Consider the following 56,476-nt stretch of genomic DNA (forward strand, 5'->3'; position numbering starts at 1 on the left):
GATCTTATGGTCAAATACCATGGCCGCTTCGTAAATTCCATCTCCGAAGTAGAATCCACGATCATTAGCCGGAATCATCATATCGTCAATCGCTGTAATCTTTCCGTTATAATAAGCAAGGTCCCTCATCTTATCCATATTCTTCTCCTTATCTTCCGGTTCATGGCCGCTTTGCTGCTGCTTCATTCTCCAGCAGTACAGATTGCGCGGTCATGAAGTCCGTAGGTGTCTTTGCTGTAAGTAGTATACAATGTGAATTTTTAAAAGTAAATAGCTGTGCTGAACTGTAACTGAGATTTTGCAAAAGATTGGTCAGTCACATTTTCAAAATCAGTCTATTGTGATAAACTAGGGAAAGAACAATCAACTGTCCAGAACCCAGAGGAGGAAAGATTATGGAAAAAATCAAAATGACTACACCGCTTGTCGAGATGGACGGCGACGAGATGGCTGCAATCCTGTGGAAAGAAACCAAGGAAAAACTGATTCTGCCTTTTGTAGATCTCATGGTCGAGTATTATAACTTAAGCATCCGCAACCGTGACTTCACCGATGACCAGGTTACAATCGACTCCGCCAATGCCGCCAACAAATACGGTGTTGCCGTCAAATGCGCCACCATCACGCCAAACCTGGAGCGCATGCAGGAATATCAGTTGAAAAAAATGTGGAAGAGCCCGAACGCTACCATCCGCTCCATCATGGACGGTACCGTGTTCCGTGCACCGATCCTGATCAAAGGCATTGAACCCTATATCAAAACCTGGACGAAACCCATCACCCTGGCCCGCCATGCATATGGCGATCTCTACCGTGCTTCCGAAATGAAGATTGACCAGCCGGGCAAATGTGAACTGGTTTTCACTGCTGAAGACGGGACGGAAACAAGAGAGCTCATCCATAATTTTACCACGCCTGGTGTTGTCCAGGGCATCCATAACCTGGATTCTTCCATCCAGAGCTTTGCCCGCTGCTGCATGTCCTATGCACTGGATGTAAAGCAGGATCTGATCTTTTCCGCAAAGGACACGATCTCAAAGGTCTATGACCGTAATTTCCGTGAAATTTTCAAAGATGTTTTCATGAATGAATTTATGGAAGACTTTGAGAAGGCCGGTATTTCCTATCAGTACTGTCTGATCGACGATGCAGTGTCCCGTGCCGTAAAAAATCAGGGCGGCTATGTCTGGGCCTGCCAGAACTATGACGGCGATGTTATGAGTGATATGCTGGCTACCGCCTATGGTTCCGCAGCTATGATGACCTCTGTGCTGGTATCTCCAAACGGCAATTATGAGTACGAGGCTGCTCACGGAACCGTGCGCCGTCACTACTACCGCTACCTGGAAGGCGGTGTTGCATCTACCAACCCGCTTGCCATCATTATGGCCTGGGCCAGCGCTCTGGAAAAACGCGGCGAGCTGGATCAGAACAAAGAGCTGGAAACCTTTGGCCGCCAGTTAAAAGAAGCAGCAGTCAGAACCGTAGAAGACGGCATTATGACTGCTGATCTGAAAAAAGTGACCACGATTAAAAATCCGCATGTTGTTACCGGACTTGTATTCATTGCCACTGTCCAGGAACGGCTGATGAAGCTTCGCGGTTAATCTCTAAAAATGCATATAGGGCTTCTCATCAACCGATGAGAAGCCCTAATATTGCCGCAATCAATATTGTCTTAGGAATGGATATATTTTTTTGAAGCAGTAAATATAATGAAACCAGTGCAATTAATATCTGATTCCAATGAATGGTAGAAAACCACATGCTTCCGGCTTCTCTCCAGTAAGTTGTTATTCCAAGCGTCACTGCTGCCGCCGCCAGCATACCAAGACTTACAGGACGCACGCCCCGTAACGCGCTCTCCAACCATGGATTTCCATTTAATTGAAAGATAAATCCTGCAGCAGCCATGCTCAATGTAAGGGATGGCATCATAACTCCAAAACTTGCAGACAGCGCTCCTGGAATTCCAGCAGTTCGCAAACCAACAAAGGTTGCGCAGTTTATCCCTAAAGACCCTGGTGTCATTTCTGCCACTGCAACAATATCAATTACTTCCGCTGCAGTCATCCAGCCATGCGATAAAACCTCATCATTAATGACTGGTACCATCGTTGTTCCGCCAAAACTACAGAATCCTATTCTCATAAATGAAAGAAACAGTTCAAGATACAGTTCCATCATTTTTCCCCTTCCAAATGAGCATACCTAGAATCAGTGAAACTGCTACAAGCAACAGCTTGTTAATTCCAGTCATAACGCATAAAATGAATGAAGCAAAAACAAGCAGCCATGATACCTTACTGTGGATTGCTGTTTTTTTCAGGCGCAGACAGGCACTTATGATAATCGGAACTACTACACTTCGCACACCATTTAAAATTTTTATTACATAGATATTATCACGAAGAGATGCATAGAAATACGTAACAACCGCAATCGCAAGCAACGCGGGGGCAGACAGACCAAAAGCCGCTGCCACTGCACCACTGACACCATTCATTGCAAAACCGCAAAAAACAGACATATTAATGATCATAATTCCTGGAAATGATTTTGCCAAAGACATATAATCTGCAATCTGTTCTTCTGTCATCCATCCTCTCCGATCTACAAATTCTGCCTGCATTTGTGCAATAATGCTCCAACCACCGCCAAATGTAAATGCGCCGATTTTAAACATTAGCAAAAATATTATGACAAGTCGTTGTATTTTTTTCATACTCTGTTCCTTCCGACCGAGCTCAGCAGAAAACTCTCCGTCTTTTCATCTGTACACCAGACACTGTACAGCGCGGCGCTTTCTGTGGTCATTACATCAATCGCCATCCGGTATTCCATACTTATATTGGAAATACCATCTCCAACAAATTATAAAATCTTATTCTTAATAAAAATCATTTTGAAACGTTGCCGCAATCAAAGCAAGCGCAATATCTTGAGGACCAACACCTGGTCTTGGAGCACCCGTCAATTTGACTGCCAGAACGAGAGGAAATGCGATATATTTGTTAGTTATAATTATATGGCATACATTTCTTTAAGTAAAATACATAATCTGGTATAGCATCCATATGGTTTTTCTATAGTAAAAAGCATTTCACCATGAGCCTCATAATATCAGCACAAACATTCAGGCCATTAACCTCTTACCATTTACTTTTGAAATTTTCAAGGAAAAAATATTAGTATCAAAATAAAAATACAAAAGATTTGTCAGTAAGGAGTTGGATCTGCCCAAGTTGTGGTGCAGAACATGACAGAGATATCAATGCAGCAAAAACATATTGGCAGAAGGATTACGGCAAATTTCCATACCGGCGCAGCATCAGGTCTGTTTTTTCGAATCACATGTCCCTTTTTCAGCATAATGGTATATAAATATCATAACCTTTATTCAATCCGCGGCAGATTCCACCGATAATGCATAGCCAGAAAACGCACGATCACGACCGCAGAGGCCCCCACCATCATAGCCGTCAGATTTCCAAGTGTACTTTTTGTATAGACACACACCAGGGCTCCGATGATGGAAGCGCAGGCATAAATATGCTTTGTCAGAATATACGGTTTCTCCTGCGCCATCACATCTCTCAGCAGACCTCCGCCCACTCCGGTGATCACGCCGACAAACACCAGCAAAAACAATTGATGATACCCGGCATTCCAGGCTGTATTAATGCCGACCACCGTAAAAATTCCGAGACCGATCGCGTCAGAAATATTCATCAGCAGATCGTAAAGCTGTCCGATACGCCCGTCCAGAAGATTTCTCCGGATATAAAGAAGAGCAAACAGTCCCAGTGAAACCATCACAGCCACAATGGTATAAATCGGCCTGCGGAACATTCCCGGAGGAATGATACCAAGCGTCACATCACGGATTGCTCCGCCCCCTACTGAAGTTGTCACTCCAAGAACACAGACCCCGAAGAGGTCCATTTTTTTACGGATACCAAGCATGGCACCCGATGCGGCAAACGCCACCGTCCCCATCATTTCCATAATGAAAATGATCAAATCTGAATAATTCATGATTGAAACCCCCGCCTTCTCTCCATTTATTTTTTTATCTTATCATGATTTCTGCATTCTCACAAGAACACAAAAAAAGACTTATATCTGAAATCATCATCAAAAAAAATGAGATAAAAGTGTACATCAAAGCCCTTGACCCTGGAACAGTTCCAGGGTTTATAATAAATAGTAAAAAAGAAGAACAATCTGGAGGTTTTCTAAAGATGAGAAAGAATCACAAGATAAAAGCAGCACTCTTTGCAGGGCTTGCAGGAACCATGCTGTTTGGAAGCTGCATGACCGCCTATGCAGCCGGAGTGACCAAAGCTAACGGAAAGCTTTACTACTATCAGGCAGACGGTTCCCTGGCCAACGGCCTGATCCACGACACCGCTTCCGACAAATATTACTATGCGCTCTCCGATGGCAGCCTTGTAACAGGCTGGCTCCATCTGGATCAGGATTACTATTATATGAGTGATGATGGCTCCCTGTGGACCGGCTGGAGAACTATCTCCGGCTCCCGCTACTACTTCTATCCGGAATCCGGCAAATGCGCACTGAACGTGGCTATGCCAATCGGAGACAGCTGGTACTTATTCGGAACCGACGGCAAGATGCAGACCGGTTTCCAGAATGTCAACGGAAACACCTACTACTTTGATCCGTCTACCGGTGTCATGTATGCAGGAACCACCCGCACCATCAACGGTATTTCCTACACCTTCAATGCAAACGGAACCTGTACCCCCCATGTGGATACCGCAAACTCCTTCACCATTGGTGATGAGGCAAATAACCAGAACAAAAAACCAAACAGCCAGACCACACAGGAAACCAGAACCGAAGGCGGTTCCCGTGTTGTAACTGCCGGTTCCAGCAGATATTAGATTCCGATAGAAAAGCAACCGTGCAGGAACGGCTTATGGCACTGTACAAATAACAAAATATCGAATTACAGTCAAACAGGAGGCTAATCAAACGAATGATTAGCCTCCTGTTCCATTCAGATCATCTTATAAATTGAATTTTTGTTTCATCAGATCGATCAGGAAACGCTCTGCCCGCCCGAGATACATATCCTCCTTGTACACTGCATTGACACTCCAGAATTCTGGTGTCACTGAGAAATCATAACAATTGAAACGCTCCATTCCCCCAAGCGCATCAATTGCCCGTTGCGGAACAATTGCCACTCCCAATCCCGCTGCGGCCAGTTGAACTGCTGAAATACAACTGGATAGTTCTATCATAATCTTCGGATCAATGCCATATTGCCGCAACACAAGATCTGTCTTTTTACGGATTGCATGACCTTTTTTCAACATAACAAATGGAAGGCTTGACATTTTACTCAGATTCACACACCTGTTTTTCCTCTTACCTTCTGTCAGATTCGACACACATGACTCATCCAGAAACATGTCTTCTGTAAGCATACTTTCTTCCGCCACCAGCAGAAGCTGCTCCCGATAAATAGGTTCTGCTTTCAGTCCGACCGGAAGTTCTCCCTGGCTGCGTGGAATTACATAAAAGCTGATATCATCCCGCAGAATTGCCTGAAGAAGTTCATCGGACTTTGCCTCCATCACCTGCAATTCAATTTCAGGATACTGCTTCTTAAATTCCGGTATTACTGCAGGAAGCATATAACCAGCCCGTTCGGTTGGCATACCAAAATTAATGCGGCCTTTCTCACCAAGTCCTGCATCGATCAATTCCTTTCGCAGATTATCACTCATGAGCAGAATCTTTCTTGCTGTCTCCACATATTTCTCTCCAGCATATGTGATCGTGAGAGGCGAAGTTCCACGATCGAATAATTTCACGCCAACATCCTGCTCTACCTTAGAGACAATGTGGCTCAGGGAAGGCTGTGATATATAAAGCTTGCGTGCCGCAGCCGTGATACTGCGGCAATCCGCAACCGTTGTGATATAGAGCATTTCGCGAAAATCCATACAATTCCTCCTGACGTACAAGGTTCTTCCCTGTCTTATCGGCTATATTATATCTATTTTTTTAGATTTTCGCAATGTTTGCTTAGCTTCGGTAATAATTGATCAGACAGCCGGATAACAAAATTTTTCTCTCATCCTCTGTTAAAGTATCTAATGTACAGGAAATTTCTTTTTTTACATCGCCGGTTACCGCATCCAACAGCTGCACCTTTACCGTATTTTTGCATTCCGAAATGACCTGTTCAACATCCCGGACGAGCAGATAGCTTCCAACCGGGATTTCCAGCTTTTCTTCTGTTCGCAGAGGGAGAAGCCCCCAGTTGATCAGATTGGAACGGTAGCGCTTGGTTGCGTATTCATTTGCCAGATTCGCAAATCCGCCCAAAACTTTCTGAGAGCTTGCTGCCTGTTCTCTGGAAGATCCATCTCCAATCTTGTCACTGACCATCAAGCCTCCAAAGGTAATGTCCGGAGCCGGGCAGCCGACTGTTTTTGTGAGTTTTTCAAGCAGAGCATCAAATTCCGCATCTCCTGTCTGCACTGGACGTGCCTGTCCGCTTGCAAACTGTTCTCTCCGCTTTGTTTCCAGTGACCGGATTGCTTTCGCACGCCCTACATAATCCGGATCACGGCTGATCATGGTATATTCCGAAATTTTTTCCGGATTTGACCGGAACGATGACGCCTCACCGGACGGAATCAGTTCATCGGTAGTAACCGAACCATGATAAGAGCCTGCTGTCTTTAACAGTAAATGCTTTGTCAATGGCTGCATCTTCGGCCAGTCTGCGATATTTGGCCCCATCGTCAGTTCTACGTTATCGTCACCCTTTTCGAAATTGTTAAATACCTGATTCTCATAAATTTTTGCATCGAAATGGTGCTTCAGAGTTCTGTATTCTACATCCAGATCGGTTGCTGCCGTCAGTTTTCCGCCGTTTCTTACCGTAGCTGCAATGGAACGGGCATCCATCAGGCAGGAGCAGGCCATCTGTCCCTGACCAGGTTTCGAACCTTCCCGGTTTGGGTAATTTCGGGTCATATGGCGAATGCTGACCTGATTGTTGGCCGGAACATCCGTAACTCCGAAGCACGGACCACAGATGCAGGGGCGTAAGGTTGCCCCGGAAACTGCAAGCTCTCCGGCAATCCCCTGTTCCATCAGATCTGCCATAACAGGAAGGCTGGCTGGGTTGATGCCAAGATTCAGGCCACTTCCCGGAATTCCATAACCTTTTAAAATATCTGCCATGGCAACGATGTTTTCAAACAAACCACCACTGCATCCGCTGACCAGTGCCTGATCTACATAAAACGCTCCGTCCCGCATATGGGACTGAATGGAAAACGGTTCTCCGTGCTTTCCTTTGATCTTGTTTCCGGCTTCTTCCACTTCACGGATCACTTCCGGCATCCGCTCCTTAAATTCACGGATCGGCATTGCATTGCTCGGATGGAACGGCAGTGCAATCATACATTCTACACTGGAAAGATCAATCTCGATCAGTCCATCATAGTACGCCCCTGTCTCCGGCTGCATTTTGCGGTAAGCGTCACCGCGTCCGTGACCTACCAGAAATTCTTCTGTCTTTTCATCAGTACACCAGATACTGGAAAGTGCTGCACTCTCGGTTGTCATGACATCAATTCCCATTCGGTATTCCATGCTCAGATTGAATACCCCGTCTCCGACAAACTCCAATACCTTATTCTTATTAAAGTTATTCTGGAAGGTTGCCGCAATCAGGGCAAGCGCTACATCCTGCGGTCCTACACCAGGTCTTGGCGTTCCGGTGAGCTTCACAGCCAGAACCGGCGGATAAGCAATATCATAAGTACGGCCAAGCAGTTGTTTCGCTACTTCACCGCCGCCTTCTCCAATTCCCATTGTGCCAAGTGCACCATAGCGGGAATGACTGTCCGAACCAAGGATCATTCTGCCGCCGCCTGCCATCATCTCACGCATATACTGATGAAGCACCGCCCGGTATGGCGGGACAAAAATACCGCCATATTTTTTCGCGTTTCCAAGGCCGAATACATGATCATCCTCATTGATCGTTCCCCCCACCGCACAGAACGTATGGTGGCAGTTTGATAATACATACGGCACTGGGAACCTTTTAATCCCGCTCGCTCTTGCTGTCTGCAGAATGTTTACATAGTTGTTATCCGGCGATACTAATGCATCAAACTTCAATTGAAGCTGATCCATATTATCACTGTGATTATGTGATTTTAATACCTGGTAAGCCATCGTCTTCGTTTTTCCTTCGGCCTGCAATGCTGCATCTTCTGTTGCAGAAAAACTGCCATCAGCAGAAAGCATAACTCCATGATTTGTTAAGGTTACCATTTCCTCATCCTCCAATTTTGGTTAAAAAGCTGCCGCAAAATGCTATTTTGCACATTTTGCGGCATTTTCATTTATCTGGAAAAGCTAACAATTTCTATTTTCGGATATACAGAGTTCCATCCATAATACGACGTGCAGTTCTCTGAACACCTACACTCGGCAATTTCAGTTCTCCGTTTTCCTCTTTCAGTTCCGGAACCATGGTCATGATTCCACTCGGATGTCCAATGCGCACACGTTCTGTAGTGCCAGTGCTGAGGAGTACTTTTTCTACCACAGACCCCTTCATCGCTGCTGCTACACTGATTGCACTTGCAGAAGTCAAAGGACACGCTTTATGGCACTTAAATACAGAAATCACTCTTGCACATACATCCATATCTTCTGCATGGACCTCTGCTCCGGAAATGTCAGTATAAGACTTCGGAACAGTCACAAATCCAACCTTCGGTACCGCCGGGCTGTTTTCTGTAGCATCTTTTAAATCTTTTGCAAATCCCATTTTGCAGCACGCAACACCACGAATCTTTTCTAACAGGTCAGATACCTCTTTATTTCCATTCACTTCTTCCGGAAGCTCTGTTCCTGTCATACCGATATCTTCTGCCTTTACCAGAACCATTGGATTGGATACATCCAAAATCGTTGCCTCGATTGGGCCAAATCCAGGAATATCTAATGTTTCCACACAAGTTCCAGTTGGAAGCAGTTTACCGGTTTTTGCTCCTGCAGGATTTAAAAACTTCACGTTCAGCTCCGCAGCTGTTCCGTCTACACCGGCAATCGCACAATTTCCCTTCTGTGCAAAGGTCTTTGTCTCCGGATCGATCGGGACCGTCACATCGATGTATTTGTCGGTATTGCGGTTTAACATATGAACCGTGGTCACTGGCTCAGTGATGGACACCAGTCCCTCCTCTACCGCATAGGGGCCAACTGCAGCAGTCATGTTGCCGCAGTTGGATTTATAATCCACCTGGCTCTTGCCGACAATAACCTGGCCTACCAGATACTCCACATCGATGCCAGGCTCCTCACTTTTCCACACAATGACGATCTTATTATTGGAAGAGACGGTTCCGCCCATGCCATCGATCTGCTTCGGATCCGGGTTGCCCATGGTCTGAAGGAAAATGCTGTCCCACTCCTCCCGGTTCTCTGGAAGGTCCTCTTTATGGAACATGCAGCCCTTGCTGGTGCCGCCGCGCATAAATACAGTTTTAAATGTTCTCATCTTATTTCTCCTCCATTTCTTTTAACTGCTTCTGCAGGTGACGCAGCTGACCTCCGGAAAGAATAACCTCCAGTTCATTGTCGGAAAGCTCCAGCTTTGCCTTGAAGGAAATACTCTTGGTCAGATCTTTGATTTCTACTTCCCGGGTCTTCATCTGGTCCAGAAGGTCCTCTACCTCCAGCTCATCCAAGAGATCCAGCTTGTCATAATCAGCCGGATCCGCAAATACCATCGGAATGATACCGTGATTGATCAAATTTCCTTTGTGGATACGGGCAATACTCTTCGCAACAACCATCTTCACGCCCAGGTACATCGGGTTGATGGCTGCATGCTCACGGGAAGAACCCTGGCCGTAGTTCTCGCCTCCAATGATGATGCTCTTACCCATGGCTTTGGCGCGGGCTGCAAACTCCGGATCATAACGGTGGTAACAGTACTGGCTCATCAGCGGGATGTTGGAACGCATGCTGGAGAACTCCGCGCTGGCCGGGGTAATATCATCCGTGGTGATATTGTCCACAGTCTTTAAGCTGATCTGTGCCTTTAAATGCTGCTCCGGCGCGTCCGGGATCGGAAGCGGCTGGATGTTCGGTCCGCGCACGATCTCGACCTTCTTTGCTTCTTCCTCCGGAAGCGGCTCAATGATCATGGAATCATCTACCGGGAACTCCTCCGGTTCTTTTACTTCTGTCAGAACGGACAGGTCACTGCCAAGGATATCCTCCGCACTTGCAAAGGTTCCGGTGATGGCGGTAGCCGCAGCACTTTCCGGGCTTACCAGATAAATTTCCGCGGTCGGGTTGCCTGCACGGCCCTTGAAGTTACGGTTGGAAGTACGCACCGCCACACCCTTGGTTGCCGGAGACTGGCCAATGGCGCAGCACGGTCCACAGGCAATTTCCAGAAGTCTTACGCCGGCATCTAACAACATATCAATATAGCCATCACGCATCAGAAGCTTGTAAATTTGTTTGGAAGAGATCGCGCAGGTACAGCTCACATCCTCACTTACATGTCTTCCCTTGAACACCAGAGCTGCCTTCGCGATATCGGAATAGCTGGCATTGGTGCAGCTTCCGATGAAAACCTGCTGTACTTTCTTTTTCTCTACATCTTTTAACGGAATCACATTGTCCGGCTGATGCGGGCAGGCACATAACGGAACCAGTTCGCTTAAATTCAGCTCCATCTCGCCGTCGTATTCCGCATCCGCATCCGGTAAGATTTCCGTGAAGTCTTCTTCTCTCTTCTCTGCTTTCAGGAATTTTCTCACCTGCTCGTCTGCCGGGAAAATGGAAGTGGTTGCTCCCATCTCCGCGCCCATGTTGGTGATGCTGGCACGCTCAGACACGCTTAAGGTGGCTGCGCCCGGGCCCACATACTCAAAGACCTTTCCGAGACCGCCCTTGATGCCGACACGACGCAGCATTTCCAGAATAACTTCCTTCGCGTTGCAGCCTGGCTGTAAATGTCCGGTTAAGTTGACTTTGATGATCTGCGGCATTTTCAGGCGCATCGGGACACCGGTCATGGCCGTTGCCACATCCATGCCGCCAACGCCGATACACAGCATACCGATGGAACCGCCGTGGGGAGTATGGCTGTCGCCGCCCATTAAGAGCTTGCCCGGAGCACCAAAACGAGCCACCTGCACTGCGTGGCAGATACCATTGCCCGGTCTGGAAACATGAACGCCATAGCGTTTTGCAACAGACTGTAAGTAAATATGGTCATCCGGAGTTTTGTTGTCCAGATATAACAGATTGTGATCCAGGTAGCTGACACTGCACTCGGTGCGGACCCGGTCCAGTCCAACCTGCTCAAACGCGAGATACGTCATAACTGCGTTGATATCGTGGGTCAGAGTCTGGTCTACCTTCAACAGAATCTCCTCGCCCGGCTTCATTTCGGACGGTGCCGCAAGATGTGCGGATAAGATTTTCTTTGTAATGTTCATGCCCATGTGAATACTCTCCTTGTTCTCTATTTTTTTAACAGTTTCGTATAAACCTGACCGGTACGCTTCATCTCTGCGAGCGTATATTTCTGCTTTTCTATTTTTTTCAGTGCCCGCTCAATGACGCCCTCCGCCTCCTCCAGGGTAAGCACACAGACACCATTGACATCACCGATTACAATATCCCCCGGTCTTACACAGACACCGCCGCAGCTGACCGGAACATTGATGGCTCCCGCGCCGCTCTTGGCTGCCGTACCGCAGGTAAGGCCCTTCGCATAGACCGGAAAGCCTGACTCTTCGCAGCCTTCCAGATCCCGGAACGCGCCATCGATCACCACGCCCTCTGCCTTCATCATAGCCGCGCAAATGCTCCGGTGATCGCCCCAGTAGGAACAGTCACAGTTACCTTTTCCTGCAACGACCAGCACATCGCCCTCTTCCAGTTCCAGAATTGCGTCCGCAACGATGTCTCCCTCGCCGCTGGGCACATCCACCGTAACCGCCGGTCCGACAATTTTGGTTCTGCCGATCCAGGGCTTAATCTGGTAATCCATGGAGTGGTAAAGCCCCGCTCCATCGCAGAGTTCCGGAGTGGTAAATGCCCTCAAACGTTCGATGAGTTTCTTCGGCGGACGAGTAGATTGTTCTTTTTTTGTCAGTGTTCCCATGTGTGCTCCCCTCTCGTTGTTCTGGTTTGATTATAACGCATGGGTTCTTATAAGTAAAATGCATGGTTTTGTATAAATATCATGCCACTTTGTCTATGCTATAACGTTAAAGAAAAAAGAAGGACAAGCAATTAGGGCTGTCCTTCTCTTCATGTTCATTTCTATTTTGTTTTAAACACCACACAGACCGGGCTTTCTGCCGCGATCTCGGTTCCGCTGTAGGCTAACAGTCCAGTCTCCGGATCAATGTCCATGCAGCAAATGGTATCCGTCAGCTCATTCGCCGCAAGAAGCATCGTTCCGTCCGGATTGATGGTAATAAAACGCGGCTGTTCCCCCTTTGTCTTGATATTCTGGAGATAAGTCATATGGCCATTTTCCTGATCCAGTCCAAACACGGTCACACTGTCATGTTTCCGGTTCGACAGATACAGGTATGTTCCGTCAATTCCGATCTCAATGGCACTTGCCCAGCCGTCTCCCGGAAAATCTTCCGGCAAGGTGGTCAAGATCTGCTTTGGATCCAGAGTGCCGGTTTCTTCATCAAAGTAGTAACAGGTAACAGTGCTGTCTTTTTCATTCAGGCAATAGCAGAAACGATTATTCGGATGAAATACACAATGTCTTGGTTCAGATCCGCTTCTTCCTTTTACCATCGAGGTCTCTTTCAGATTACCATGCTCAGAGTCAATCCGAAAGACCGTTATTTTACCAACTCCCTGCAGACGTCCCTGCGATGGAACCAGAAGCCATTTTCCGCTCCGATCCTGACACACCTGGTGCGGATGGGAAATATAGCCTGGTCCGCCGTTTCCGGAAATGAATTTCAGTTCCTTAATCTTTCCGAGAGATCCATCTTCCTCGACTGGAATCACAGAAACGCCGCCTGTCTGCAAGTTTGCCACAAACAGCCATTTTCCCGTCCGGTCAATGGTCAGATGCACCGGATTCGTACCATGGGTTTCTGTTGTATTCTGATAGGTAAGCGTTCCATCCTCTGCTACTTTGTAAGCGCTGACTTCCGAAAAGTCCCCATGAATCGCATACAGACGATCCTGCTTTTCATTCAGACACAGATAGGACGGGTTCACCTGCCCTTTTGCAATCTGCTTTAACTCCCATGCTCCATTATTTATCTCATATACGCGGATTCCTTTTCCCCGGGCATTCCGTTCTTTTGTGGTACGGCAACCAATATATGCATACATTCTTATTTTCCTCCCTGCTTTAACCAATAAATCCAAGTACACCCGTTAAACTCAGCACGAATACAATTGCTACGACACTCGCTGAAATTGCAAACAAGGTTCCAAACATCTTCTGCTGTTCTTTCTCATCACAGCCTGTTTCCTGCGCATAGCTTGCCATGATCAGGCTGCCTCCTGTTGAAAGCGGGCTGATACCTGCTACCGTTGCACTGCACACGATCGCGCTTACCATCTGGACGATAGAAGCACCGCCGACCTGCTGTGCGATCTCCGGTACTGTTGGGATCAGAGTTGGGAATACTACACCATTTGCACTAGAGAACCAGGACATCAGACCTCCAGTAAATCCCATGATCGGGGCAGCTGTTCTCGTAGACATGAATGAAGCTAGAATGGAAGCCAATAAATCAATTCCTCCCAGTTTTTGCGTAATATTCATCAGCACATTGACACCAGCGATCAGAATTAACACACTCCACGGAATCATTTTTAACGCTGCCTTTTCATTTGCTGCTTTGGTCAGCATCAGCACCAGAGACAGGGTAAAGCAGATCAAGCCAACATCATAAGAAAATCCGACAACAAGAACCACCATGACCAAAAGGGCCACCAAACTAATCATCTGGCTTCGATCAAAAGCCTCCTTTTCCTGCTGGCCACCAGCTTCAGCTGCGCGAAACTTATAACCGCCAAGAACAACATATACCGCAATTGCACAAATCAGATTGGAAACTGAAACTCCGATAAAAATAGGAGTTCCGAGACCTTCAATGCCCATCTCTGTCAAAAGATCCCCCACGATAATTCCGGTCAGCGCGATCGGAGATGCAGTTCCGCCTACTGCACCAAGAATTGCCATAACTCCCATTAAGACCGGGCTGACTTTCATCTGTACTGCAAGAGACACTGCAAAAATAACAGTTACAGACTGCACGCTAATTGCGCCAGGTCCAGCAGCGGACAAAACAAAACTAACCACATATACAATAACCGGTACCAGAAAGGTATTCTTTCCGCAAATACTGATCAGACGCTTTGATATTTTCTCTAATGTGCCATTCTGCTGAAGCAGGCTGAAAAACAACATGGTTCCCAATAATGTAGCAAATAACTTATACGGAAATCCTTTGTAGATATCCCCGGCACCCATACCACCCAGTTTACCAAGAATCAGGGCAAGCCCCAGACACACAACACCAACGTTCATTTTTTTAGCAAATCCAAGAGCAATTGCTCCAATCAGAAACAATAGCGCAATTACCTGTAAACCCATATGCCATCTCTCCTTTATACAATAGTTTATCTTCTCGAAACATGTAAAATCAGGGATATTAATCTGTATACTTTTTACAACTCCTTTCCTGTTTCCCCCTGATTTCTTGTTATCTTTACTATACAGCTTGTTTATTATAAAGTATAATGGTATAATTTTATCAATATTAATAACTTATTGGAATGTTTTGAAGGGGGCACGCACCATGGATGAAAAAGACTACGAACTGCTTTTAGACTTAAATAGAACAAAAAACATCACAAAAACAGCGCAGGAACTATACATGACCCAGCCCGCCATCACCAAGCGAATTCAGAAAATGGAAGAAGAACTGCAATGCACGCTGTTTCTTCGCTCCAAAAAAGGAATTTTGTTTACCCCGGCGGGAGAACAGATTCTTCCCTATGCTTCTGAAATCCTGGCCAACAGCCGAAAACTAAAAGAACAGGTATCGGTCTGTCAGGATCAGATCTGCGGTACACTCCGTCTTGGTTCTTCTTTAAATTTCGCTCACTACCGGCTTCCAAAAATCCTGAAAGCTTATACCGACCAGTATCCGCTCGTTGACGTACAGATTACAACCGGACAGAGCAAACATCTCTTCCAATTATTAAACCGGGATGAAATTGCCATTGCGATCATGCGCGGACAGTATGTCTGGGATGAAACCAGCCAGCTCATCTCTTCTGAACCGATGTGCTTAATCTGCAGCAAAGAAAATCAGGGACGGCCTTTAAGCGAATATTCCTACATTGGGCGCCACACAGATTCAGACTTATCCTCCCGGATTGACCGGTGGCTGACTGCACATGATCTTGCCCAAATTCGTCCGCATATGTGGATCGACAGCATTGATACCTGCAAAGAAATGGCGCGGTATGGCCTTGGCTGGTGCATCCTTCCCCGCATCTGTCTGGATGATTTTAATGGATATATAGAAGATCTTTATCTGGAAGACGGAACTCCTTTCGTACGAAAAACCTATGTCCTGTATAAAGACCAGTATGCACAGCTCCCGCAGGTAAAACTATTTCTGGATGCGCTGCTTTCCAGTTCCATATAGGCAGGATATGCGCTGATGTTTTTGTGCTGCTCCCCTGATGCTTGAGAATCAAAAAAAACAGAGACCTGCTTGTTTTCGCACAGGTCTCTGCTTTGGCAGAAATGATTGATTGGATTTTTAGAATTTGATTACACCGATCAGGGTAGCCATAATCAGTACTGCAATACTTGCCGGCCATACCAGTCTCAGAGAGTACTTGATATGCTCACCAATGGATACATCTGCAAGGCCAAGTCCTACATACGTTGCTGCTACAGACGGACTGATCGGTGTTCCCAGAGTTGCAGTCAAAAGAAAGGCTGCTGCTACCGTCTCAGGTGTTACACCAAACGGCTCTACCACACCGATGATGATCGGAAGCAGTGCATAGTAAAATGCATCGGTACCAAGGATCATCAGAAGCGGTACGGAGAAGAGGCACATAAACCAGTGCATATGCGGAGCAATGGCTGCCGGAAGTACACCTACAATGGCATTGGCCATAGCCTCAACCATTCCGGAATCTTTGATAACACCCATGAAGATACCTACTGAAAACAGTGTCATAGTCATAACCATGGCATTGGTACCGTACTCTTTAATTTTCTTATTCTGCTGCTTTGCGTTCGGGAAGTTTACGATCAGTCCGATGGCAAATGCTACCATGAAAATGGAATACAGCGGAACCGGAAGGTCACGGAATAACAGAACCAGCATAACCAGGGTAAGAACCAAGTTAAAATAATAGACGCCCTTCTTTGTTTCTTTTTTCTCTGCGTTCGCATCATCTGTGGCCTGCGCATGAGCGCCTGCCTCTGCACCATTCTTTTTCTCAATCATGGAAACTACAATCGCAATAGCGAACGCTGCAATTACCAGACATACAACACCTGGAATCATAAATCCATACAGGTCTCCGGCCTCTACACCTACCACACTTGCGGCACGCATGGTCGGACCACCCCACGGCACCAGATTCATAACACCGTAAGCACCACACATTGCAGCAAGCAACGCCTGCGGACGAACTCCCATACGCTTACAGATCGGAAGAAATGCAGGAACCACAATCAGGAATGTGGTTGCGCCGGAACCATCCAGATGCGCAACAAATGTGGTCAGAACAATCGCAACAAAAATGGTTGCTACATTTTTTCCGGCCCGTTTGATCAGGAAATTGATGATCGGATCAAATAATCCCGCATCCGACATCATGGTAAAATAAGAAATGGAGAAAATGAACAGAATCGCGGTACTTAACATCGTATTCATACCGGTCTTAATAAATCCGGCAATCTCCTCCAGGCCGAATCCGGCCAGTGCAGCCGCGATCAGCGGCAGTAAAATAAATGCCAGAGGCGGCGCCATCTTTTCCTTGATCAATGCAAACATCAGAATGATCATCAGTGCAAACCCAATTAATGCTAACATTTCGTTACCCCCTATTGTTTTTTATTTTATCTCATCTGCTGTATCATTCAGAATCAATCAAATGAATACTCCCTGACCTCTCGCACTACATCCATAATACTGCCATCCCGGGCTTCTATGATTCCAACTACTTTATCACCAAACTGTACCGGATCCGGTGCACCTGTAATGGCATAGGCCTGGTCCCGGAGTTCCTCAATGGTGCAGATTGGCAGTCCGCTGCTCTTCATGCATTCGATGAGGTCTTGTCTGCGTGGATTGATGGCAATGCCATAATCGGTGATCACAACGTCTACGGTTTCTCCAGGTGTTGTCACGGTGGTCACATTCGTGCAGATAGCCGGAATTCTTCCCTGCAGAAGCGGTGCAATCACAATCGTGCATTTTGCGCCTGCTGCAGTATCCGGATGTCCGCCCTGTGCTCCGGTAATAATACCGTCAGAGCCTACCACTACGTTACAGTTGAAGTTTACATCCACTTCCAGTGCGGCCAGAATGACAAAATCAAGCTTGTTCACATAAGCTCCCTTATTGAACGGATTGGCATACTCAGATGCACTGATTTCGATATGGCGGTCCGGATGTTTTTTAATAGACTCTACCGCACCCAGATCAAAGTCCTGGGTATCTACCAGAACATCAACCAGGTCACGCTCCAGAAGATCTGCCATCGGTTTGGTCAGTCCGCCAACGCCAAAACTCATGCGGATGCCGCGTTTCTCCATCTCGTCTGCCAGTGAAATGGTGGATGCAATGGATGCGCCGCCTACACCAGTCTGATAGGAGAAACCGTTCTTAAAGTACGGGGTACGGATTACGAACTGGGTGCAGTAATCTGCCATTCTCAGTTTTCTCATATCGGTGGTCGGTTTTGCCGCACCGGTTGCGATCTTTGCCGGATTACCGATCTCATCTACGACGCAGACGAAATCTACCTGGGTCATGGAGATGCTTGCCGGGATGTTCGGGAATGGAACCAGGCAATCAGTAATGGCCACCACACGATCTGCATACTGCGCATCTGCCATTGCGTAAGACAGCACACCACAGTCGCTCTTTCCGCCATTAGCTCTTAAGTTTCCATATTCATCACAGGTCGGTGCGCCGATAAACGCGATGTCGATATGAACCTCACCGGACTCAACAGCTCTGACACGGCCGCCGTGAGAGCACATCACTGCCAGGTTCTTTAACTTGCCTGCTGAGATTGCTTCACCGATCTTGCCGCGAACACCGGAAGACCGAATACCGGTTACAGTACCGTCCTCGATCATCGGAACGATCGGATCGTGTGCCTTACCAAGAGAACTTGCACAGATGGTGATATCTTTAATGCCCATCTTGTGGATTTCTTCCATAACCATGTTTACTATATAGTCACCCTCACGGAAGTGATGGTGGAAGGAAATGGTCATGCCGTCCTTGATCTCACATTTCACCAGTGCCTCATGAATGTTCTCCACGATCTTGCTTCTGTTCGGATCCATCATGGCATGAGCCTTCGGAGCTGCTTTCTTATACTCGTGATTATCGTAAGCGTAAGCGCCCTTGAACGCTTCCTTACCGGTTGCCTTTAATACCTCTTCCGGGATTTCTCTTCCTACTGCATTGATCATCTTATAAATCCCCCTCATATACGCCTGATGCTTTTGCCAGGGCAATTGTTCTCTTTGCTCCGTCGTAAAATGCGATATCGATCATCTTGCCGTCTACGGTAAATACGCCGATACCCAGTGCCTTCTTCTCATCGATCTCTTTTACGACCTTCTCTGCGAAGATGATCTCCTTCTGGGTCGGGGTGAAGATCTTATGAACAACATCGATCTGACGCGGGTTTACGAGGGACTTACCATCGAAGCCCATCATCTTGATCATCTTGACCTCTTCCTCGAACACATCCATAGCATCCAGGTTGGTGAACACGGTATCCCAGCACTGCACACCGGCTGCTCTTGCGGCGATGATCATCTGCTGTCTTGCTCCCTGCAGCTCCACACCGGTTCCGGTGATCACGGTCTGCAGATCCTTGGTGTAGTCACCGCCGGAAAGAGCAATACCGATCAGACGGTCAGAAGACTTACAAACCTCAAGGGCATTTAAGACACCCTTGCAGGACTCCAGAGCTGCCATTAACAGAGTGGAGCCTTCCGGTCTTCTGAACTCTCTCTCAGCTGCCAGCACATGCTCCTCTACGGTATGTACATCTTGTGCGGTCTCGGTCTTTGCGATACGGATGGTATCAGCACCGCCAGCCACGCAGACGCGGATATCTTCCTTCCAGTGCGGGGTGTCCAGTCCGTTGATGCGGACAACACGCTCAACTCCGCGGTAATCGATCTCCTGCAGTGCATGGTAAAGGGAATATCTTGCTGCATCCTTCTGGTTCTCTGCTACTGCGTCCTCCAGATCCAGCATGATGGAATCCGGTCTGTAGATGTACGGATCCTTGATCAGGCCCGGCTTCTGGCAGTTTAAGAACATCATGGAACGTCTCAGTCTTTTTTTGTTCGGATGGCTCATGATTTCAATACACCTCCCCATGGAAGATTATCAGTGATATCGTTGGAACGGTATACTGCGCACTCAACACGTGCCTTTAAGGTGCAGTCCAGAGCACCCTTGTCTACTACGGTTACCTTTGCGTCTTTCACATCCAGACGGTCTAAGGTCTCCAGGACGGTTGCCTTGATCTGCTTTCCAAACTGGTGAATCACACTGCTCTCGATGGAAAGCTCTATGGTGCCATTTCCCGGCTCTACGGTTACCTGGGCGTCACTGGACTCCAGGGTTCCTGCCATGGCAGCTTTCTTAATCTGCATAATGTCTTCCTCCTTATATTATTGGTAGCTGTTCTCTGCTCTCCAGATTTAATAACTCTTCTATCGTTTTCTGCTCTCTTCCCGGACACACCACACTCAAGAACTCCTCTGCCTTCTTCATGGCCTGTTTCCGGGACAGCGGCCTTGCCACGCTGCCGGACGGATCTTCCACTTCCGCTTCGTAAGCTGTTCCATCCTGCATGATGACCTTTACATGACAGCCCCAATGCTTTGGATACTGCTCGGTAAAGCGCTCCAACGGACGCACACGCACCTTCTCCAGAAGCTTCTGAACGGCTGGATCCAATACCACTTCCGGGTCGAACTGCTCCATTCCTACGCTTCCGTAAAGGAAAGCAGCTGCCACAGAATAAGGCGTGGAGAATTTCGCGTCCAGAATGGTTTTCGGATGCAGGCAGCCATCACTGACCGCACACTGCTTGTAGCCCACCAAATAGGTATCGATCTCGATTTCACTGATCTGCTGTACCAGAATCTCTGCCTCCGGCTTATTCTGAATTTTCAGTCCCATGCGTTTTTCCATCTGCTCCCGTATCTCCAGAATCCCGTCGATCGCGCAGTGTGCGCTTCTGCAGCATGGATACGGTTTCATATCCATATTTAAAATTTCATAGACCTCGCCCAGCCCCTGACTGAGTTGTGATATTGCTCCGCCGTCGGACATCGCAGTTAGCAGCCCCCCGTCCTTTGCTTCAAAGATATGCTCCGGTCCGGTCATTCCGGCTCTGGCCAGAAAAGCAGCCTCAATGCCGTCTGCTGCGGCCCTGGCCGGATGCAGGATCTTGCAGCTGCTTCCATCTCCCAGAAAGGCCCATACACCGCTGGACTGGGTTCCTGCCATGCCGAGGGCTGACACGATCTGATCCACGCTCAGGTCCAGAAGCTTCGCGCAGGCTGCCGCGCAGCCAAACACGCCGCAGGTTGCCGTGGCATGCCAGCCCCGGTTCCGATGCGCAGACACACCAAATGCCATACCCACCCGGTTCACGGTTTCATAGCCGCAAACCACTGCCAGGAGGAAGTCTTTTCCGCTTTTTCCAAGATACTCCGTACAGGACCAGGCGGACGGAATCAGGCTGGCGCTTCCGTGGGTCTTGGATGCAGTGTGGACATCATCCAGTTCCAGGGTATGAGCCAGCATGGCATTGATCATGGCGGCTGTTGCCAGCGGATATTTTCCGGGATCCCCCCAGACGGAAACAAATCCCGGCCGATTCAAATCCGCATCCGGTATTTCTGCCTGACATCCGCTCACTATTCCCAATGCTTTTTTTGCTGCTTCCACCAGCGGATCCTTTGCCGCTCCGGCTGCCACACTGACCAGATCAAGCACGCGGAGCGCTGCAGTTTCCCGCACGCGCTCCGGCAGCTGGTCCCATGTGATGTCATGAATAAATTCTGCTAATTTCCGCAAATCTGACATACACACGCCCCATTTCTATTCTGCTTTATAAGAATTGATCAGGCTGCCTGCCAGAAGAACCTTCTTCTCCGCCTCGCTCACACCGTTTAACTCCAATTCCATAGTGCGAGTGTTTCCGTCTTTTCCGATGATGGTTGCCTCGAATCTGGTTGCGCCCTCTTCCACTGCCTTGCGGATGCCAGGCAGATATACATACTCGCCAACCTCCAGGTTGATGTTGTCATCCGGATAAGTGAACGGCAGCATGCCCCAGTTGACACAGTTACTGCGGTAACGCTTGGTTGCGTACTCAATGCAGATGTTTGCCAGGCCGCCCAGTACCTTCTGGCAGCTTGCGGCATATTCGCGGGCAGAACCATCACCCGGGCGCTTTGCGTATAATACAGAACCAATTCCGGTAGTCTTCATCAATTCTTCTACCGGTGTGTCCACACCAGCTGCTTTCAGAACTTCATAAATTTCTGCAGTCTTTGCGGCATCTCCTGCCACGCGGGCTTTCTCATACACCTGTACTGCCTTTGCCTTGCCCACATACTCCGGATCCTTCCGGATCAGGGTAAACTCAGAAATCTTGTACGGGTTGGAACGGTAGGATGCAGTCTCACCGGACGGGATCAGCTCATCTGTGGTGGTTACCTCATCGCGGATCACACTTGCCACCTGAAGGAGCAGGTTGTCGGTCAGGGCAGACATCTGCGGCCAGTCTTTGATGGACGGACCATAGACAATCTCGGTCTCCGGCTTTGCCTTGCCATAACCGTTATAAACAATGTTATCGTAAATGTTGCTGTTGAACTCATAGGACGGAACGGTAAACTCGACCGGGCAGTCCTCTGCGGAGGTTAAATAGCCGCCGTTGAATGCGGTTGCCGCGATGGACTTGGAATCCATCAGCGCTACCGATGCAATCTGGCCGTTTGCCGGACTGGAGCCTTCGCGGTTCGGGAAGTTTCTGGTGCTGTGACGGATACAGAAATCGTTGTTTCCCGGAGCATCGGAAGCACCGAAGCACGGTCCGCAGAATGCAGTCTTCACACGGGCACCATAGTTCATTAAGTCATTCAGCACACCAATCTTGTTTAACTCATACATGATCGGCTGGGATGCCGGATAAATGTTTAACGGGAAGGTTCCAAGGCCATGATTTAACTTCTTCGCGATCTGGTCTACCGCGTAAATGTTCTCAAAGGATCCTGCTGCACAGCCTGCGATGGCAGCCTGGTCTACCTTAATCTTGCCGTTATGGATCTTGGAGCGCAGGTCTAAGTGGATGTCCTTGTTATTCTCAAAGACACGCTCTGCCTCTTTCTCCACCATACCCAGATATTTCTCCGGATCGGCAATGACATCTGCCAGCGGATAAGCGTTGCTCGGATGGAACGGCAGTGCGATCATCGGAACGATGGTGTCCAGGTTGATCTCTACAATGCCGTCATACAGAGCTGCGTCGCCCTGCTGCATACGTTTGAAATCGTTCGGGCGTTTGTGAATCTCAAAATACTCTTTTACCTTGTCATCGGTGGCCCATACGGAGGACAGGCATGCAGACTCGGTGGTCATGGTATCGATACCGTTACGGAAATCCATGGACATGCTGCTGACTCCAGGTCCGATAAACTCCAGGACTTTGTTCTTCACGAAATTGTTCTTAAATACTTTTCCAATGATGCTTAAAGCTACATCCATCGGTCCAACCCACGGCTTCGGAGCGCCGGTCATGAACACACCGATGACCTCCGGGTAGTCGATCTCATAATATTTGCCAAGCATGGCCTTTGCAAGCTCCGGGCCGCCCTCTCCGATGGATACGGAGCCCTGTGTACCGTAGCGGGTATGAGAATCGGATACGATGGACATGTCGCCGGATTTCACGATCATCTCACGCATGTACTGGTGAATGACTGCCTCGTGCGGCGGAACGAAGATACCGCCGGACTTCTTGCAGGCAGACTCTGCGTATTTATGTACATCGGTGTTGATGGTTCCGCCTACCGCGCACAGACAGTTGTGGCAGTTGGTGAATACGCACGGCATCGGGAACTCTTTCAGTCCGCTTGCATATGCGGTCTGCAAAATGCCGACATAAGTGTTATCGTAAACACCCATGGAATCAAATTTGATTTCCAGATGCTCCATATTGTCGGAATGGTTATGCTTTTCCAGAACCTGGTAGGTCAGGGTCTGTTTCTTCCCTTCTTCTGCGGAAAGCTTTGCGGCTTCCTCTGCGGTTGCGATATGATCATTATTGATAATGTAATGTTTTCCTTTATGTAAAGTTACCATGTAAATATTCTCCTCTCAATCTCAGTCTCTGACGTAAACCCAGCCATCCATAATTCTTCTTGCGGTACGGGTCACACCGCCCTTGATGACGCGCTCGCCATCCATCTTGACATCTACTTCCGTCACGCCGCTGGAGTGGCCAATCTTGATGATATCCTGATCCGGTGCCGGTTTTGCAATGTCATTCACGATGGTTCCCGGAATTCTTGCTGCTGCTCCGGTTCCAACCGCAACGGTCATTGGGTAAGCCTTGTGCAGGGCTCCTACCGAGATGGCCCGGCAGCAAATATCCATGGACTCTGCTTTTACTTCGTTCTTATCCATGTCAATGTAATCCTGCGGATCCGAGATGATGGATACCTTCGGTGCGGAGGTGGATTTGGTTCTTGCATCCTCCCATTTCTCTACGAATCCGCATTTTAATGCTGCGATGCAGCGGATACGCTCGATGTGCTCCATGACATCCTTGTTCTGGTTCAGCTCTACCAGCTCGGTTCCTTTGATGCCTAAGTCTTTCGCACGGATGAATACCATCGGGTTGGAGCAGTCTAACACCGTTACTTCAATCTCGCCGTAACCCGGTACATCGAAGATATCACGCTTGTTTCCGGTCGGGAACAGCTTTCCGGTCTTGGAGCCTGCCGGATCCTCAAAGTACATGTCGATGCGGGATCCGGTTCCCGGAACACCCTTGATGACCTCATCGCCGTGTACCATAGCATGTCCGTCTTCCACCCGTACATGCTCCTCAATGATCTTATTGGTGTTGGTGTTCAGCACACGTACAACGGTAATCGGCTCTACGGCTTTTACCAGTCCCTCGTCAATGGCGAACGGACCGACTGCAGAAGAAATGTTACCGCAGTTTGCGCTGCCATCCACACGCGGGATTACGATGTCTACCTGCTTGAAGGTGTAATTGACATCGACATCCTCCCGGTCAGATGGGGAAATGATAGCAATCTTACTGGTGGAAGAAACGGTTCCGCCCATGCCGTCAATCTGCTTCACATCCGGGGTACCCATGACTTTCAGAAAGATCTCATCCCAGAGCTTTTTGTCCTCCGGAAGGTCTTTCTCATGGAAGAATACTGCTTTGCTTGTGCCGCCGCGCATATATACGCAGGGGTATTTTTTCATGTACATATCTGACAACTCCTTTTCTGTTTTGTGCTTGTTTTTTTGTTATCTTTACTATAATCCATCTATATCATAAAGTAAAATGGTCTGTTTTTATCATTATCAATAACTGTTTGGAATGATATCAGAACCGAAGGCGGTTCCCGTGTTGTAACTGCCGGCTCCAGCAGATATTAGATTTCAATAGCAAAAAAGGAACATCAGCGGGCTTACATCCCAATGACGTTCCTTTTTTGTCTGTCTTTCTTTTTTATCCAATCCGGTATCTGTCTCTGTCACGCGCTTTCCAGTGTATCCGCAGCTGTCTCCTGGCCGGCTTTTTCTTTCATTTTGCCGATCAGTTTTTCCAGCCCGAACAGGTAATGATCCAGGATCGCCGAAAGTATTTCTTCCGGTTTTCCGTTCTGGCAGACCTTCAGAAGCTTCTCATGAATCTGATACTGTCTCTCGGTTACATCGTTCTGGTTTACAAACAGATTGTAACCAATCACGATATTCCCATAGCTCAAATCTTCCCATGCTTTTTTCAGCCGCTGAAACGGCACCAGATCCATAATCTGTTCATGAAAGCGGTTATCCAGCTCAAACACTTCCCGATAAGCGCTGCAGTCCAGCTGCATCATCTGCTCCAGGATCTGCCGCATCCGCATCAGCGTCTCTTCTGGAAAGGGACTTCCATACAGCTTCACCGCCATCATCTCATAATTTGCCCGCATATAGTAAATTTCATAGATATCTTCCGGTCCGATCTGGCGTACCGAACAGCCGGCATTGCGGGCATATTCTATAAGACCTTCCTCTTCCATCTGGCGCAGGGCCTCACGCACCGGTCCGCGACTGACACCAAATTCCGAAGCCAGCTCCTGTTCTACAATTCTTTCTCCCGGAACAAGCTCCCCCCGCAGGATCTTCATTCTAATCTCGTCCAGCACGTTTTCTCTTAATGTCCGATAATCCAGTCTGCCCATAATTTTCCTTGCTTTCCGCATTTTCCTTTGTGTCTACGCCGTCATATTGTTTGTGTCATTGTACCACAACGCGTTAAACAAGTAAAGTGGAATTCATACGTTTTTCACGTCTGAAATTCCACCTTATCTGCTAAAGCAATATGTTATTTTTCTGCCTGCTCACGCTTTGCGATCTGAGGAAGGATCAGACCCAGAGCCGTCAGGATTACCGGGGTGATGACATTCAACGCAAAGGTAAACGGATTCTTATCATACATACCAAGGAGACAGCTGGCCGCAGTTACAAAGAAGCACCAGCCGCCAAAGAACTTGGCTACTGCCTGGTTCTTTACGAAACGATACTCCGCTGGAATGCGGTCGATCGCTCCCCGCAGGGCAATGTAGGCCACAAACACCCAAAGATAACGCATCGGCATACAGACAGAGTTTAGCTTGGTCAGCTGGCGAAGCACCGCTGCAGCACCCGGAACAAAGGACTGTACCAGGATAATGGCACCGGAAAGGACAACTACCATCTTGATACCATTGCTGTGAACACCATACTGATTGGTTTTCTTCAGTGCGGATGGGATAAACTGCTGGGTATTCTCGTTCTCAAGAAGCATACGGAGCGGTGCGTCGATGCTTAATACGAGAACAGCAAACTGGCTGACCACATTGCACAGTGCGTAAATGATCAGGAATGTATCCCCGACATGATAATACTGTCCAAGCTTCTGGAAGGCCCAGTAGGAACCGTTTGCTGCATAGTTGTTGAAGCTTTCCTCGCTGGCATTGATGACAGCAGGATCAAACATGCGGGACATCGCAAGGGTGCCGAGGATCGCGCAGATGACAACCATTCCGGCCAGGGCGATCATGCCCTTCGGGAAGCCCTTGCTCGGATTCTCAACCTTGTTTACATACGGTGAGATCTTTTCACATCCACCCACGGCAAATACTAGGATAGAGATAGATGTCACATATCCTAAATTAAACTGCGGGATAAGTCCTTTCATGGAAAAGTCCGCATGTGTATACTCCGCAGCCGGGTTGATAGCCGGAGCTGCCAGCATCATGAAGATATAGAGCAGGGACATGACAAAGGTCGTGGTACCTGCCAGGGTAAGCATTTTCTTAAGCGGATTTAAACCTCTGCTGGCTACATAGCAGCCGATGAGGAATACCACGAGGGTTGCGATCTGTACCATATGCGTCGGCAGGGTATCGTATGTCTTGGCATTGCGGAACACCGCCCAGCTTAACGCCTTTAAACCGCCGCTGGATTTACTTGCAATGTAGGTGATGTGGCATGCCCAGTAGGTCCAGCCTGCATAGTAGGCAAGCTTTGCATTTGTAGTCTCATGGAGCCAGCCGCTGACACCGCCTCCGGTCTTCTTAAAGGCAGATCCAAGTTCTCCCACCATAAGGGCATACGGAATAAAATACAGTGCAAACATCAAAAGCCAGCTGAAAATAACCTGGACACCGTTGAAATAAACAAATCCGTTTACGATGTTCCCAAAACCCCATACAGTCGAGAATGCCATAAGAGCAAGCGTACCCCATGTAATCTTGTTTTTGTCTGACATGATTCTTCTCCTTTTCATATTTATTCGATTTATTTTATCGTTTTATTTCGGAATTGTAAATAGTTAATTGTCGATTGTTGACAATTTATGTGGGACAATGAAACGTTATCTGTCTTATAAGGATCATATTTTTAGTTTTTACACCAAAAAAGAGCCTGACCATTTCTCCCCTGGGCCAGGCTCTTCTCTTTCTTTTGTTCTGTTTTTTTATCTGTAAATACTCCCTATATTTCCAGACCAGGAGGCTTCCTGCTCTCCTATGACGCCGCGTCCTTCTTTAAAAATCCCAGGATCACACAGCCCACTGCGGAACCGACAGCCACCGCCGCCAGATACATAAGCGGATTGCCGATTGTCGGCAGGACAAATATGCCGCCGTGCGGTGCCCTGAGCGTGCATCCGAATGCCATGGACAGACCTCCTGCCATTGCTGCTCCGATCGCACAGGACGGAATCACACGAAGCGGATCCTGAGCTGCGAACGGAATGGCACCCTCTGTAATGAAGGAAAGTCCCATCACGTAGTTTACAATGCCGGACTGGCGTTCTTTCTCGGTAAATTTCTTCTTGAAGAAGGTGGTGCACAGGGCAATGGCGATCGGAGGAACCATACCGCCTGCCATAACAGAGGCCATCACCTCAAAGTTGCCCTCTGCCAGCTGTGCCGTTCCAAATACATAGGCTGCCTTGTTGAACGGACCGCCCATATCGATGGACATCATGCCGCCGAGCAGCATTCCGAGCAGAATACGGCTGGTACTACCCATTCCGTTTAAGAAGGCAGTAAGCGCATCATTGATCATGCCCATATATGGGTTGATAAAGGTGGTCACCACTGCTGCCAGGAAAATACCGATAACCGGATACAGAAGGACCGGCTTAATGCCCTCTAAGGATTTCGGCAGCTTCGAGAACAGCTTTCTTAAACCGAGCACCAGATAACCGCCTGCAAAGCCTGCAAACAATGCTCCTAAAAATCCGGCGTTCACATCGCCGCCTGCCGGGTTTGCGAATGTGCATCCCATCTTCGCGATCAGGCCAGACACCAGGCCGACTGCAAGGCCAGGACGGTCTGCGATGCTCATGGCAATGAAGCCTGCAAGAATCGGAAGCATCATACCGAAGGCCTGCTCACCGATGGTCTTTAAGTATGCTGCAAGCGGTGTATTCTTACCAAAGTTGGAAGGATCAATCGAATAATCATCAAGCAGGAAGGCCAGCGCGATCAGGATTCCGCCGCCGATCACGAACGGAAGCATATGAGATACGCCATTCATCAGGTGCTTATAAATCGTACGTCCGATGCTGTCCTTTCCCTCATCAGAAGTGCTGCTTTCGCTGCCATCCTCCTGATGGTGGTAAACCGGAACACTTCCGCTTACCGCGCGGTTGATCAGCTCCTCTGCCTTATGAATGCCATCTGCGACCGGGACCTGGATCACAGGTTTTCCGTTGAAACGCGCCATGCCGACATTCTTGTCCGCGGCCACGATGATAGCCTCAGCAGAGTCGATCTCGGCCTTTGTCAGCACGTTCTGGGCACCACCGGATCCGTCAGTCTCCACCTTAATGGAAACTCCAAGCTTCTTTGCCATATTTTCCAGGCTCTCTGCAGCCATATAGGTGTGGGCAATGCCGGTCGGACAGGCGGTAACTGCCAGAACACGATAACCTGCAGCTTTCTTTTTTTCTTCGTTTTCTTTCTTTTCCTCTGCACCAAATTTAGCGGTCTCCGCATCATCAATCACCTTTAAAAAGGCCTCCTTGGATTCCGCCTTTAACAGTCCTTCCATGAAGTCCGGATTCATCAGCAGTGTGGAAAGTCTGGAAAGTGCTTCCAAATGCACATCCGCGCCCTCCGCCGGTGCCGCGATCATAAACAGGATATTTGCCAAAGAACCGTCAAACGCCTCATAATCAACACCTGCCGGCACCACCATAGCTGCCAGTCCAGGCTCCTTTACTGCCTCCACCTTGGCATGCGGAATTGCAATGCCGCCGCCAATGCCGGTACTGCCAAGTGCTTCTCTTGCAAGGATTCCTTCCTTATATCCGGCCTTGTCCTTCAGCCGTCCTCCGGCCGCCATGAGATCTACCAGCTTGTCAATCGCTTCTTCTTTTGTGGATACAGATACATTCAGTCCAATACTTTCCTGCTTCAGCAATTCTGTAATTCGCATCTTTTTCTCCCCCTATTTTTTATTCAGCTGCGTGAACAGTTCCATGATTTTTTCCCGGCTGCCGATTCCATGCGAAAAGGCAGTCGCTCCTCCGCTGGCCGTGCCAAACTTTAAGGCATAACCATAATCTCCTGTTTTCAGGTATCCTGCCAGAAAACCGGCTACCATGGAATCCCCTGCTCCTACGGAATTTACTACAGTTCCGCGGCAGACACCCTCTCTGTAAACAGCTCCGTCTTCTGTCAGGAGCACTGCCCCGTCCCCGGCCATAGACACCAGAACATTGCGGGCGCCTAATGCCTGCAGCTCTTTTGCACCTTCCAGGACTTCTTCTTTTGTGGAAAGTGTTCTGCCAAGCATTGCCTCCAGCTCATGGTTATTCGGCTTGATCATAAACGGATGAAGCGGAAGCACCTCCATCAGAAGCGCTTTCTCCGCATCCACCACGATCTGAATGCCGCGGCCCTGAAGACGTTCCATGATCTCCTTGTAAATGCTGCTGCGGATACTGGACGGGATGCTTCCGGAAAGCACCAGAATATCTCCGGCTTTCAGCTCGTTCAGCTGTTCGAACAAAAGCTCCACATTCGTTCCGGTGATGTCCGGCCCCATGCCGTTGATCTCGGTCTCCTCATCTGATTTCATCTTCACATTGATGCGTGACAGACCTTCCTTTACGCGGATAAAGTCAGAATGAAAACCGGCTTTCTGACATCGCCTCACAATCTCCTCTCCGGTAAATCCGGCTACAAACCCAAGAGCTGTACTCTCATAGCCCAGGTTTGCAAGCAGCGCTGAAACATTAATGCCCTTCCCTCCGCAGACCATGGTTTCTTCCTTTGTCCGGTTGATCTGGCCCGGTGCAAAATGATCCACAGCGATCACATAGTCCAGAGCCGGATTAAAGGTTACCGTGTAAATCATATGTCATCTCTCCTTAGTTTTAAGAAAATATATTTCTTATCGTTGAATCAATCATAATATGATTTTTAATTTTCGTCAATAGTGTTTTTCGTGAAACTCATTTTCACGCCAATTTTCAGCATTTAACACAAAAAGATGGTCTCCATATACAGGAATACCATCTTTCTTTTGTGTAATATATCTATGCTATTCTTTCCGTTTTTCCATCTGTTTATCCGCAGAAATTGCTTTTTCATGCCGGCGCACATGACCGGCTGCCGTCGGCATGCCTGCCATCAGGAGAAGATACAGAATTTCCATGACTGCCGTAGCCGCAACACGGGAAAACCAGAACTCCTCGGTAAAGAGCTTTTCCCGGGTGGCCGTGATGATGCGGTAGTCTGCCATCTGTGCCAGCGGAGACTCCGGGTTGTTGGTGATCAGAATGACCGCAGCACCATTTTCTTTCGCGCCTTGCGCAAGAATCTGCAGACGGTTGGAGGTACCAGAGTTGGAAATGATAAGCACCACATCCTCCGGCCCCAGATTAAACGCATAAGCCGTCTGTGCTTCCCAGATTGTTTCTGCCACTGCCGTAATTCCAAGCTGACTGAATTTGAACGCTCCGTCCAGCGCCACCGGGAGCGTGTTACCCACCGCTGCCAGCTGTACAAGCCGTGCATGCTCCAGCTTTTGTAAAATTGCTTCCAGATTGTCTGTGTCCATCATCCGGACTGTTTCGGTCAGTTCCGCCACCTTATTCGCCAGAATGTTCTTTAACGACTGGTCCAGATCATGACGGTCAATCTCATTGGTGACCTCCTGTTCCCGGTGTGCCTCCTCCAGAAGTTCCCGGGTCAGAGCCAGTTTTAGATCCTGGAATCCCTTAAACCCACAGCGGCGGCAGAACCGGGACACCGTAGCGTCGCTGGTCTGGCTGGCCCTGGCCAGCTCTCCCACCGTCATTCCGGCTGCCTCTGCCTTATGCTCGATCAGAAAATCTGCAATCTTCTTCTCTGCCTCAAAAAAGCTGTCATAAGCCGAACAGATCACAGAGGTTGCATTTCGTGCTTCATTCATTCCATCCACTTCCAATTTCATGTAAATTTGTTTCTTATCTAATACTATAACACAGGCCGTAGAAAAAAGGAACGAAAAATAACGCAGAAAACCTGCCGAAAAAATCGGCAGGCTTTCTTAAGAAGGGATATGAACACGAAGACTCGAATTATTTGATCTTATCGATGGTCTCTAACAGGTAATCGGTAAACTCTGCTGCGCTTGCGCCATCCACATCGGTGGTAACCACCTTCTTACGCTCGGTAATGGTGCAGATATCCAGAGCCTTGTCCAGGACTGCCTTGCGGTCAGCATAACCGATGTGAGCCATCAGCATGCCAGCTGCACGGATCAGGGAACACGGATCTGCGTAATCGCCTCTGCCATGGTTAATCAGGAACGGAGCAGTTCCATGGATTGCCTCAAACATCGCATACTTGTTGCCCAGGTTGGAGGAAGAAGCGGTTCCCAGACCTCCCTGATGCTCTGCAGCTACATCGGTTACGATATCGCCATACAGGTTCGGCAGAACCACAACCTCGATGCCCTTGTTGAACTCCGGATCCAGCATCTTTGCACACATTGCATCAACCAGACGCTCCTGGATCTCGATTTCCGGATATTCCTCACCAACCTTGCGGACAGCCTTGATAAAGTTACCGTCAGCCAGCTTCACAATATTTGCCTTGGTTACGATAGTCACATTCTTTTTGCCGTTCTTTCTTGCGAACTCGAAAGCCGCTCTTGCAATGCGCTCGCTTCCCTGCTTGGTCTGTACCTTGAAGTCGACCGCCAGGTCATCATTTACCTGAATTCCCTTGTTGCCCCAGATGTACTCACCCTCGATGTTCTCACGGAAGAAAGTCCAGTCAATGTTCTTGTCCGGAATCTTGATCGGGCGGACTGCTGCGAACAGTTCAAGTCCACGGCGCAGCAAGCTGTTTGCGGATACCAGGTTCGGCCACGGCTCGCCGGCACGCGGGGTAACCATCGGCCCCTTGATGAGGACATTGCATTTCTTGATCTCTTCAAATACCTCGTCCGGAAGGCTCTGCAGCTTTGCGGCACGATTCTCAATGGTCATGCCCTCAATCTCACGGATCTCGATGCGTCCTCCTGCGATTTCCGGTGCCAGCAGATCATTCAGAACACGCAGTGCCTGTTTCATGATGATCGGGCCAATGCCGTCGCCTGGAAGCACGCCGATGACGATCTTCTCCAGCTTGTCAAAATCGGTTACTTCGTTGTCTGCCTTCATGCGCTCGATGCGCTCAAACTCGGACTGGATCAGCTCGCCGAACTTTTCCTGTGCAGCCTTTACATTCTCTACATTCTTCTCCATGATTTTCCCTCCATGTTGATTTCGTTCTTTGTTATGGCCTTATCTTAACACAGAGATTTTCATAGGTAAAATACATAATTCTGCATATCTCATATAGGATTTTTGCATGATGTGTGGTAAACTGAAGTACAGAAAATCACATATTCAGAACTACCAGCTAATGCCAGACACCGCATTCAGATCTGGCACAGAAAGGAATCCGTATGACACAAAATGAACTTCTTTATATTCTGACCATTGCGGAACACGGTAACATCACCAGGGCGGCCCAGGAACTCTTTATCTCCCAGCCATCCTTAAGTGAATCCTTAAATAAAGTGGAGCAGGAATTTGGAAGAACCATTTTTGACCGCACCCAGGAAGGCCTGATACCTACTGCATTCGGTCTGCGCTATCTGGAGACTGCCAGAAACATCCTGAACCGCTATAAACGCCTGGAGACTGACCTGGATGAATACCGTCAGATGCGCCGCGGAAAGCTTACCTTCGGCATTCCCATGAACCTCGGAACTTACCTGCTTCCCAGGGTGCTTCCGGCCTTTCAAGAGCTCTACCCGGACATCTCCGTGCAGTTTAAGGAAAACAACTCCACAGAGCTGGATAAGCTTATGCTGTCCGGCAAACTGGACTTCTCCGTCATGCACTACGAGACACCCAATAAAGCAATCCACTATGAGCTGCTGGCAGAAGATGTTTTCTATCTGGTTATGCCGCTGGCCCTGTCACGAAAATATAACTTTCCGGAATACCGCCCACTAAGCATCTATGACTTAAAAGCCCTGGAAATAGAACCATTTCTCATGGTAGCAAACCGGCAGAAGCTGCGGCAGGTTGCAGATTCCATTCTGGAACAGCTTTCCATCAAGCCTGACATCCGCTGCACTACCAAAAGCATGGAAACAGCCAAGCGCCTGGCTGCCGCTGGCATGGGTGTGACCTTTCTCCCGCACAGTTATTTAAATCTCTTTTCCGGTGTGGACAATCTGGCCTGTTACCCCCTTGATCCAGCATTGCAGGCCTCGTGGAAACTGGTTATCGGCTATCCGGACGGCCGTCTGCTCTCCCGGTGCTCCAAAGAATTTATCCGGTTTCTCAAACAAAAAATGCAGCCAGACGAAGCTTAAGCTTCTCCGGCTGCATTTTTTATTTTGCCGCGTCTTGTTTCAGTTCATCATACATTGCAAGGATCTCACCTGCTGCCTGCAGATAAACCTCTCCCTCCGGTGTGGGGCGCAGCCCCTCCGGAGTCCGCTTAAAGAGAATAATATCCATATCCTCCTCCACCCGGTGCACGGCGCGGCTTAAGGAAGACGGATTCTTCTCTAAAAGTACTGCCGCTTTCTGGATACTCCCGGCCTCTGCAATGTATTTCATATAACGGAGTTCTTTCTCGTTCATACTGCTCTCCCACATCCGTTAGTTATCCGATCTGGAAAAGGCATTCTTCATCTGGCTGCTCAGCTCAAACAGAACCTTATCCAGAGTATCTGCCGTCTTTTTCTTTAACATCTCCGCAATTTCCCGGTTCGCATCCTCTCTCAGGATCTCGCGCTCTGCCCCGTCACCTGCCTGTTCCATCAGTGCGTCGTACTTATGCAGGATCGCGTAAGCGTCCGACTGGACTGCCACCTGGTAACGCTCCACATGGACAATAGAGGTTCCGTAGGAGGCATCGGTCATAGCAGCAATGAGACGGCTGTTCCAGTAAAAATTATCGGTAGAAACCTCTTTTGTGGTATTGGAAAGATACTCCGGAGTTTCGGAAACACGCGCATAAAACGGCACCAGCACATTGAATGCGTTGGAGGCAAAAGCCAGCCACTGGATTACAGCCGCATCCTCCGGCTGATCCGGACGCATCTGGATCACAGCCACAAAGTCATTGCGGTTAATACCAACCACACGGTATTTGCCGCGCTCTGACAGATCTCCCCTATGGGTATACGGATCATATGGTGTGCCCTGATAATGGGTGGAAAGCACGTATTTGACATCCTCCACGGTCAGCTTTTTCTCCGGCACCAGACTCCAGGGAATATCATCGGACTCCGGTCCGTACTCCGCGTCTGCGCCATCCCAGGAGAAGGTATGCGGATTTAAACAGCGCTCGATATACCAGGCACGGGGCGTATTGTATACATGATCTGAATCGGTGTGGCTTCCGAATGCATCCCGCGGGCAGAACACACTTTCCTCATCCAGGCGCAGATCCAGATGATTCTTCTCGATAAACTCTCTTAAATCTGCAGAGCAGAGATGTTCACGCTTTGCTCCAAACGCATCCTCCAGATCAAATTCATCCATGCCAAACTGGTTCGGCATCACCACGTACCGGTCATCCGGAACCTTCTTCGCGATCCAGTGATGACCGCCAATGGTTTCCAGCCACCAGATCTCATCCTGATCCTGGAACGCGATGCCGTTCTTCTCATAGGTTCCGTAGGTCTCCAGCAGGCTTCCCAGGCGCAGAACGCCCTCTCTTGCGCTGTTTATGTACGGGAGCACCAGATAAACGATATCCTCCTCTCCAATGCCGCCCGGCACCTCCTCTTTCCCGTCCTCCGCAGCCTGGTATTCCACCAGAGGATCTGCGCCAAGCACCCGGGGATTGGAGGTGATGGTCTCTGTGGCAGTCATCGCCACGTTCTTTTCATTCACACCGCTAGCTGCCCAGATTCCTTTTCCGGCTACCGCATTCGGCACTGCCGTAAACTGATACGGATGCTCCGGAAGCTCTACCTCCACATGAGATAATACAGACCGGTATATCCGCTTCTGGTCCTCCGGGTGGATCACCACAAATTTCTTCGGTGTAAAATGACCGGAACCGGAATCATCGTTCCGGGCGATCATGGTAGAACCGTCATAAGATGCATGTTTTCCTACAAGAATCGTTGTACAAGCCATGTTTGTATCCTCCTGATGTCACATTTTCTATGTAATATATTACCTCAGGATAAGCGAAAAAACAACGCAGAAATCCAGGAAAATCGATTGGGACTCTCCTGTCATGCATTTTTCTCCATCTCCCTCTAATTTTTTTATAAATCATTTCCACACGCTGTTTTTCTACGCAACGCAAAACGGAGCTGCCTTTTCAGACAGCCCCGTTTTGCTCTTACACTTACATAAGGAGTTTTATATAGTCACAGACAAGCCGTAAAACGGTGGGAATCTTATCTGTTTCTATTGAAGTTGATCAGGCAGCCAGCCTGTACGATCCTGCGCTCGTTCTCGGTCATCGGCTGGATGTAGAGATGAATCTCTTCTGCCTTGCCGTTCTTGATGACATATGCCGGAATATCGGTTAAGTCGCCCTCTAATGCGGTGCGTATATTCGGGATGTAGATGTAATCATCTACATCGAACATAGTCGGCTCGCCCTTTAAATGGAACGGAAGCATACCCCAGTTCATGCAGTTGGAACGATAACGCTTGGTTGCGTATTCCTGGGTGATGTTTGCAAGAGCGCCCAGGACTCTCTGGCAGGAAGCAGCCTGCTCACGGGCAGAACCATCGCCCGGCTTATTTGCGTAGATGGTGGAACCAATCTCAACATCCGCTGCCTTTACATTCTCCTGACCCGGAATGGTGTTAACCACCTTCATAACCTCTGCGATCTCAGTGTTTACAGTACCTGCAAGACGCTCCTTCTCCATAGCCTGAACAGCCTTTGCACGGCCTACATACTCCGGATCACGTCTGGAGAGGGTGAACTCAGCCAGTCCTAACGGGTTAGAACGGTAGGATGAAGTCTCACCGGACGGGATCAGCTCGTCAGTGGTGGTTACTTCGTCCAGGATCTTGGAAGAAACCTTTAAAAGGATATTCTCAGAAAGTGCCTCCATCTCCGGCCAGTCTTTGATATTCGGACCAAAGCGCAGCTCAGAATCCAGTTCTGCTTTGTTATAGCCATTGTAAACTCTTGCCTTGTAAGCGCGATCCTCGTAGTTGTACTCCGGGATATCGCCCCAGCAGTCCATAGTCTCTGCAGAAGTCAGCTTACCGCCGTTTGCTGCGGTTGCAGCGATGGAACGTGCATCCATAAGGGCAACTGCGGACATCTGTCCATTACCCGGCTTGGAGCCTTCGCGGTTCGGGAAGTTTCTGGTAGTATGACGGATGGAAAGCGCGTTGTTGGCCGGGGTATCGCCTGCACCGAAGCACGGTCCGCAGAAAGCGGAACGGATGATCGCACCTGCATCCATCAGGTCTGCTAACAGACCCTTGCGGTCCAGATCGGTGTAAACCGGCTGGGAGGAAGGATATACGGACAGGTAGAACTCGCCATCGCCGATGTTCTTGCCCTTTAATGCGTGTGCAGCTTCTACCACGTTGGTATAGTTACCGCCTGCACAGCCTGCAATGATACCCTGCTGTACCTGAAGCTTACCATCTTTGGTAATTTTGTCAAGTAAGGTAAAGTGTGCTCTGCCCTCTGCAACCTGGTCAGCTGCCTTCTCGGTCTCACGCAGAATGTCTTCGAGGTTCTCGTACAGGTAATCGATCTCGTAAGCATTAGACGGATGGAACGGCAGTGCGATCATCGGCTTGATGGTGCTTAAGTCGATCTCTACGCAGCCATCGTAGTAAGCCACATCTGCCGGATTCAGCTCCTTGAACTCATCTCCGCGGTGATGTTTCTCCAGGAATGCCCTGGTGTCATCATCGGTTCTCCAGATGGAGGACAGGCAGGTGGTCTCGGTGGTCATAACATCCACGCCATTGCGGTAGTCAGTAGTCATGGAAGAAACGCCCGGTCCGACGAACTCCATTACTTTATTCTTTACATAGCCATTCTTGTAAACAGCTCCGCAGATAGCCAGTGCGATATCGTGCGGTCCAACGAACGGCTGCGGTTTTCCGGTTAAGTAAATTGCGATAACGCCCGGATAAGCAACATCATAGGTCTGCTTTAACAGCTGCTTGGACAGCTCACCGCCGCCCTCACCAATGGCCATGGTACCCAGTGCACCGTAACGGGTATGGGAGTCAGAGCCCAGGATCATCTTGCCGCCGCCTGCAAAGCACTCACGCATGTACTGATGGCATACTGCTACGTGCGGCGGAACGAAAAGACCGCCATACTTCTTTGCCGCAGAAAGGCCAAAATAGTGATCATCGTCATTGATGGTTCCGCCAACTGCACATAAAGAGTTATGGCAGCAGGTTAAAACGTAAGGAAGCGGGAACTTCTCCATTCCTGATGCCCGGGCAGTCTGGATAATACCAACAAAGGTGATATCATGAGACACCATCGCGTCAAATTTGATCTGCAGCTTATCCATGTTATCGGACTGGTTGTGGGCTTTCATGATACCGTAAGCAATGGTACCTTTCTTAGCCTCCTCTTTTGCAACAGCTATTCCGGTCATCTGCTCAACCTTTGCAGCCTCTGTCTCCGGAATCAGGGTCTCACCGTTAACGAGATAAACACCGCCATCATGTAACTTTACCATACGAACTCTCCTCCTGTAATTGAGTGGTTTATTGCGTTAAAGCCTTTTGATTCTGAATCCATTCTGATTCGTTTCCGGCTTTATTTCCTTTGATGGCTTTATTATGCATCTTTTCTCAGTATTTGTAAAATACTATATATAATATAAAAGTCATAGGTATTTCCTATAGCTTTGTTTGGCCTGATTGCAGACTTTCTGTGATCTGAATGTCTGGCCTGTGCTTCTGGTCTGTCAATCCAGTTTCGATCTGCCTAATGATTCTCCAGCCAGCACTTCAGGTCACGCATCTTCATAAGCGCATCCCGCCTTCCAATGTCATACACCTGCTGCAGTTTCTCCGGGCTGCGCTCTAGCCGTCCGATCTTAAGCGGCTCATCCGGACGCAGCACAAAAATCTCACCCATTTTCTCCAACTCTTCAATCTGCCGCAAACTCTCATTATAGCGCTCATGCCTGTGAGACAGCGCCTCCACAAAGGCCGGATACTTCCGATAGCGGATTTTCGCCATAGCCAGCTGCTCCGGTTCCTTCTGGTATCCCTTCGGCCGGGTCAGGATCACCACATTCTTTGTGAATCCCATCTCCCTGAACTTCATGAGAGGAATGCTGTCCGTGCAGCCGCCATCCAACAGCTTCATCCCTTCTGTCTTCACCAGTCTGGAAACGTATGGAAGGGAGGCCGATGCCCGGATCACATCAATCTGATTTTTCATATCTGTAATGCGGATATACTCCGGCTTTCCAGTCTCCACATTGCTGCAGACTGCATAAAACTCCGTTTTAGAACGGTTGAAGGCATCGTAATCGTAAAGATCAAGCTTCTCCGGCAGATCATGATAGCAGAACTGCACCTCCGCAATATCTCCGGTCCGGACCAGATTCCGCATACTGATAAACCGGTTATCTCGGATATATTTCTTATAATAACGAATGTTCCGGCCTCTTTGCCCAGACACAAAACTGGAACCATGGATAGCTCCGGCCGAAACTCCGATCACTCCGTCAAAGGAAAGTCCCTGATCCAGAAAAACATCCAGAATACCGTCGGTATACATCCCACGCATCCCGCCGCCCTCTAATACCAGGCCGGTTTTTACGGTGTTTTCAGTATTGTCTGCACCATGGATGTTGTTTGTGCCGTTGATACTGTTTGTGCCGTTGATGATGTTTGTTCCGTTGATGCTGCCTGTGCCATTGATGTTGCTCATAGATTCTCACTCCATTCTTTTGCCGCGGCCATGCGGGCCTCATACTGGCTGTAAAAGTCCCGGCTGGTGTCATAGGAAAGCAGATAAAACCGCTGCAAAATATACATGCTGACGGACTTTGCGAGATCAGGAGCTGGCGTCTCGTTTGCGCCATCCGCACTTGCTTTTGCCGCAGTTTCTCCATCCAGCTCTGCTCCGATACGAATCCGCAGCTGTTTCAGGAATGCATGCCAGTCCGCAATATAGGCATCATACCGCTCCATATCCGGCGTGTCCATCCACTTTCGGATCTTCACCTTGCTGCGATTTGGTTTCTCACATTCATGAAGCTGCAGAATGTAGTGAAATCCATCTTCCTCATAATACCGCCCCAAAGGAAACAGCCTGCAGATGCCCGGCCGGTACGGATGAATGCTGCACCGCCCCGATTCATTTAAAAAGGTACATTGTTCGGATTCTCCCGCCAGTTTCAGATTTGGCAGGATAATCCCGTCCACCACATTCAATTCCAGATGCCCCGCTAAAAGCTGCTGCAGCGAAACGCCAAGACCACCCGTCAACCGCCAGACATCATAGGGATCCAGCACAATCGTGTTTCCCATTCCTCGGCAACAGGACGAACAGCCCACACAGTCATTGCAGCCCAGCTTCGCCATATCATTCAACCCATATAATCTGCCGTCTGAAATCTCCTCCAGACTCACATTTCTAAGCACTCCAAGTTTCCTCCCGATTTTGATTTTCTGCTGCCAATGCTTTCCATCGACTCACTTCACAATATCCGATCTGCTGCGCCACAGTTTCACACAGCAGATCCCACTCCGCTATATTCTGTACCGCTAATTGTTCTCATCCAGTAATTCCCAATAACGCTCAATCAGAATACCTTTGTATTCATCCAAATGACTCTGATTTTCACGTATCAGCGTAGTCAGGACACGTACAGCTTCCCGCACCGCCGCCTCCAGACTCTCTCCGTTTAATAGTTTTCCAGTCATAACTGTAGAAAAAATATCTCCGCTTCCGGCAACCCGGACAGGGAGAAAGGTAAACGGCACACGGAAATACTGTCCGCTTTTGTGGTCATACCCGCAAACCAGATGTTCATCCGTTTCAGAATCCTGCGCGCTGGTAATGACCACCGATTTCCCGGATAACTTGTGCAGCCCGTCAACCAGTTCCCGCAGTTCTGACGCCGAGGCCCGTTCCCTGCCCGGGCAGATTCCCGTCAGAAAGCCAGCCTCGGTCATGTTCGGAACCATCACATCCGAGTAGCTGACCAGTTTTCTCATGGCCGCAACCCGCTCCATGCCAATTCCATTGTAAAGCTTTCCGCCATCCGCCATGATCGGATCTACCATGACAAGACGGCCATTGTTCACATTCTGTATCTTATCGATTCTCGGCTTCCTGCTTCGAATATAATCTCCGATCAGTTCCACCTGCTCCTCCGAAAGTACAAATCCAGTACAGATACAGTCCGGATCAAAGCCCAGCTCATCCCACACTTTTATGGTATCCCGCATGTAGTCCGTCATGTCCTGAATCCGAAACTTTCCGAAATCCAGCGTATTGGAAACCACCGCAGTGGGTACCTGATAAGGGAAATGTCCCATACGCGAAAACAGTGGCACCATGGCGGCCAGAGCTACCTTACCATAACCCGGAAGGTCGTTAAAAAGAACAATCCGTTTTCCCATTTAAATATTTTCCTCTCTGCGGATCTTTTCAAGAAGCCCGCTGCATCCAGCCATAACATCGGCAAACGTCGCATCAAAATCCCCCGTATACCAAGGATCTGCCACATCACGCCCACTGCCTGCAAATGTCAACAGTTTAAAAATCTTCTGTTCTTTATCCGCCCCGCCTGCAATCCTGGTCATGTTCCGGATATTTGCCGTATCCATACCGATGAGATAATCATAATACCGGTAATCCTCCGCCATCATCTGGCGCGCATGATGCGGGATCAGTGGAATATGCTCCCGACGCAGCTTATCCACGGTACCGTAATGCGGCGGATTACCGATTTCCTCACGGCTGGTGGCCGCGGAATTGATTTCAAAATGGGATGCCAGGCCAGCCTGAGTGACCAGGTAGGTGAACACACTCTCGGCCATTGTGGAACGGCAGATATTGCCGTGGCAGATGAATAGTACTTTTATCATTATTCTATTTCTCCTTGTTTTGCCCAGAAATGCCCTGTTTTGCAAGGAATTTCGGGGTTCGTGTGGTTTGCTCTGAAATTACAGATTGTGGCAAATCAGAGCAGAATTAAGCAAGTTATTACTACCTGTTAGTAGTAAAATTGGTAGTAAAAGGGAAAGGTTTACTACTAAGGATTTTTTAGTTTTTTATCTTGCTTTGTTTTTCGATAAGATAATTTATAAAAGCTGAACACGAAACTAACATATACTTTGCGTCCTCAGCAGGTGCATTTGTAAAATCTATTCCACCGTGTCGAATTCCATCTGAATCTGAAGTATATCCATATAATTTTTCAAACGCAGTTTTCATAGCTCCATGAATCACTACTCCACCGTCTTTTTCCAATTTTTTCAATGTGCTCCCTAAAGTTGCTTGCGAACCTGTGGCTCCTGTAATAATGCAACATAGTGACTCTACAGCACTAATTGATTCTTTAATTGAATTTTCATAATCTGGTTTCTTTTTATCTGAATAAAGAGCGAGAGCTTTATTAATGTGAATTTTAACTGCTTGATATGGGGAGTCTATTATTTTATTTATTTCCTGTAATTCCTCATCACTAATTATGTTAACAAATTTATCATTTAATAATCTATATCCAGATTTTTCTTGTTCTAACATAATATTAATATCAGTTGTTACATTTCTAAACCACTCTGTGTAACCACAATACTCACAGCTATCATCGCTTCTATATTCACATTCTTTACAATGAAGCCTTTTTGCTTCAAAAAATAACTCAATTACTTCATATGGCATGTACCAAGGAATAGATGAGTCTTCGCCCTCTAAAACTGTATTAATAATATACCAATTCCTGTTTGTAGTTGATTCCACTTGATATCCAAGCCTATCAACAACATATTCTAATTCTTCGTGTATCATTGGAGAACTCTCTGAAAATCTATGTACCATATTATACAAGCGATTTCTCAAGCTTCTATCTATTTCATCTACCTGAACAGTCTTCTCTTTCACAAAACCATTTCTTTCTGCAAAACCCATAATGTCCACCTCCTATCCCATAGCAGCATTCTTTACTATCGGCAATAATTCTTCGCAAGAAGAATACCTATTTTCAATGCTACTTGATAAACATTTCATTATTATGTCAATATCTGTTGGTGTAATTTGTGAGTTTGACTTTTCCAAATACTCCCTCATATCACTCCCACTTGGAGCTCGCCCGCATAACAAAAAATACCAAATTGCACCAACTGAATATATATCACTTCTCACATCTCGAATTTTAGGTTTTTGTTGTAATATTGGATCGATAAAGCTTCCACCTGCGATGTGTTCACCTGTTTTTGTCAATTGTGTATGATTTTCTGTATCTAAAAATGCACTTACACCAAAATCAATAATCTTAAACATTCTTTCATTTTCTGAAAAAATCACATTTCTTGGTCTCAAGTCCCTATGAATCACACCATGTTCATGTGCATGCTTTAATCCAGCTAAAATATGTAAAATTACAATTGCACTTCTAGAAAAAGACATATTCCCTTCTCGGTTTCTAAGCTCCTCTACTGTATATCCTTTAATATATTCCATTCTAATATATGGTTTACCATCCATACGACCTGCATCATAAATTCTAGCAATATGAGTATTATTTAGTGAAAATAACATTTTAGCTTCTCTGAAAAATCTCTTTTCTCCTTCAAGTTGCTCTTCTGCGGAAACAAACACCGGATCATATATCTTAACGGCAAAATCCATATCTAAACAATTATTATGATATTTGTATACAGTTCCAAAACCACCACTTCCCAATTCTTCTTGCTTGCTTTTGCTATTAATCCGCTTTTAAATTCATCAATCAAATCTCTTATTGCATTTTTATCCATCTTATCTGCCACATCCACTCCATAAAATCTATAATCATACACTTCTCTGCCTGATATGTATTCCTTTATATATAATTCATACCCGTCTTCTTTTATCAAATTGTTTACTTTTTCTAAAAATAATCCCCACTGCTTTTTTTCATCTCTAACCAAAGGATGGAATATCTCACAAATGAACCTCAAAAACATTTCATCCGATCCATTTGCTAATCCAAATCTATCATCTTCAAAAACCCAACAATACGGATAATCATCATTATTTATTGTATGGCGAATAATATCCCCCTTTGCGTTTTCATGCCTTGAATCAATGCTTTTCATATTATCTAAATCATATAGTCTTTCAAGAAAATCAATTTCTTCTAATCTTCCATAATAAGGATATTGAACATTCTCTGTATGAAACAAATCTTCTACAGTGCATCCATCACGAAATAATTCATATATGTCTCTCTTAGTTATTTCAGTTAATCTATTCAAGAATATCGCCCCTTTTTGCAATATTAATCCAAAATATATTATATCAGTAGCTTCGCGGTTTTTCCATAGAAAAAACGCCCCAGTCTAAGCCAGAGCGTCATCCTTCTTTCATATTAAACTACCTTGAACATTTTCTGTGACATTGGTTTTTCCTTCTTCTGCTCAACCTCCGCCTGTGCCTTCCTGAATTCTTCCATCCTCTTCAATTCTTCCTCTGCATCATCGAATCCGATATGCGTGTACACATTCATTGTGACCGATATATCCGAATGCCCCATGAGGTACTGTAGTGTCTTAGGATTCATTCCCGATTTTGCCATATTGGAGCAATAGGTATGTCGGCATACATGAGGCGTGATATTTGACAACTGCACCCGGTAAATATCATTGTACCTGCCGACCATATGGTTGAATCGGTGTTGCCAATGCATTGCAACAAGGGGCATTCCATTATCATCATAAAATAAGAATCCACTATATCCGTCTATGGATTTCTCCACTTTCGGTGCATTTCTGTCCTCGATGATTGCCTGAAACATCTGTGCCACATCCTCTGTAATCGGCAATACTCTTGTTCCGGCATCCGTCTTTGTAGTTTCTATGATGTATCGCATATCCGATGTTCTCTGCAATTGGTGGTCGATATTTACAGTTCTGTTCTCAAGATCAATGTCCTTTAGTGTCAGTCCACAAAATTCCGATATTCGCATTCCCATATGAAAAAGTATGTACACCACTTCATAGTATTTGCAGTACACTACATCGTCATGCACAAACTTTAGGAACTTTCTCATCTGGTCTTTGGAAATTGCCTCTCTTGTGACTGCGTCATTTACCAATACTCCGGCAAGCTGAAATCCGAATGGATTCTTTACCAGAATGTCATCATCCACCGCCATCTGAAAGGCTGGTCGCAGCACTCCACGGATGGTATGAATGGAACTGTAGCTTTTGCCATCTTCCTGCTGCAATTTGATAAGGAACAGCTTTGCATCGGATGTTTTCACACTTCGTATCGTCTTTTTGCCAAATGCTTCCTTTGCAAGTAATCTCTGTACTGTAACATATCCCTGTTTTGTGCTTTGCCTTACTCCGGTCTTTGTTTTCAAATATCGGTCTACAAGTTCACAGACTGTCATCTGTCCGTCCACGATATTTACAAGCAAATCCAAATCTGTGTTTACCTGTTTTTCCAATTCACGAAGGGAGAGGCATGGCTTCTTGCCCTTTGGAAGTTTATCCGTAGGTTCCAGTTTCCAACTGTATACAAAATGTGGTTTTCCATCAATATGATATTTATATTGATATTTTCCATCTGCCCTTATACTCTCTCCCGGTCTAAGAACTCTTCTTTTGGAATCACGCCTTGTCTGTCCTCTTCCTGCCTTTGCCATTATACCCGCCTCCTTAGTTCTGGATGGTTACACAGATACCTTTCAAAGGCTACACGAAGAATCAGCTTGCGTTCTCCGTAGTATGCCAGAAAATCTTCCCCATCCGTATTACTCAATAAATCATAAAATTTTCTCCGGCTCAAAACAAAATATTCAATTGCCTCAGAAGGATTTAAAATATCTTTTTCTGCTAAACTTGGTCTTGCCATAAAAGTACTTCCTTTCTGCCAAAAGTGGCTGTTTTCACAGGTTTTCGAGGTCATACTATATATCACTCTGAACGCTGATAATATCAACTACTTTCGGCAGACAAACGGAATTATATCTCCGAAGAAGCACTGATAAATTTTTCAAACTGCGGGCGGATAATCAGATACCTATTTCCGCTGAATACCGCAAATCTTCCTCTGTTATCTTCTGCCAGTCTACGCATTTTCTTTGTTCCGATATTAAAATACGATGCTGCTTCTTTGATTGTCAGTGTGTACTTTTCACTCACAGGGACAAGTGTATTTTCCGTAGTATCATGTTTTTCTATTGCCATGTGCAATCCTCCTTCCATACGGGCTGCAGTATTTCCACAGCCCCAACTGCTTAGTCTGCTGCCATCTGAAGTACCTTGACTGCATCCTTACGGATCAACTTTCCATCCAGATACTCACATCCCAGATACCCTACCTGTCCACGCATGGCAAACTTTTCTTTCAGTGTGCGGATAGTCAGTGGGAAACGCTGAACGAGCCAGTAATTGCTGAAATCTCCAAATGCGATTACTTTCTGTCCCTTTCCGATAGACGGCATGGAATCAACAATCTGCACAGGTTTTGAGAAAATCGTTTCATCACTTTCCTTCCACAGATAGTTTCCGGCTGAATCTTTGAGGGTACGGAGTGCCAGAGCCGTTTCGGCATTCATAAGCCATGTACCATGTTTACGGTATTTCTTATCCACGGACAGATACAGTTTGATGATTTCATCATAGCTGATAGCAGAATCACTCTCTGCCGTCACGCCCGTTTCTGCTCCGTCAGTGGCGTGCAGAATACCTGTCGGCTGATTTTCCCCTGTTCCGTTGATAAACGCCTGTTCCTCGCTTGTGCCAAAACAACGTGCCATTTTCCCGATTACATAATCCTCTATGGCAAAGGACTGGTCAGAAGCGAACTCCAATCCAAGTCTGACAAGCTCGGACAATCGGTATGCCTGTACTTCAAATCTCTGAAAATCGTCCTCGTTATCCATGCCCTCCAGATTGACCATATCGCCCCATTCAGCCTGACCTTCACAGTCAAATGTCCAAAGACGGCTGTCACTTCTGGTCGCATTCACAACGGTTGCCAGCTGACGGACTGCACTTTCTTTCTGTAGTACTGCCGTATATTTTTTATTTGATTCTCCGGGCAGATGGTACGCATTTGTCTTGCTTTCACGGTTGTTATAAAGGCTGTCCGTAACTGCCTGTTTTCCTCTCATTTCGTTCCAAAAATCGTTATAATAAGCTGTACTGTTAATCATAATAAACCTCCTGAAAAATTATTTTTGTGTCATATAACCACTCTGTCTGCAATAATCCACTGCTTCAGAATAGGACAGATAAAACATCTCCAATGACCCGTCAACCACACGGTAATAAGGCGGGTCACAGGATTCGCTTGCCATGATAAGGACCGGGCATCTGTCCCTTAAATTGATGACATTCACACATCTGTACTTGTCTGTTGAAAAATCCGATGGCTCAAACCGCATCGGTGGTGCTGCTTTCTGTTTTCCCATGTGTACCTCCTTTTTTCTTAACAGAAGAAATCTCTGCACAAGAGCCGATATCCAGTTAAAAGTGTAGTCTTTTCTCCGCCATCCCTTGGGCGCCTGCGGACTATCGTACCGATTGTGCGGAGTGCCTGATTAAAATTCCGGCTGTTCTCCGCAAAATATCCATTGTCATTGCACCAGTTTCGGTATGCCTGATACACTGCCGATGTCCGGCATTCCGCATCCTTCTCCTGTTCCAGAAATTCCTCCACAAAAAGTTCCATCTTATCGCTGTCATGCTGATAGGACATGGTGGCATCTTTTACTGCTTTTGGCTGAGCGAAACCTTCTTCTTTCAAGATGGTGTAGCCTTCAATCAGCCAGTTTAAGATGGCACTTGCTGCCTCCGGCCTGGAAAATTCTGCTTTCAGATTCTGTTCCTGCTCCCATTCCTCAAAATGTCTGTCAAAGGGAATGATTACGACACGTCCGCTCGAAAACAGTGTCATATCCGTAATAGCCGGAAGATAATTTGTATTTACATACAGCTTGAACTGTGGTTTAAAATCAAAACTGTTTTCATGCAGGAATCTGGCATTCAGTGTATCATTTCCCGTCATGCTTTTGATCTGTGCTTCATTCAGCACCAGTCCCCGCCTTGGCTCTGAGATATTGGCGAACCGCACTCCGGCAAGACGTGCAATATCCTCTGTCGGGTTCTGGCTGTTGGCAGACGGTTTTGCAGCAATCGTTTCCGGTCGGACAGTCAAACCGTAATCTCCCATCACATGAAGTGTGCTTTCCATCAGAGTCCCTTTCCCATTTCTGGTGGTTGCACCGTAGTAGAAAAACATACATTCATAGCGTGTATCACCTGTCAGACCATAACCAAGGCTTTTCTGCATGAACCTTGCTTTCTCCGTATCCCCACTCATCACCTCTGAAACAAATCTGGTAAAACGTGGATTCTTTGCATTCGGATCATAGGCCGCCCCTGCAATCTTGGTCAGCTTGTCCTGTGGTGTATGCGGATGGAACTCTCCCGTCTGCAGATCCAGTGTTCCGTTCTGACAGTTCAGGTAATAAACATTGCGGTCAAACTCAGACATTGCAATCGGATACACGCTCTGGGCATCACTGATATACGTGTTACGGTAATTCCGGCTCTGCCATTTCGCAGAATATTCCAGATAGTCCTTTCTTATACGTTCATCAGTAATTGTCAGGGCATATCTGACCAGACTGTCCGCAAGGGATTTTGCAAGTTCCATTGTTTTCAATCCGCCAATGTCCGGAATCCACCGGGTTCCGTCATACACATACCACTTTTTCCTTTCCGGCACATACCTTGCGATATCTTTATACACATCCGCAAACAATCTGCCTGAGCCGTTGTCATTCCACGGGTATCTGCTGTTATCCGACACATTCAGTTCTATCAGCTTCTGCAGCATATCATCAAAATCACTCTCTGCTGATGTCCTTGCATAAGGTCTGTAGAAATCCAATGCCTGTGCCACTGCCTTTTCCATCGTCAATGCGCCGTAGGTTGAGCCACTCTGCACACGGTCCCACTTGCTCCGCATCAATCCCGATTTTCGGAACAGTCTGTCCATCTGCCCTGTGTCACCGCCACACCAGAATGCAAGGATACTTGCAAGCGACATATCCGCATCGCTGTGGGATTTTCCTTCCGGAATTTCTCCATTCCACAAGGCTTTGAACTTTTCGCCCTGTCTGGAATCCGATGCCAAGCGGACCACGGAATCATCGGACAGATAACTGCCGGGAATATCCTGTACATCGTTCTTTTTCTTAGAAATCGGACGGAGCATATAAATTTCCAGTATTTCACCAATTTCAGTGCTTCGCTCCTCAACACCACGGTTGCGGATCACATTTCCTGTCAGAGTACAGAATTTCTTTGTTACACCTGCTGCATAGATTTCCAGACCAAGTTTCTGATTATTGATGTAATATCTGCCCGTATCATAAGACAGGGAAGATGCCTTACATACTATGCGGACTCCCGTGCCGGAGGGGCTGAATTCTGTATAGGAGTCCATTCTCTCCACGATGTCTTCTGCCATCTGTGTCATCTTTCCACCAAACACGCAGTGGTCGATATCTACCATGCAGAAATCATCAAATGCACCCATACCGATTCCGTCATAACCATCCATTGCACTGACTGCCAATCGAAAATCCGAAAAGGTATTTTTATCGGCACTGCTCGCTTTTCTGCCATTTGTCTGATACGGCACTTTTGTCATGCGTCCGTTTCTTTCTTCATATTTCCACAGACAGAACCGTCCGTCTTTTTTCAACTGTTCCGGAAGTTTCTCATACATTCTGTGCTCCTCCTTCCCCGCTTATTTTCTGACGTATCATTTCTCCGTGGCTCTTGCCGATAACCACACCTTAAATTCAGAAACAGGAACCAATACCCGCTTGCCTACACGGACAATTGGAAAATCCGCTTCTCTGGTCAGTGCATACGCTTTGCTCAGGCTGATTCCCATCTGCATTGCCATTTCCTGTACGCTCATCGTAACTTTATCCATAGCCATCCTCCTCTCTCTGCATTCCAAACATGAATTGCTCTTGTTTTCTATCACAGTATACTTTATAATGTTACCAAAGGCTATTTTCTATTGGTAAGAGCTCGTACCGAAAGCAAGTTCTATCGGTAAGAATGGAGGTAGAATATGAACGAAGATTTCAGTTTGGGGAAAATGAGTGCGGATGCACGGCTGACCGCAACTTTCAAATGCTATGAAAAGACAGAACAGAATGGAAAAATCGTAATCACCGCCTGTCTGGGCAAGGGCGATGTTCCGAAACTCAACCGTGGATACGGCTTGGACGGAAATGAGCTCTGGCTTTCTCTGAATAACCTGTACCAGAGTATCCGTGGAAAAGATGACTACACTGCTGCCGATGATATCATTTCTTGGTGTCAGCAGTACGCACACCCCTACTATGCCTCTGAGGACATCGAAGAATATCGTTGGGATATTGAAAAGGATACGGAATACTGGGATTTTTCCACTAACATTCTTGGTAATTTCACTTTTGATGTTCACACCATGCGGAAAGATCTCGAAAGCCTGTACCGGGATACCCTTGTCATCCTGATGTTCAAAAAATGTCTGGAACGGCTTGACGTTTCCACGGATCTTGCGCAGATCACATGGACGAATGAATTTGCAGATTTTAATTCGTTTCCTATGCAGAAACATCTCGGTAAAATATCAGCTTACCTAAATAAAATGAGTGGCGTAACCATGAAGTTGGGACTGGATGAAAATGGAGAATTGAAGGTCATGCCGGATTTCCATTCTGTTTTTGATGCTGCCCGATTCGCTCTGTCGCAATATGTATCTATCCCTACAGATTACCCCATTGCTTATGCCGACCGTGTGGGCGTTGCCACCTGTGAGTGTTGCGGCCGTCTGTTCATCAAAAACGGGAACCGCCAGAAATACTGTGACAATCCAGAATGTAAAAAGGAACGAAACCGCAGAAAATCCCGCACTGCTTATCGCAGAAAGATACAGGAAGAAAATGATAACCGATGGGCGTGACCACGGCTGTTTTCACACTGGGGCAAGATGTGGCAAGTAATATAGGTTATTTTCTATATAGGCTCTATAAGAATAACCTAAATCATCTGCCACAAGCTGCCCCAACTGTTTTTTCCATAGAAAAAGGGCATCGGTCTACACCGACACCCCATGTCATTTTATCCTTACTCTCCGCAGCGGAATGCTGAATTTCCCGTAAGATTTCTAATCAGAATCTTTCTCGCTGTCTTATACTCTTTTCCGATAAAGCCAAGTCTGAGCAGAAAACAGCGGAAAGCATATTTGTCATTATCCGTTTCGGTCGGCTTCGATGATACCCTTTTTGCATCTCTTGCCATATCACACAGTCTTGAGATAAATTGTGTGTAGGCTGCCATTTCATCGCTATCCGTTGTGTATGGAAACCATGTGAAGTTTATTTTTTCCTCAGTAATCTCTATTTCTGTGCTGTCCATCCGAAATGCACGTTGAAAAAGTGTCTGCCTATTTGCTATGATCTTCTGTAAATTTTCTAATGCCGTATCCGTAAGGCTTTCTCTCGGAATTCCTATTGTCAGTTTATCCTCCTGCACTGGCACTTCTTCGGTTACTTCCGCATCGTCCTGAAACCCACGCTCCCGTAACTGCCGAATCAGGTCTTTCGTTGTTTCTTCTGCTCCCTCCGGGATATGCAGTACACCCTCTTTATCCAGTCGGTATCCTACAATATCATATGCGCAGCTTGGTACCCGTTCATAATGCGGTACTGTTCCAAGTATGTTTCCAATCTCCTGTGCCAGTTTTGGTCTCTGCTTTGATTCCAATGTAAATCTGATTTCATTCTTCATAATATGTACCCGCCTTTCTTTTTCGGTAGTACATATATCACTCTGATGGCACAGAATTGCAAGACAATTCGGATTATATTTCTGCCAAAATGTACGCAGAAAAACTGTGATTTTTATACTGTTTTTTACACGTTTTTTCTGCGTATTTCGTTACTATCCGGCAAAACAAAATCAGCTAAAGTGATGACATTCAGCGGATATTTTCACATCAACCGACCTTGACGGGTATTCCCCCTGTTTAATTCTGCGAAAATTCGCACGAAGGGGGCCATCGGTCTTGAAGCGAAAATATTGTAGAGATTTAAACTCCCACTCCCCATTCTTTAGCACTTCCTATCATATACTGTACAAGTCATCAATTTTTTTTCTCTTCTCCATAACAATATTCTTCAAAGAATTAATTTCTTCTTCATATTTTTGTATGTCTTGTTCCAGTATTTTAGCTAAGTCAATATTAATTTTTAATTGTAAAAGTTCTTTTGCATCCATACGGGCATGTCGTTTTCCTGATTGAAGCATTCTCATTGCTTCTCTCATTTGTGGTAATGATAACAAATACCCAACAACTCTTGGACTTGATTTTTTACACTTAAGCCCTACCCATTCCGTTGTTCCTATTGCTTCTTCTTCCGGATTAATTATACATTTTCCCAAATAAGGTTCAAGCTTAGAAACAACCAAATCCGCTCCTGAAAATTCCACCTTATCCGATCCAATCATCGATACTTCTGGTACTTCATCATAATTAACACCACCACACAACGGGTAAACACTATCTAAATCAATCAACTTTCTATCGTACGCCAAATCACCTTTCTTTATTTTATTCAATTCAACAATTTTTACATAGTTGCCAATATCATTCCATGCAGCTCCTCTAGCCACTAAACTAATTTTTCCTTCCAGTACATCCCATAACCATCTATACTTCGCGTCTAGTCGTAATGTACTTCTACTAAATATTGCTTTTAATGTTGTTTCAAAACCATATCTTAGTGATTTTTGACTTTTATTTCCTCTGTAATTAAACAAAACCTTAGGCAAATCATTCTCTGTTATCAAATCTGATAGGCCCTTTCTTCGTTTATATCCAATTGCTTGAGGTTCTGCCATAAATATTTTTTCATCCAGCAAACCGCAATCATCAAAAACTTTTTTTAGTCCTTCAACTCCTTCCTTTTTTGTCCATCCACTTTCTTTAATTTCCTTTTCTATCCTATTTACTTGTTCCGTACTTCTTTTCTCTGCATAAATAACACAAGTTTTTACACTTGTATATGGCTTAAAAGTTAAATAAGGAAGGGATATAATAGCCTTAATTTTAAAATGTGATAATAGATATATTCTAGTATCCAATTCTGTTGGTGTATCGCATACAGATTCTGGAAGTACGCAACAAAAAACCCCCTGTTCTGGTCTTAATAATTGGTACCACCTTTCAATAAATAAATCTTCTGATATCTTCAATTCACCTGAAAATGCCTTCTCAACTGATTTTTTTTCGTCTGGAGTTAATTTCAGTGAAAACGGCGGGTTTGAAAGTACAATATCAAACTTTTCATTTTGATACTCTTCATGCATTTCTAAAATAGTAGGTCTATCTTGTATACAATAATCTGAAAAAGGAAGTAGCCCACTTGTCACAAAGGTATTCATACTTCCATCTCCATGTAAAATCATGTTTACCTTTGCCGCCAACCCTAAATCATAATTATTCTCAATCGCAAATAGTGATCTCTTGGCCCAATTAGTATGTGTTTGACCAGAAAATTCAGCTTCAAATGTTTCCAATGCCCTGTCACTTAATCCTGCTTTAAAAGTTCCATTTTCATACATTTTTTTTACTATCGACTTCATGTAAACAATTAAGAAAGTACCCACTCCACAAGACGGATCGATTACATTTGGCATCCTATGAATTCCTCTACCATCAGGCTTCTCTACAAGAACTCTTTTCGCATGCTCTGTAATATCACATAATTCTGTCATGAACTCAACCAGCTGAACAGGCGTAAAAAATTGTCCTTTAGTTTGCGTGAAGCCATGTGCAACTATTTCTTCAAAAAAGCTTCCTAATAAATCTCCTCCGTATACATTCTTAGTTAAAGATATTCCTTCTAGCCTTTGCACCACGTAAAAGACTTTTGATGGTTTTATTCTGGCCTTATCAAAAGCAACATTATCACTTTTTTCATCTAATAAATAAGAACTTTCCGCTTTTTTATATAGTACATTCATTCTGTCCACTAGTGCATCTGGACTCTCCACAATATTGCCTATATAATTTACTTGAAATTCATACTTATTTCCTGGTCTGATTTCTTTTTCATCATAAATTTTACACAGAAATAATTTTGTGATAACTGCAAATACGTCATTATTATTTGTTCCACCTCCTCCCCAAATAACATTATGTAATTCTTCTGTCAATTGCTTAAAAAACAATTCATCAGAAGTCTCGTCTAATGGAATTGACGTCTCCGTTTCCTTTGGAACACGCGCATAACTTTTTTGAATTACAGTTCCATACCCCTTCGGAATAGCATTTCCTGCTGGTTCTCCTGCATCCTGCCACTTGTCATATTCTCCATACTGACTAGTTGATATTACCAATGTGTTAATTGCAGGCTCTCCACTATCATTAAACACAACTGTTGTCCATAGCAAATAATCAGGTCTCTTTATTTTTTCAAGCTTACTTGATTGAAAAAGTTGCCCTTTTATCAAATATCTTTCTGATATATACTTCTGCGGCGTTTTTAGCTCAAAATATAAAAAAGGAGACCCATCCTCATTTCTAATAACAATATCTGATCTGCTCCCTTTTGCTCCCTTTTTAGGTCTTCCCGGTGCTTCATAAACTTTCTCAATATCTATATATTTATTTTCAAATTTATATCCGTACTCTTTCTCCAACTTCAGAAGTAAAACAGCCCTTACCATTTCTTCGTCATTTAAGTTAGTCGTTGTCCCCTTAAAGTCTGGTGCCTCTGGATCAACATTTACACATTTAGGATTATATGTAATCTTTCCTTTTCCAGTCTTTTCATCAAATGTAATTGAGGAAATTATATCAGATTTACTATCCTGAATATATTTTATATATAATTTTGGTTCAAAAACTTTCGCCATGTTGTTTCTCCTAGATTATTTTTTTAATTGATCAATCACTCGCTCTGCTTCTTTCAGGGCAGTTCTTCGTACAAACTCACTATATGAAGCATATGCTTCTATTCTAGCCGCCTGTTTCAATTTTGCTAATTCCTCTTCACTCACTCTTATACTCATAGAAATAGTTTTGTTCATTCCCAAGCCCTCCTATGTCAAAAATTATATCATTTGTGTGCAACATTTACAATACAATTCTCCACGTCCTCAACATAGAAATAGCCACTTTTCATAGTAGTTCTACTAGCAAAAAGCGGCTATATATCAGCATTTACAAATTATTTTTCATGATTTCCATATAGTTTTCTGGGAATCCAATCAACTTCAAATCAATATCATCACTATACTCACTTATCACATTTTCCACGGTTTGAATCAAAGATTTTTTACTACTCTCATCTGGTAATCTTTTTAATAGGACAAGCGTATACGCAAATAATGAATTATTCTTTATTTCTGAATGTTTTCTCAAAAATGACGTTGTAAACTTTGCCGGAGGATTAAAATCTGTATTATACATTCTAGCCGCATGCGCACATTTGTTTCGTAAAACCGATAAACAATGAAGATGATTTTCTAATGTATCTCTTCCAACACCAACCATATGAGCAATGGCATCTTTTTCTGAATAATACATAGAGCTGTATAATTTAGACATATTAGAAAAAGACATTAATTCCACAATAACCCACAATGGCATTTTACTAGAATATTTCATTTTATGATGCTTCACAATTAGGCTATCTTTATAATAATTTTTCTCCCTACTGAAATTTTCCATAACTTCCCTGTAACCCTTTTTGTTATAGAAATTATTCTCATCATAATGCTGATCATACGGAGTCTCCGTACATTTAGCAATTGAAAATCCATATGCAATCTGCGTCCTATAATATACTTCTGCTTTTTCAATATACCGCCGAAATGTATCACGTAATATTTCATCCACTTTGTATAGATGATATACCGTTTCAAATGTAGTTCCCACTATATAGTCACTACCAGAAGGGGCTTGTCTGAATTGTAAAGCATAACCCGTAAAACGATAATAATTTACTCTTTTCAAAATATCTTTTGCTTTCTCTCTGTCTGTGATAATCATACCATGGGCTACTAACTTATCCAATTGTTCATCGAAGGTCAATGGTTTTTTCAAATCCATAAAATCTCTCCTTAACGTAAAAAAGCTGAGCACAAGTCTCAGCTTGGTCCCCAATGCCAAAAAGACTTCGGGCAACTCTGTTACATATAGTATATTCAAAAAGCAAAAAAATTGCAATAGTTTTTATTATTTTCTTAGAAAAATCTATCACATTGAGTCTAAGTAGTCCATTACTACTAAGGATTTCTCCCCACACCTTTGACTTTATCCCAATTCCATCCATGAGCCTTAGTAGTCGAAAACGTAGTATTTTCAATGCTTTCCGCCATATTCTGCCCTGTGTTGCCCCACTTTGCGAAGATATGCATTATCATAAAACTGGAGTGCCGTGGCAGATGAATAGTACTTTTATCATTGTTTTATTTCTCCTTGTTTTGACCAGAAATGCCCTGTTTTGCAAGGGATTTCGGGAATTTTGTGGTTTTTTCTGAAATGTGTGAATGTGGCAAATCAGAGCAAAATTTAGCAAGTTATTACGTAAGCGCTTAAATTTCAGCCGTTGATATAAAAATTCCC

52 protein-coding genes (1 of these 52 running past the window's edge) are annotated in these 56,476 nt (G+C 46.2%); 6 read left to right on the top strand and 46 right to left on the bottom strand.

What is annotated here, in order from left to right:
* Positions 1–129: the 5' portion of an aminotransferase class IV gene (locus tag DWY84_RS08110; RefSeq protein WP_118532286.1), read on the bottom strand. Its footprint begins 705 nt before the window's first position; 129 of the gene's 834 nt are visible here — the first part of the coding sequence; the start codon lies at positions 127–129; the stop codon falls past the left edge of the window.
* A gap of 266 nt (positions 130–395) precedes the next feature.
* Between DWY84_RS08110 and DWY84_RS08115 the strand changes: the two genes are divergently transcribed.
* Positions 396–1,607: an NADP-dependent isocitrate dehydrogenase gene (locus DWY84_RS08115; RefSeq protein ID WP_118532189.1), complete on the top strand. Its 1,212-nt coding sequence runs from the start codon at positions 396–398 to the stop codon at positions 1,605–1,607.
* A 28-nt stretch (positions 1,608–1,635) separates the two neighbouring features.
* Here DWY84_RS08115 and DWY84_RS08120 read toward each other — a convergent pair whose 3' ends face one another.
* The 3 genes from DWY84_RS08120 to DWY84_RS18065 are packed head-to-tail and all read right to left on the bottom strand — an operon-like array spanning position 1,636 to position 2,844.
* The gene (locus DWY84_RS08120) at positions 1,636–2,187 is read right to left on the bottom strand and encodes a chromate transporter (protein WP_118532191.1); all 552 of its coding nucleotides are present in this window, start codon (positions 2,185–2,187) and stop codon (positions 1,636–1,638) included.
* Positions 2,168–2,725 (bottom strand): chromate transporter, encoded by a 558-nt coding sequence (locus DWY84_RS08125; protein WP_243024795.1) that lies wholly within the window; start codon positions 2,723–2,725, stop codon positions 2,168–2,170. Before DWY84_RS08125 ends, DWY84_RS08120 begins: the two co-directional genes overlap by 20 nt.
* Positions 2,722–2,844 (bottom strand): hypothetical protein, encoded by a 123-nt coding sequence (locus DWY84_RS18065; protein WP_347560779.1) that lies wholly within the window; start codon positions 2,842–2,844, stop codon positions 2,722–2,724. Before DWY84_RS18065 ends, DWY84_RS08125 begins: the two co-directional genes overlap by 4 nt.
* Before the next feature lie 372 nt (positions 2,845–3,216).
* Between DWY84_RS18065 and DWY84_RS17565 the strand changes: the two genes are divergently transcribed.
* The gene (locus tag DWY84_RS17565; protein WP_347560780.1) at positions 3,217–3,384 is read left to right on the top strand and encodes a zinc ribbon domain-containing protein; all 168 of its coding nucleotides are present in this window, start codon (positions 3,217–3,219) and stop codon (positions 3,382–3,384) included.
* Positions 3,385–3,396: 12 nt separating this feature from the next.
* On the opposite strand, the gene DWY84_RS08140 is transcribed toward DWY84_RS17565, so the two are convergent.
* Entirely contained in the window at positions 3,397–4,038 is a 642-nt protein-coding gene (locus DWY84_RS08140; RefSeq protein ID WP_118532193.1) for a TRIC cation channel family protein, read from the bottom strand.
* Positions 4,039–4,244: 206 nt separating this feature from the next.
* On the opposite strand from DWY84_RS08140, the gene DWY84_RS08145 reads away from it, so the two are divergent.
* Positions 4,245–4,910 (top strand): hypothetical protein, encoded by a 666-nt coding sequence (locus DWY84_RS08145; RefSeq protein ID WP_178716671.1) that lies wholly within the window; start codon positions 4,245–4,247, stop codon positions 4,908–4,910.
* Between the two features lie 126 nt (positions 4,911–5,036).
* Here the strand turns inward: DWY84_RS08145 and DWY84_RS08150 are convergent, their stop codons facing one another.
* The 7 genes from DWY84_RS08150 to DWY84_RS08180 all read right to left on the bottom strand — a co-directional run bounded on the left by DWY84_RS08150 (position 5,037) and on the right by DWY84_RS08180 (position 14,683).
* Complete coding sequence (locus tag DWY84_RS08150) at positions 5,037–5,981, bottom strand: LysR family transcriptional regulator (RefSeq protein ID WP_118532197.1); 945 nt, start codon at positions 5,979–5,981, stop codon at positions 5,037–5,039.
* Positions 5,982–6,063: 82 nt separating this feature from the next.
* Positions 6,064–8,337 (bottom strand): hydratase, encoded by a 2,274-nt coding sequence (locus DWY84_RS08155; protein WP_118532199.1) that lies wholly within the window; start codon positions 8,335–8,337, stop codon positions 6,064–6,066.
* 94 nt (positions 8,338–8,431) lie between these two features.
* On the bottom strand, positions 8,432–9,571 hold the full coding sequence (locus DWY84_RS08160; protein ID WP_118532201.1) for a PrpF domain-containing protein: 1,140 nt from the start codon (positions 9,569–9,571) through the stop codon (positions 8,432–8,434).
* A gap of 1 nt (position 9,572) precedes the next feature.
* A complete protein-coding gene (locus tag DWY84_RS08165; protein WP_118532203.1) occupies positions 9,573–11,537 on the bottom strand; it encodes an aconitate hydratase in 1,965 nt (654 codons plus the stop codon).
* Positions 11,538–11,557: 20 nt separating this feature from the next.
* Complete coding sequence (locus DWY84_RS08170; RefSeq protein ID WP_118532205.1) at positions 11,558–12,202, bottom strand: RraA family protein; 645 nt, start codon at positions 12,200–12,202, stop codon at positions 11,558–11,560.
* Between the two features lie 161 nt (positions 12,203–12,363).
* Positions 12,364–13,410, bottom strand: a complete 1,047-nt coding sequence (locus DWY84_RS08175; protein ID WP_118532207.1) for a lactonase family protein — start codon at positions 13,408–13,410, stop codon at positions 12,364–12,366.
* Positions 13,411–13,429: 19 nt separating this feature from the next.
* On the bottom strand, positions 13,430–14,683 hold the full coding sequence (locus tag DWY84_RS08180) for an SLC13 family permease (RefSeq protein WP_118532209.1): 1,254 nt from the start codon (positions 14,681–14,683) through the stop codon (positions 13,430–13,432).
* Positions 14,684–14,888: 205 nt separating this feature from the next.
* Between DWY84_RS08180 and DWY84_RS08185 the strand changes: the two genes are divergently transcribed.
* Positions 14,889–15,746, top strand: a complete 858-nt coding sequence (locus DWY84_RS08185; RefSeq protein ID WP_118532210.1) for a LysR family transcriptional regulator — start codon at positions 14,889–14,891, stop codon at positions 15,744–15,746.
* A gap of 117 nt (positions 15,747–15,863) precedes the next feature.
* Here DWY84_RS08185 and DWY84_RS08190 read toward each other — a convergent pair whose 3' ends face one another.
* The 13 genes from DWY84_RS08190 to DWY84_RS08250 all read right to left on the bottom strand — a co-directional run bounded on the left by DWY84_RS08190 (position 15,864) and on the right by DWY84_RS08250 (position 32,865).
* Positions 15,864–17,156, bottom strand: a complete 1,293-nt coding sequence (locus DWY84_RS08190) for a citrate:proton symporter (RefSeq protein WP_118532212.1) — start codon at positions 17,154–17,156, stop codon at positions 15,864–15,866.
* A gap of 53 nt (positions 17,157–17,209) precedes the next feature.
* Positions 17,210–18,772 (bottom strand): citrate lyase subunit alpha, encoded by a 1,563-nt coding sequence (gene citF, locus DWY84_RS08195; RefSeq protein WP_118532214.1) that lies wholly within the window; start codon positions 18,770–18,772, stop codon positions 17,210–17,212.
* Between the two features lies 1 nt (position 18,773).
* A complete protein-coding gene (locus DWY84_RS08200) occupies positions 18,774–19,676 on the bottom strand; it encodes an aldolase/citrate lyase family protein (RefSeq protein WP_118532216.1) in 903 nt (300 codons plus the stop codon).
* Positions 19,673–19,975 (bottom strand): citrate lyase acyl carrier protein, encoded by a 303-nt coding sequence (gene citD / locus DWY84_RS08205; RefSeq protein ID WP_118532218.1) that lies wholly within the window; start codon positions 19,973–19,975, stop codon positions 19,673–19,675. The genes DWY84_RS08200 and citD overlap by 4 nt, the downstream gene beginning before the upstream one ends.
* Before the next feature lie 13 nt (positions 19,976–19,988).
* Positions 19,989–21,419 carry an MmgE/PrpD family protein gene (locus DWY84_RS08210; protein ID WP_118532220.1) on the bottom strand — a complete coding sequence of 477 codons (1,431 nt, stop codon included), beginning with the start codon at positions 21,417–21,419 and terminating at the stop codon, positions 19,989–19,991.
* Positions 21,420–21,434: 15 nt separating this feature from the next.
* Positions 21,435–23,702, bottom strand: a complete 2,268-nt coding sequence (locus tag DWY84_RS08215; protein WP_118532222.1) for a hydratase — start codon at positions 23,700–23,702, stop codon at positions 21,435–21,437.
* A gap of 21 nt (positions 23,703–23,723) precedes the next feature.
* A complete protein-coding gene (locus DWY84_RS08220) occupies positions 23,724–24,848 on the bottom strand; it encodes a PrpF domain-containing protein (RefSeq protein ID WP_118532224.1) in 1,125 nt (374 codons plus the stop codon).
* A gap of 269 nt (positions 24,849–25,117) precedes the next feature.
* Positions 25,118–25,810 (bottom strand): GntR family transcriptional regulator, encoded by a 693-nt coding sequence (locus tag DWY84_RS08225; RefSeq protein WP_118532226.1) that lies wholly within the window; start codon positions 25,808–25,810, stop codon positions 25,118–25,120.
* 143 nt (positions 25,811–25,953) lie between these two features.
* Positions 25,954–27,381, bottom strand: a complete 1,428-nt coding sequence (locus DWY84_RS08230; protein ID WP_118532228.1) for an amino acid permease — start codon at positions 27,379–27,381, stop codon at positions 25,954–25,956.
* Between the two features lie 257 nt (positions 27,382–27,638).
* The gene (locus DWY84_RS08235) at positions 27,639–29,561 is read right to left on the bottom strand and encodes a fructose-specific PTS transporter subunit EIIC (RefSeq protein ID WP_118532230.1); all 1,923 of its coding nucleotides are present in this window, start codon (positions 29,559–29,561) and stop codon (positions 27,639–27,641) included.
* Between the two features lie 12 nt (positions 29,562–29,573).
* Positions 29,574–30,485: a 1-phosphofructokinase gene (gene pfkB, locus DWY84_RS08240; protein ID WP_118532232.1), complete on the bottom strand. Its 912-nt coding sequence runs from the start codon at positions 30,483–30,485 to the stop codon at positions 29,574–29,576.
* Positions 30,486–30,671: 186 nt separating this feature from the next.
* Positions 30,672–31,544: a MurR/RpiR family transcriptional regulator gene (locus DWY84_RS08245; RefSeq protein WP_118532289.1), complete on the bottom strand. Its 873-nt coding sequence runs from the start codon at positions 31,542–31,544 to the stop codon at positions 30,672–30,674.
* A 148-nt stretch (positions 31,545–31,692) separates the two neighbouring features.
* The gene (locus DWY84_RS08250) at positions 31,693–32,865 is read right to left on the bottom strand and encodes an isocitrate/isopropylmalate family dehydrogenase (protein WP_118532234.1); all 1,173 of its coding nucleotides are present in this window, start codon (positions 32,863–32,865) and stop codon (positions 31,693–31,695) included.
* Positions 32,866–33,068: 203 nt separating this feature from the next.
* Between DWY84_RS08250 and DWY84_RS08255 the strand changes: the two genes are divergently transcribed.
* The gene (locus tag DWY84_RS08255) at positions 33,069–33,989 is read left to right on the top strand and encodes a LysR family transcriptional regulator (RefSeq protein ID WP_118532236.1); all 921 of its coding nucleotides are present in this window, start codon (positions 33,069–33,071) and stop codon (positions 33,987–33,989) included.
* Between the two features lie 19 nt (positions 33,990–34,008).
* On the opposite strand, the gene DWY84_RS08260 is transcribed toward DWY84_RS08255, so the two are convergent.
* The 17 genes from DWY84_RS08260 to DWY84_RS08340 all read right to left on the bottom strand — a co-directional run bounded on the left by DWY84_RS08260 (position 34,009) and on the right by DWY84_RS08340 (position 49,780).
* Positions 34,009–34,263, bottom strand: a complete 255-nt coding sequence (locus DWY84_RS08260; RefSeq protein ID WP_178716314.1) for a LysR family transcriptional regulator — start codon at positions 34,261–34,263, stop codon at positions 34,009–34,011.
* Between the two features lie 18 nt (positions 34,264–34,281).
* On the bottom strand, positions 34,282–35,772 hold the full coding sequence (locus tag DWY84_RS08265; RefSeq protein WP_118532240.1) for a C69 family dipeptidase: 1,491 nt from the start codon (positions 35,770–35,772) through the stop codon (positions 34,282–34,284).
* A gap of 269 nt (positions 35,773–36,041) precedes the next feature.
* The gene (locus DWY84_RS08270; protein WP_118532242.1) at positions 36,042–38,324 is read right to left on the bottom strand and encodes a hydratase; all 2,283 of its coding nucleotides are present in this window, start codon (positions 38,322–38,324) and stop codon (positions 36,042–36,044) included.
* A gap of 251 nt (positions 38,325–38,575) precedes the next feature.
* The gene (locus DWY84_RS08275; RefSeq protein WP_118532244.1) at positions 38,576–39,532 is read right to left on the bottom strand and encodes a patatin family protein; all 957 of its coding nucleotides are present in this window, start codon (positions 39,530–39,532) and stop codon (positions 38,576–38,578) included.
* Positions 39,529–40,248, bottom strand: coding sequence for a YkgJ family cysteine cluster protein (locus DWY84_RS08280; RefSeq protein ID WP_118532246.1), 720 nt, complete (start codon positions 40,246–40,248; stop codon positions 39,529–39,531). Before DWY84_RS08280 ends, DWY84_RS08275 begins: the two co-directional genes overlap by 4 nt.
* A gap of 123 nt (positions 40,249–40,371) precedes the next feature.
* Positions 40,372–41,232 carry a PfkB family carbohydrate kinase gene (locus tag DWY84_RS08285; protein WP_118532248.1) on the bottom strand — a complete coding sequence of 287 codons (861 nt, stop codon included), beginning with the start codon at positions 41,230–41,232 and terminating at the stop codon, positions 40,372–40,374.
* Complete coding sequence (locus DWY84_RS08290; RefSeq protein WP_118532250.1) at positions 41,233–41,700, bottom strand: low molecular weight protein-tyrosine-phosphatase; 468 nt, start codon at positions 41,698–41,700, stop codon at positions 41,233–41,235.
* Positions 41,701–41,878: 178 nt separating this feature from the next.
* The gene (locus tag DWY84_RS08295) at positions 41,879–42,745 is read right to left on the bottom strand and encodes a hypothetical protein (RefSeq protein WP_118532252.1); all 867 of its coding nucleotides are present in this window, start codon (positions 42,743–42,745) and stop codon (positions 41,879–41,881) included.
* Positions 42,746–42,757: 12 nt separating this feature from the next.
* On the bottom strand, positions 42,758–43,519 hold the full coding sequence (locus DWY84_RS08300) for a serine/threonine-protein kinase (protein WP_182434929.1): 762 nt from the start codon (positions 43,517–43,519) through the stop codon (positions 42,758–42,760).
* Positions 43,468–44,073 (bottom strand): hypothetical protein, encoded by a 606-nt coding sequence (locus DWY84_RS08305; RefSeq protein ID WP_118532256.1) that lies wholly within the window; start codon positions 44,071–44,073, stop codon positions 43,468–43,470. Before DWY84_RS08305 ends, DWY84_RS08300 begins: the two co-directional genes overlap by 52 nt.
* 113 nt (positions 44,074–44,186) lie before the next feature.
* Positions 44,187–45,467, bottom strand: a complete 1,281-nt coding sequence (locus tag DWY84_RS08310; protein WP_118532258.1) for a site-specific integrase — start codon at positions 45,465–45,467, stop codon at positions 44,187–44,189.
* Positions 45,467–45,676 carry an excisionase gene (locus DWY84_RS08315; RefSeq protein WP_118532260.1) on the bottom strand — a complete coding sequence of 70 codons (210 nt, stop codon included), beginning with the start codon at positions 45,674–45,676 and terminating at the stop codon, positions 45,467–45,469. The genes DWY84_RS08310 and DWY84_RS08315 overlap by 1 nt, the downstream gene beginning before the upstream one ends.
* Positions 45,677–45,786: 110 nt before the next feature.
* Positions 45,787–46,011, bottom strand: coding sequence for an excisionase (locus DWY84_RS08320; RefSeq protein ID WP_015541248.1), 225 nt, complete (start codon positions 46,009–46,011; stop codon positions 45,787–45,789).
* 50 nt (positions 46,012–46,061) lie between these two features.
* The gene (locus DWY84_RS08325; RefSeq protein WP_118532262.1) at positions 46,062–46,982 is read right to left on the bottom strand and encodes a phage major capsid protein; all 921 of its coding nucleotides are present in this window, start codon (positions 46,980–46,982) and stop codon (positions 46,062–46,064) included.
* An 18-nt stretch (positions 46,983–47,000) separates the two neighbouring features.
* Entirely contained in the window at positions 47,001–47,240 is a 240-nt protein-coding gene (locus DWY84_RS08330; protein ID WP_118532264.1) for a hypothetical protein, read from the bottom strand.
* Positions 47,241–47,257: 17 nt separating this feature from the next.
* Positions 47,258–49,567: a phage/plasmid primase, P4 family gene (locus DWY84_RS08335; RefSeq protein ID WP_118532266.1), complete on the bottom strand. Its 2,310-nt coding sequence runs from the start codon at positions 49,565–49,567 to the stop codon at positions 47,258–47,260.
* A 36-nt stretch (positions 49,568–49,603) separates the two neighbouring features.
* On the bottom strand, positions 49,604–49,780 hold the full coding sequence (locus DWY84_RS08340) for an excisionase family DNA-binding protein (RefSeq protein ID WP_015560864.1): 177 nt from the start codon (positions 49,778–49,780) through the stop codon (positions 49,604–49,606).
* A 144-nt stretch (positions 49,781–49,924) separates the two neighbouring features.
* Between DWY84_RS08340 and DWY84_RS08345 the strand changes: the two genes are divergently transcribed.
* The gene (locus DWY84_RS08345) at positions 49,925–50,803 is read left to right on the top strand and encodes a hypothetical protein (protein ID WP_118532268.1); all 879 of its coding nucleotides are present in this window, start codon (positions 49,925–49,927) and stop codon (positions 50,801–50,803) included.
* A 164-nt stretch (positions 50,804–50,967) separates the two neighbouring features.
* Here the strand turns inward: DWY84_RS08345 and DWY84_RS08350 are convergent, their stop codons facing one another.
* The 4 genes from DWY84_RS08350 to DWY84_RS08365 all read right to left on the bottom strand — a co-directional run bounded on the left by DWY84_RS08350 (position 50,968) and on the right by DWY84_RS08365 (position 55,960).
* Entirely contained in the window at positions 50,968–51,630 is a 663-nt protein-coding gene (locus tag DWY84_RS08350; protein WP_118532270.1) for a hypothetical protein, read from the bottom strand.
* 336 nt (positions 51,631–51,966) lie between these two features.
* Positions 51,967–54,762 carry an N-6 DNA methylase gene (locus DWY84_RS08355; protein ID WP_118532272.1) on the bottom strand — a complete coding sequence of 932 codons (2,796 nt, stop codon included), beginning with the start codon at positions 54,760–54,762 and terminating at the stop codon, positions 51,967–51,969.
* Between the two features lie 15 nt (positions 54,763–54,777).
* On the bottom strand, positions 54,778–54,936 hold the full coding sequence (locus tag DWY84_RS08360) for a DUF1778 domain-containing protein (RefSeq protein WP_118532274.1): 159 nt from the start codon (positions 54,934–54,936) through the stop codon (positions 54,778–54,780).
* A 133-nt stretch (positions 54,937–55,069) separates the two neighbouring features.
* The gene (locus tag DWY84_RS08365; protein ID WP_118532276.1) at positions 55,070–55,960 is read right to left on the bottom strand and encodes an Abi family protein; all 891 of its coding nucleotides are present in this window, start codon (positions 55,958–55,960) and stop codon (positions 55,070–55,072) included.
* Positions 55,961–56,476: the final 516 nt, after the last annotated feature.

This window comes from Clostridium sp. AF27-2AA (assembly GCF_003478505.1).
GTDB lineage: Bacteria > Bacillota > Clostridia > Lachnospirales > Lachnospiraceae > Brotaphodocola.

Coding starts and splice junctions, on each gene's coding strand:
- DWY84_RS08155 (WP_118532199.1), bottom strand. CDS start 8,337: ATGGTAACCTTAACAAATCATGGAGTTATGCTTTCTGCTGATGGCAGT.
- DWY84_RS08145 (WP_178716671.1), top strand. CDS start 4,245: ATGAGAAAGAATCACAAGATAAAAGCAGCACTCTTTGCAGGGCTTGCA.
- DWY84_RS08275 (WP_118532244.1), bottom strand. CDS start 39,532: ATGAGCAACATCAATGGCACAGGCAGCATCAACGGAACAAACATCATC.
- DWY84_RS08360 (WP_118532274.1), bottom strand. CDS start 54,936: ATGAACAAAACTATTTCTATGAGTATAAGAGTGAGTGAAGAGGAATTA.
- DWY84_RS08285 (WP_118532248.1), bottom strand. CDS start 41,232: ATGGGAAAACGGATTGTTCTTTTTAACGACCTTCCGGGTTATGGTAAG.
- DWY84_RS08170 (WP_118532205.1), bottom strand. CDS start 12,202: ATGGGAACACTGACAAAAAAAGAACAATCTACTCGTCCGCCGAAGAAA.
- DWY84_RS08180 (WP_118532209.1), bottom strand. CDS start 14,683: ATGGGTTTACAGGTAATTGCGCTATTGTTTCTGATTGGAGCAATTGCT.
- DWY84_RS08225 (WP_118532226.1), bottom strand. CDS start 25,810: ATGGGCAGACTGGATTATCGGACATTAAGAGAAAACGTGCTGGACGAG.
- DWY84_RS08330 (WP_118532264.1), bottom strand. CDS start 47,240: ATGGGAAAACAGAAAGCAGCACCACCGATGCGGTTTGAGCCATCGGAT.
- DWY84_RS08350 (WP_118532270.1), bottom strand. CDS start 51,630: ATGAAGAATGAAATCAGATTTACATTGGAATCAAAGCAGAGACCAAAA.
- DWY84_RS08140 (WP_118532193.1), bottom strand. CDS start 4,038: ATGAATTATTCAGATTTGATCATTTTCATTATGGAAATGATGGGGACG.
- DWY84_RS08200 (WP_118532216.1), bottom strand. CDS start 19,676: ATGAGCCATCCGAACAAAAAAAGACTGAGACGTTCCATGATGTTCTTA.
- pfkB (WP_118532232.1), bottom strand. CDS start 30,485: ATGATTTACACGGTAACCTTTAATCCGGCTCTGGACTATGTGATCGCT.
- DWY84_RS08175 (WP_118532207.1), bottom strand. CDS start 13,410: ATGTATGCATATATTGGTTGCCGTACCACAAAAGAACGGAATGCCCGG.
- DWY84_RS18065 (WP_347560779.1), bottom strand. CDS start 2,844: ATGGAATACCGGATGGCGATTGATGTAATGACCACAGAAAGCGCCGCG.
- DWY84_RS08345 (WP_118532268.1), top strand. CDS start 49,925: ATGAACGAAGATTTCAGTTTGGGGAAAATGAGTGCGGATGCACGGCTG.
- DWY84_RS08320 (WP_015541248.1), bottom strand. CDS start 46,011: ATGGCAATAGAAAAACATGATACTACGGAAAATACACTTGTCCCTGTG.
- DWY84_RS08310 (WP_118532258.1), bottom strand. CDS start 45,467: ATGGCAAAGGCAGGAAGAGGACAGACAAGGCGTGATTCCAAAAGAAGA.
- DWY84_RS08210 (WP_118532220.1), bottom strand. CDS start 21,419: ATGTCAGATTTGCGGAAATTAGCAGAATTTATTCATGACATCACATGG.
- DWY84_RS08160 (WP_118532201.1), bottom strand. CDS start 9,571: ATGAGAACATTTAAAACTGTATTTATGCGCGGCGGCACCAGCAAGGGC.
- DWY84_RS08150 (WP_118532197.1), bottom strand. CDS start 5,981: ATGGATTTTCGCGAAATGCTCTATATCACAACGGTTGCGGATTGCCGC.
- DWY84_RS08260 (WP_178716314.1), bottom strand. CDS start 34,263: ATGAACGAGAAAGAACTCCGTTATATGAAATACATTGCAGAGGCCGGG.
- DWY84_RS08230 (WP_118532228.1), bottom strand. CDS start 27,381: ATGTCAGACAAAAACAAGATTACATGGGGTACGCTTGCTCTTATGGCA.
- DWY84_RS08295 (WP_118532252.1), bottom strand. CDS start 42,745: ATGGGTTTTGCAGAAAGAAATGGTTTTGTGAAAGAGAAGACTGTTCAG.
- DWY84_RS08290 (WP_118532250.1), bottom strand. CDS start 41,700: ATGATAAAAGTACTATTCATCTGCCACGGCAATATCTGCCGTTCCACA.
- DWY84_RS08335 (WP_118532266.1), bottom strand. CDS start 49,567: ATGTATGAGAAACTTCCGGAACAGTTGAAAAAAGACGGACGGTTCTGT.
- DWY84_RS08365 (WP_118532276.1), bottom strand. CDS start 55,960: ATGGATTTGAAAAAACCATTGACCTTCGATGAACAATTGGATAAGTTA.
- DWY84_RS08120 (WP_118532191.1), bottom strand. CDS start 2,187: ATGATGGAACTGTATCTTGAACTGTTTCTTTCATTTATGAGAATAGGA.
- DWY84_RS08315 (WP_118532260.1), bottom strand. CDS start 45,676: ATGGCAAGACCAAGTTTAGCAGAAAAAGATATTTTAAATCCTTCTGAG.
- citD (WP_118532218.1), bottom strand. CDS start 19,975: ATGCAGATTAAGAAAGCTGCCATGGCAGGAACCCTGGAGTCCAGTGAC.
- DWY84_RS08190 (WP_118532212.1), bottom strand. CDS start 17,156: ATGTTAGCATTAATTGGGTTTGCACTGATGATCATTCTGATGTTTGCA.
- DWY84_RS08355 (WP_118532272.1), bottom strand. CDS start 54,762: ATGGCGAAAGTTTTTGAACCAAAATTATATATAAAATATATTCAGGAT.
- DWY84_RS08255 (WP_118532236.1), top strand. CDS start 33,069: ATGACACAAAATGAACTTCTTTATATTCTGACCATTGCGGAACACGGT.
- DWY84_RS08265 (WP_118532240.1), bottom strand. CDS start 35,772: ATGGCTTGTACAACGATTCTTGTAGGAAAACATGCATCTTATGACGGT.
- DWY84_RS08215 (WP_118532222.1), bottom strand. CDS start 23,702: ATGGTAACTTTACATAAAGGAAAACATTACATTATCAATAATGATCAT.
- DWY84_RS08325 (WP_118532262.1), bottom strand. CDS start 46,982: ATGATTAACAGTACAGCTTATTATAACGATTTTTGGAACGAAATGAGA.
- citF (WP_118532214.1), bottom strand. CDS start 18,772: ATGATCAATGCAGTAGGAAGAGAAATCCCGGAAGAGGTATTAAAGGCA.
- DWY84_RS08270 (WP_118532242.1), bottom strand. CDS start 38,324: ATGGTAAAGTTACATGATGGCGGTGTTTATCTCGTTAACGGTGAGACC.
- DWY84_RS08125 (WP_243024795.1), bottom strand. CDS start 2,725: ATGAAAAAAATACAACGACTTGTCATAATATTTTTGCTAATGTTTAAA.
- DWY84_RS08165 (WP_118532203.1), bottom strand. CDS start 11,537: ATGGGCATGAACATTACAAAGAAAATCTTATCCGCACATCTTGCGGCA.
- DWY84_RS08340 (WP_015560864.1), bottom strand. CDS start 49,780: ATGGATAAAGTTACGATGAGCGTACAGGAAATGGCAATGCAGATGGGA.
- DWY84_RS08115 (WP_118532189.1), top strand. CDS start 396: ATGGAAAAAATCAAAATGACTACACCGCTTGTCGAGATGGACGGCGAC.
- DWY84_RS08250 (WP_118532234.1), bottom strand. CDS start 32,865: ATGGAGAAGAATGTAGAGAATGTAAAGGCTGCACAGGAAAAGTTCGGC.
- DWY84_RS08245 (WP_118532289.1), bottom strand. CDS start 31,544: ATGAATGAAGCACGAAATGCAACCTCTGTGATCTGTTCGGCTTATGAC.
- DWY84_RS08220 (WP_118532224.1), bottom strand. CDS start 24,848: ATGTACATGAAAAAATACCCCTGCGTATATATGCGCGGCGGCACAAGC.
- DWY84_RS08235 (WP_118532230.1), bottom strand. CDS start 29,561: ATGCGAATTACAGAATTGCTGAAGCAGGAAAGTATTGGACTGAATGTA.
- DWY84_RS08185 (WP_118532210.1), top strand. CDS start 14,889: ATGGATGAAAAAGACTACGAACTGCTTTTAGACTTAAATAGAACAAAA.